General features: G+C 70.4%; 59 protein-coding genes and 2 pseudogenes (1 of these 61 only partly in view). 31 read left to right on the top strand and 30 right to left on the bottom strand.

Annotated features, from left to right (window positions below; genetic code table 11):
* Both FXF51_RS36415 and FXF51_RS36410 read right to left on the bottom strand, forming a co-directional pair.
* A protein-coding gene (locus FXF51_RS36415) for a DUF3097 domain-containing protein (protein WP_148439259.1) crosses the window boundary here: on the bottom strand, nucleotides 1-787 show its 5' portion. Its footprint begins 23 nt before the window's first position; only the first 787 of its 810 coding nucleotides appear in the window; it begins with the start codon at nucleotides 785-787; its stop codon lies beyond the left edge, outside the window.
* 17 nt (nucleotides 788-804) lie between these two features.
* Entirely contained in the window at nucleotides 805-1293 is a 489-nt protein-coding gene (locus FXF51_RS36410; RefSeq protein WP_262380063.1) for a hypothetical protein, read from the bottom strand.
* Nucleotides 1294-1722: 429 nt separating this feature from the next.
* Between FXF51_RS36410 and hrcA the strand changes: the two genes are divergently transcribed.
* The 3 genes from hrcA to FXF51_RS36395 are packed head-to-tail and all read left to right on the top strand — an operon-like array spanning nucleotide 1723 to nucleotide 4606.
* A complete protein-coding gene (gene hrcA / locus FXF51_RS36405; RefSeq protein WP_148439258.1) occupies nucleotides 1723-2733 on the top strand; it encodes a heat-inducible transcriptional repressor HrcA in 1011 nt (336 codons plus the stop codon).
* Between the two features lie 11 nt (nucleotides 2734-2744).
* Nucleotides 2745-3884 carry a molecular chaperone DnaJ gene (gene dnaJ / locus FXF51_RS36400; protein WP_148439257.1) on the top strand — a complete coding sequence of 380 codons (1140 nt, stop codon included), beginning with the start codon at nucleotides 2745-2747 and terminating at the stop codon, nucleotides 3882-3884.
* Nucleotides 3881-4606, top strand: coding sequence for a 16S rRNA (uracil(1498)-N(3))-methyltransferase (locus tag FXF51_RS36395; protein ID WP_148439256.1), 726 nt, complete (start codon nucleotides 3881-3883; stop codon nucleotides 4604-4606). Before dnaJ ends, FXF51_RS36395 begins: the two co-directional genes overlap by 4 nt.
* A 31-nt stretch (nucleotides 4607-4637) precedes the next feature.
* On the opposite strand, the gene FXF51_RS36390 is transcribed toward FXF51_RS36395, so the two are convergent.
* Nucleotides 4638-5288, bottom strand: coding sequence for a hypothetical protein (locus FXF51_RS36390; protein WP_148439255.1), 651 nt, complete (start codon nucleotides 5286-5288; stop codon nucleotides 4638-4640).
* Nucleotides 5285-5797 carry a SigE family RNA polymerase sigma factor gene (locus FXF51_RS36385; protein ID WP_080047132.1) on the bottom strand — a complete coding sequence of 171 codons (513 nt, stop codon included), beginning with the start codon at nucleotides 5795-5797 and terminating at the stop codon, nucleotides 5285-5287. The genes FXF51_RS36390 and FXF51_RS36385 overlap by 4 nt, the downstream gene beginning before the upstream one ends.
* A gap of 277 nt (nucleotides 5798-6074) precedes the next feature.
* On the opposite strand from FXF51_RS36385, the gene FXF51_RS36380 reads away from it, so the two are divergent.
* The 10 genes and pseudogenes from FXF51_RS36380 to FXF51_RS36340 all read left to right on the top strand — a co-directional run bounded on the left by FXF51_RS36380 (nucleotide 6075) and on the right by FXF51_RS36340 (nucleotide 14928).
* Nucleotides 6075-6419, top strand: a complete 345-nt coding sequence (locus FXF51_RS36380; RefSeq protein ID WP_148439254.1) for a histidine triad nucleotide-binding protein — start codon at nucleotides 6075-6077, stop codon at nucleotides 6417-6419.
* A 187-nt stretch (nucleotides 6420-6606) separates the two neighbouring features.
* Nucleotides 6607-7230 (top strand): annotated as a pseudogene (locus FXF51_RS62975) (PhoH family protein); the annotation flags it as partial.
* Between the two features lie 1077 nt (nucleotides 7231-8307).
* Nucleotides 8308-8649 (top strand): annotated as a pseudogene (locus FXF51_RS62970) (PhoH family protein); the annotation flags it as partial.
* Nucleotides 8646-9122, top strand: a complete 477-nt coding sequence (gene ybeY, locus FXF51_RS36370) for an rRNA maturation RNase YbeY (RefSeq protein WP_080041940.1) — start codon at nucleotides 8646-8648, stop codon at nucleotides 9120-9122. The pseudogene FXF51_RS62970 and the gene ybeY, both read left to right, overlap by 4 nt.
* Nucleotides 9119-10414, top strand: coding sequence for a hemolysin family protein (locus FXF51_RS36365; RefSeq protein ID WP_148439252.1), 1296 nt, complete (start codon nucleotides 9119-9121; stop codon nucleotides 10412-10414). The genes ybeY and FXF51_RS36365 overlap by 4 nt, the downstream gene beginning before the upstream one ends.
* 329 nt (nucleotides 10415-10743) lie before the next feature.
* Entirely contained in the window at nucleotides 10744-11376 is a 633-nt protein-coding gene (locus tag FXF51_RS36360; RefSeq protein WP_148439251.1) for a hypothetical protein, read from the top strand.
* A 9-nt stretch (nucleotides 11377-11385) separates the two neighbouring features.
* Nucleotides 11386-11697 carry a cytidine deaminase gene (locus FXF51_RS36355; protein ID WP_148439250.1) on the top strand — a complete coding sequence of 104 codons (312 nt, stop codon included), beginning with the start codon at nucleotides 11386-11388 and terminating at the stop codon, nucleotides 11695-11697.
* Between the two features lie 2 nt (nucleotides 11698-11699).
* The gene (locus FXF51_RS36350; protein ID WP_148439249.1) at nucleotides 11700-12182 is read left to right on the top strand and encodes an NUDIX domain-containing protein; all 483 of its coding nucleotides are present in this window, start codon (nucleotides 11700-11702) and stop codon (nucleotides 12180-12182) included.
* 17 nt (nucleotides 12183-12199) lie between these two features.
* Nucleotides 12200-13108 carry a GTPase Era gene (gene era, locus FXF51_RS36345; protein ID WP_262380062.1) on the top strand — a complete coding sequence of 303 codons (909 nt, stop codon included), beginning with the start codon at nucleotides 12200-12202 and terminating at the stop codon, nucleotides 13106-13108.
* A gap of 74 nt (nucleotides 13109-13182) precedes the next feature.
* Nucleotides 13183-14928, top strand: coding sequence for a protein kinase domain-containing protein (locus tag FXF51_RS36340; RefSeq protein ID WP_148439248.1), 1746 nt, complete (start codon nucleotides 13183-13185; stop codon nucleotides 14926-14928).
* Nucleotides 14929-14934: 6 nt separating this feature from the next.
* On the opposite strand, the gene FXF51_RS36335 is transcribed toward FXF51_RS36340, so the two are convergent.
* From FXF51_RS36335 to FXF51_RS36305, 7 genes are all read right to left on the bottom strand, one after another.
* Nucleotides 14935-15411 (bottom strand): hypothetical protein, encoded by a 477-nt coding sequence (locus FXF51_RS36335; RefSeq protein WP_148439247.1) that lies wholly within the window; start codon nucleotides 15409-15411, stop codon nucleotides 14935-14937.
* Nucleotides 15412-15511: 100 nt separating this feature from the next.
* Nucleotides 15512-16228 (bottom strand): urease accessory protein UreD, encoded by a 717-nt coding sequence (locus tag FXF51_RS36330; RefSeq protein WP_148439246.1) that lies wholly within the window; start codon nucleotides 16226-16228, stop codon nucleotides 15512-15514.
* Between the two features lie 227 nt (nucleotides 16229-16455).
* Nucleotides 16456-17130 (bottom strand): urease accessory protein UreG, encoded by a 675-nt coding sequence (gene ureG, locus FXF51_RS36325; protein WP_148439245.1) that lies wholly within the window; start codon nucleotides 17128-17130, stop codon nucleotides 16456-16458.
* A gap of 13 nt (nucleotides 17131-17143) precedes the next feature.
* A complete protein-coding gene (locus FXF51_RS36320; protein ID WP_148439244.1) occupies nucleotides 17144-18070 on the bottom strand; it encodes an urease accessory protein UreF in 927 nt (308 codons plus the stop codon).
* Entirely contained in the window at nucleotides 18070-19779 is a 1710-nt protein-coding gene (locus FXF51_RS36315; RefSeq protein ID WP_148439243.1) for an urease subunit alpha, read from the bottom strand. The genes FXF51_RS36320 and FXF51_RS36315 overlap by 1 nt, the downstream gene beginning before the upstream one ends.
* On the bottom strand, nucleotides 19772-20083 hold the full coding sequence (locus tag FXF51_RS36310; protein ID WP_148439242.1) for an urease subunit beta: 312 nt from the start codon (nucleotides 20081-20083) through the stop codon (nucleotides 19772-19774). The genes FXF51_RS36315 and FXF51_RS36310 overlap by 8 nt, the downstream gene beginning before the upstream one ends.
* Entirely contained in the window at nucleotides 20080-20382 is a 303-nt protein-coding gene (locus FXF51_RS36305) for an urease subunit gamma (protein ID WP_148439241.1), read from the bottom strand. The genes FXF51_RS36310 and FXF51_RS36305 overlap by 4 nt, the downstream gene beginning before the upstream one ends.
* A gap of 218 nt (nucleotides 20383-20600) precedes the next feature.
* Between FXF51_RS36305 and urtA the strand changes: the two genes are divergently transcribed.
* The 5 genes from urtA to urtE are packed head-to-tail and all read left to right on the top strand — an operon-like array spanning nucleotide 20601 to nucleotide 25049.
* A complete protein-coding gene (urtA, locus tag FXF51_RS36300) occupies nucleotides 20601-21779 on the top strand; it encodes an urea ABC transporter substrate-binding protein (RefSeq protein ID WP_148439361.1) in 1179 nt (392 codons plus the stop codon).
* Nucleotides 21779-22627, top strand: a complete 849-nt coding sequence (gene urtB, locus FXF51_RS36295; protein ID WP_148439240.1) for an urea ABC transporter permease subunit UrtB — start codon at nucleotides 21779-21781, stop codon at nucleotides 22625-22627. The genes urtA and urtB overlap by 1 nt, the downstream gene beginning before the upstream one ends.
* Nucleotides 22624-23646 (top strand): urea ABC transporter permease subunit UrtC, encoded by a 1023-nt coding sequence (gene urtC / locus FXF51_RS36290; RefSeq protein WP_148439239.1) that lies wholly within the window; start codon nucleotides 22624-22626, stop codon nucleotides 23644-23646. The genes urtB and urtC overlap by 4 nt, the downstream gene beginning before the upstream one ends.
* Nucleotides 23630-24382 carry an urea ABC transporter ATP-binding protein UrtD gene (gene urtD / locus FXF51_RS36285; protein ID WP_148439238.1) on the top strand — a complete coding sequence of 251 codons (753 nt, stop codon included), beginning with the start codon at nucleotides 23630-23632 and terminating at the stop codon, nucleotides 24380-24382. Before urtC ends, urtD begins: the two co-directional genes overlap by 17 nt.
* Nucleotides 24360-25049 carry an urea ABC transporter ATP-binding subunit UrtE gene (gene urtE / locus FXF51_RS36280; protein WP_148439237.1) on the top strand — a complete coding sequence of 230 codons (690 nt, stop codon included), beginning with the start codon at nucleotides 24360-24362 and terminating at the stop codon, nucleotides 25047-25049. The genes urtD and urtE overlap by 23 nt, the downstream gene beginning before the upstream one ends.
* Here the strand turns inward: urtE and FXF51_RS36275 are convergent.
* Together FXF51_RS36275 and FXF51_RS36270 are read right to left on the bottom strand one after the other, a co-directional pair.
* Complete coding sequence (locus FXF51_RS36275) at nucleotides 25046-25459, bottom strand: hypothetical protein (RefSeq protein ID WP_148439236.1); 414 nt, start codon at nucleotides 25457-25459, stop codon at nucleotides 25046-25048. The two genes, urtE and FXF51_RS36275, sit on opposite strands and share 4 nt — an antisense overlap.
* A gap of 182 nt (nucleotides 25460-25641) precedes the next feature.
* Nucleotides 25642-25971 (bottom strand): ATP-binding protein, encoded by a 330-nt coding sequence (locus FXF51_RS36270; RefSeq protein WP_187414762.1) that lies wholly within the window; start codon nucleotides 25969-25971, stop codon nucleotides 25642-25644.
* A 139-nt stretch (nucleotides 25972-26110) separates the two neighbouring features.
* On the opposite strand from FXF51_RS36270, the gene FXF51_RS36265 reads away from it, so the two are divergent.
* A complete protein-coding gene (locus FXF51_RS36265; protein ID WP_148439234.1) occupies nucleotides 26111-26890 on the top strand; it encodes a helix-turn-helix domain-containing protein in 780 nt (259 codons plus the stop codon).
* Nucleotides 26881-27144 carry a DUF397 domain-containing protein gene (locus FXF51_RS36260; RefSeq protein ID WP_148439233.1) on the top strand — a complete coding sequence of 88 codons (264 nt, stop codon included), beginning with the start codon at nucleotides 26881-26883 and terminating at the stop codon, nucleotides 27142-27144. The genes FXF51_RS36265 and FXF51_RS36260 overlap by 10 nt, the downstream gene beginning before the upstream one ends.
* A gap of 151 nt (nucleotides 27145-27295) precedes the next feature.
* Here the strand turns inward: FXF51_RS36260 and FXF51_RS36255 are convergent, their stop codons facing one another.
* The 4 genes from FXF51_RS36255 to FXF51_RS36240 all read right to left on the bottom strand — a co-directional run bounded on the left by FXF51_RS36255 (nucleotide 27296) and on the right by FXF51_RS36240 (nucleotide 29667).
* The gene (locus FXF51_RS36255) at nucleotides 27296-27862 is read right to left on the bottom strand and encodes a hypothetical protein (RefSeq protein ID WP_148439232.1); all 567 of its coding nucleotides are present in this window, start codon (nucleotides 27860-27862) and stop codon (nucleotides 27296-27298) included.
* 169 nt (nucleotides 27863-28031) lie between these two features.
* A complete protein-coding gene (locus tag FXF51_RS36250; protein ID WP_148439231.1) occupies nucleotides 28032-28766 on the bottom strand; it encodes a Mut7-C RNAse domain-containing protein in 735 nt (244 codons plus the stop codon).
* 71 nt (nucleotides 28767-28837) lie between these two features.
* The gene (locus FXF51_RS36245; RefSeq protein WP_148439230.1) at nucleotides 28838-29191 is read right to left on the bottom strand and encodes a hypothetical protein; all 354 of its coding nucleotides are present in this window, start codon (nucleotides 29189-29191) and stop codon (nucleotides 28838-28840) included.
* Nucleotides 29188-29667 (bottom strand): hypothetical protein, encoded by a 480-nt coding sequence (locus FXF51_RS36240; RefSeq protein WP_187414761.1) that lies wholly within the window; start codon nucleotides 29665-29667, stop codon nucleotides 29188-29190. Before FXF51_RS36240 ends, FXF51_RS36245 begins: the two co-directional genes overlap by 4 nt.
* A gap of 497 nt (nucleotides 29668-30164) precedes the next feature.
* Here FXF51_RS36240 and FXF51_RS36230 point away from each other — a divergent pair, with 497 nt between their 5' ends.
* The 3 genes from FXF51_RS36230 (at nucleotide 30165) to FXF51_RS36220 (ending at nucleotide 32230) form a co-directional block, all read left to right on the top strand.
* Nucleotides 30165-30506, top strand: coding sequence for a helix-turn-helix domain-containing protein (locus tag FXF51_RS36230; protein ID WP_148439228.1), 342 nt, complete (start codon nucleotides 30165-30167; stop codon nucleotides 30504-30506).
* 116 nt (nucleotides 30507-30622) lie between these two features.
* Complete coding sequence (locus FXF51_RS36225; RefSeq protein WP_148439227.1) at nucleotides 30623-31531, top strand: TAXI family TRAP transporter solute-binding subunit; 909 nt, start codon at nucleotides 30623-30625, stop codon at nucleotides 31529-31531.
* A gap of 42 nt (nucleotides 31532-31573) precedes the next feature.
* Nucleotides 31574-32230, top strand: coding sequence for an alkylmercury lyase family protein (locus FXF51_RS36220; protein WP_262380060.1), 657 nt, complete (start codon nucleotides 31574-31576; stop codon nucleotides 32228-32230).
* Between the two features lie 11 nt (nucleotides 32231-32241).
* Here FXF51_RS36220 and FXF51_RS36215 read toward each other — a convergent pair whose 3' ends face one another.
* The 6 genes from FXF51_RS36215 to FXF51_RS36180 form a co-directional block, all read right to left on the bottom strand.
* Complete coding sequence (locus FXF51_RS36215; RefSeq protein WP_148439225.1) at nucleotides 32242-33576, bottom strand: sensor histidine kinase; 1335 nt, start codon at nucleotides 33574-33576, stop codon at nucleotides 32242-32244.
* On the bottom strand, nucleotides 33573-34238 hold the full coding sequence (locus tag FXF51_RS36210; RefSeq protein WP_148439224.1) for a response regulator transcription factor: 666 nt from the start codon (nucleotides 34236-34238) through the stop codon (nucleotides 33573-33575). The genes FXF51_RS36215 and FXF51_RS36210 overlap by 4 nt, the downstream gene beginning before the upstream one ends.
* A gap of 9 nt (nucleotides 34239-34247) precedes the next feature.
* Complete coding sequence (locus FXF51_RS36205) at nucleotides 34248-35558, bottom strand: MFS transporter (RefSeq protein WP_222871612.1); 1311 nt, start codon at nucleotides 35556-35558, stop codon at nucleotides 34248-34250.
* A gap of 145 nt (nucleotides 35559-35703) precedes the next feature.
* Nucleotides 35704-37926 (bottom strand): glycoside hydrolase family 6 protein, encoded by a 2223-nt coding sequence (locus FXF51_RS61175; RefSeq protein WP_187414760.1) that lies wholly within the window; start codon nucleotides 37924-37926, stop codon nucleotides 35704-35706.
* A 35-nt stretch (nucleotides 37927-37961) separates the two neighbouring features.
* Entirely contained in the window at nucleotides 37962-38954 is a 993-nt protein-coding gene (locus FXF51_RS36185; RefSeq protein WP_148439223.1) for a GNAT family N-acetyltransferase, read from the bottom strand.
* Between the two features lie 42 nt (nucleotides 38955-38996).
* Nucleotides 38997-39242 (bottom strand): DUF2630 family protein, encoded by a 246-nt coding sequence (locus FXF51_RS36180; protein WP_148439222.1) that lies wholly within the window; start codon nucleotides 39240-39242, stop codon nucleotides 38997-38999.
* 38 nt (nucleotides 39243-39280) lie between these two features.
* Here FXF51_RS36180 and ddaH point away from each other — a divergent pair, with 38 nt between their 5' ends.
* The 5 genes from ddaH to FXF51_RS36155 all read left to right on the top strand — a co-directional run bounded on the left by ddaH (nucleotide 39281) and on the right by FXF51_RS36155 (nucleotide 46435).
* A complete protein-coding gene (gene ddaH / locus FXF51_RS36175; RefSeq protein WP_148439221.1) occupies nucleotides 39281-40027 on the top strand; it encodes a dimethylargininase in 747 nt (248 codons plus the stop codon).
* A 182-nt stretch (nucleotides 40028-40209) separates the two neighbouring features.
* A complete protein-coding gene (gene leuA, locus FXF51_RS36170) occupies nucleotides 40210-41916 on the top strand; it encodes a 2-isopropylmalate synthase (protein WP_148439220.1) in 1707 nt (568 codons plus the stop codon).
* A gap of 130 nt (nucleotides 41917-42046) precedes the next feature.
* Nucleotides 42047-43423 (top strand): MFS transporter, encoded by a 1377-nt coding sequence (locus FXF51_RS36165; protein WP_262380059.1) that lies wholly within the window; start codon nucleotides 42047-42049, stop codon nucleotides 43421-43423.
* Nucleotides 43420-45825, top strand: coding sequence for a PEP/pyruvate-binding domain-containing protein (locus FXF51_RS36160; protein ID WP_411268414.1), 2406 nt, complete (start codon nucleotides 43420-43422; stop codon nucleotides 45823-45825). Before FXF51_RS36165 ends, FXF51_RS36160 begins: the two co-directional genes overlap by 4 nt.
* Before the next feature lie 10 nt (nucleotides 45826-45835).
* On the top strand, nucleotides 45836-46435 hold the full coding sequence (locus FXF51_RS36155) for a TetR/AcrR family transcriptional regulator (protein ID WP_148439219.1): 600 nt from the start codon (nucleotides 45836-45838) through the stop codon (nucleotides 46433-46435).
* Between the two features lie 17 nt (nucleotides 46436-46452).
* Here FXF51_RS36155 and FXF51_RS36150 read toward each other — a convergent pair whose 3' ends face one another.
* The 3 genes from FXF51_RS36150 to FXF51_RS36140 are packed head-to-tail and all read right to left on the bottom strand — an operon-like array spanning nucleotide 46453 to nucleotide 48410.
* Complete coding sequence (locus tag FXF51_RS36150) at nucleotides 46453-47373, bottom strand: hypothetical protein (RefSeq protein WP_148439218.1); 921 nt, start codon at nucleotides 47371-47373, stop codon at nucleotides 46453-46455.
* Nucleotides 47370-47693, bottom strand: coding sequence for a PadR family transcriptional regulator (locus FXF51_RS36145; RefSeq protein ID WP_148439217.1), 324 nt, complete (start codon nucleotides 47691-47693; stop codon nucleotides 47370-47372). The genes FXF51_RS36150 and FXF51_RS36145 overlap by 4 nt, the downstream gene beginning before the upstream one ends.
* Before the next feature lie 24 nt (nucleotides 47694-47717).
* Entirely contained in the window at nucleotides 47718-48410 is a 693-nt protein-coding gene (locus tag FXF51_RS36140; protein WP_148439216.1) for a TetR/AcrR family transcriptional regulator, read from the bottom strand.
* A gap of 115 nt (nucleotides 48411-48525) precedes the next feature.
* Here FXF51_RS36140 and FXF51_RS36135 point away from each other — a divergent pair, with 115 nt between their 5' ends.
* From FXF51_RS36135 to FXF51_RS36125, 3 genes are read left to right on the top strand one after another with little or no spacing between them, the layout of a single operon-like run.
* The gene (locus tag FXF51_RS36135) at nucleotides 48526-48879 is read left to right on the top strand and encodes a YrdB family protein (protein ID WP_148439215.1); all 354 of its coding nucleotides are present in this window, start codon (nucleotides 48526-48528) and stop codon (nucleotides 48877-48879) included.
* Nucleotides 48880-48881: 2 nt separating this feature from the next.
* Nucleotides 48882-49793: an NAD-dependent epimerase/dehydratase family protein gene (locus FXF51_RS36130; protein ID WP_187414759.1), complete on the top strand. Its 912-nt coding sequence runs from the start codon at nucleotides 48882-48884 to the stop codon at nucleotides 49791-49793.
* Nucleotides 49790-50680 carry a Gfo/Idh/MocA family protein gene (locus tag FXF51_RS36125; RefSeq protein ID WP_148439214.1) on the top strand — a complete coding sequence of 297 codons (891 nt, stop codon included), beginning with the start codon at nucleotides 49790-49792 and terminating at the stop codon, nucleotides 50678-50680. The genes FXF51_RS36130 and FXF51_RS36125 overlap by 4 nt, the downstream gene beginning before the upstream one ends.
* A gap of 26 nt (nucleotides 50681-50706) precedes the next feature.
* On the opposite strand, the gene FXF51_RS36120 is transcribed toward FXF51_RS36125, so the two are convergent.
* From FXF51_RS36120 to FXF51_RS36105, 4 genes are read right to left on the bottom strand one after another with little or no spacing between them, the layout of a single operon-like run.
* The gene (locus tag FXF51_RS36120) at nucleotides 50707-51531 is read right to left on the bottom strand and encodes a trypsin-like serine peptidase (RefSeq protein ID WP_148439213.1); all 825 of its coding nucleotides are present in this window, start codon (nucleotides 51529-51531) and stop codon (nucleotides 50707-50709) included.
* 55 nt (nucleotides 51532-51586) lie between these two features.
* A complete protein-coding gene (locus FXF51_RS36115; protein WP_148439212.1) occupies nucleotides 51587-52594 on the bottom strand; it encodes an acetamidase/formamidase family protein in 1008 nt (335 codons plus the stop codon).
* Nucleotides 52591-53958: an APC family permease gene (locus FXF51_RS36110; protein WP_148439211.1), complete on the bottom strand. Its 1368-nt coding sequence runs from the start codon at nucleotides 53956-53958 to the stop codon at nucleotides 52591-52593. The genes FXF51_RS36115 and FXF51_RS36110 overlap by 4 nt, the downstream gene beginning before the upstream one ends.
* A gap of 51 nt (nucleotides 53959-54009) precedes the next feature.
* Complete coding sequence (locus FXF51_RS36105) at nucleotides 54010-54789, bottom strand: ABC transporter substrate-binding protein (RefSeq protein ID WP_262380074.1); 780 nt, start codon at nucleotides 54787-54789, stop codon at nucleotides 54010-54012.
* Nucleotides 54790-54792 lie beyond the last annotated feature (3 nt).

Raw genomic sequence — 54792 nt, 5'->3', positions numbered from 1 at the left:
CGATCAGTTCCTCGACCCGGCCGAGCAGCTCCGGCTCCAGGTCGGTAAAGGCAGAGACGGCGCCGAGAATCCGCCGCCACGCCTCGGCCGGCTCCATCCGCCAGCCCAGCGCGGCGATGACGCCTTCCTTCCACGGCACCCCCCGCGGCACGTCGGGCCAGGCGGGGATGCGCAGCACGGACGGCTTGACCGCCTGCCAGATGTCGATGAACGGGTGCCCCACCACGAGCACGTCCGGCGAGGTGATCTCGGCGGCGATCCTGCTCTCCTTGGAGCCGGGCACCAGGTGGTCGACGAGCACGCCCAGCCGCCGCCCCGGCTCGGGGCCGAACTCCTCGACGATGGCGGGCAGGTCGTCCACGCCTTCCAGGTACTCGACCACGACCCCTTCGACCCGCAGGTCGTGGCCCCAGATCTTCTCCACGAGGGCGGCGTCGTGCACGCCCTCCACGTAGATCCGGCTCTGCCTGGCGACCCTGGCCCGCAGGCCCTCCACGGCGATGGAGCCGGACGCGCTGCGCCTGGGCCCGGCCGGGGCCGCCGCCGTCGGGCGTACCAGGGTCACGGGTTTGCCGTCCAGCAGGAAGGCGGCGGGAGCGAGCGGGAACAGGCGGCGCTTGCCGAACCGGTCCTCCAGGGTGACGGCCTCCTTGTCGCAGGCCACCACGGCGCCGCAGAAGCCGCTGTCGGCGTCCTCCACGACGAGGTCCTGCTCGGCGGGCACTTCCGGGATCTTTCCCTTGCCCGGCCGCCGCCAATTTCCCGCCAGTACATCGCCCTCGTACACACGGGGACCGTAGCAAATCACCCGCTGACCGCAAGGCGCTTGCGCGCGGCGCTGCGCCGGACCAGGACGGTGATGGTGCCGCCGATCGCGATGAGCAGCCCCGCTCCGGGGATCAGGAACAGGGCGGCCAGCCCGCCGGTGATCCCGCCGACGGCGGAGAAGGCGTCGCGGCCGACGCCGTACCGTACGGCGGCCTGTTCCTGGTTGGTGCAGGTGAGCTGGTAGTCGCCCTTGGCGGGCGCGTTGATGACGAGGAACTGCTCCCACTCGGCGCCGCCGGCCGTCACCTTCTGGGATCCGGTGGTCTTCGCCAGCTTGGCCTGCCCGCTGATGGAGCAGTTGTAGGTGACCTGAGTGTCACTCGCGATGTACACGCCCGGCTTCTGGGCCGGGTCGACCGACACCGTGACGCTTTCCCCTGACGCGAACGTCCTGGTCGGGGCGAGGTCCGTCACGCTGCTCACCACGCCGCCCGCGAACAGGAGCACCCCGGCGATCCCGCACACCAGGAAAACACCCCAGACCGCCGCGATCCACCAGAAACTTGGCTTTATATCTTTGGGGTTGATTCGTGGTTGAAGGCCGTATTGTCCGTACTGAGGTGGTGGGCCGAATTGGGTGGCGTCGCCGTACTGCGGTGATGGCGCCTGCCAGGGCGGCGGAGGCGGTGGCTGGGACCCCGGCTGCGGGCCGTACTGCGGAGGTCGCGGCGGACCGGGGTAGGGACCCTGCCCGGGCGGCGGGCCGTACGACGGTGGCCGGGAATCGTCGGTCATATCGGCAAGTGTGAGGCCTGTCGCTTCGAAGAAGCTAGAAGCAGGATGAGGGACCCGGTGTTATCGCACCTTGTGGGCGAGAGCCGTACACTTGGCACTCGGGAACACAGAGTGCTAGACCTCGCGTTCCTGATATGGACAGAGGCAGGAGGTGAGCACGTGCTCGACGATAGGAAGCTGGCGGTGCTCCGCGCCATTGTCGAAGACTACGTGTCCACCAACGAACCGGTGGGCTCCAAGGCACTCGCCGAGCGCCACAACCTGAAGGTCTCCCCGGCCACGGTCAGGAACGACATGGCCGCGCTGGAGGAGGAGGGCTACATCACCCAGCCGCACACCAGCGCGGGCCGCGTCCCGACGGACAAGGGCTACCGCCTGTTCGTCGATCGGCTCTCGCAGGTCAAGCCGCTGTCCGGAGCCGAGCGCAGGGCGATCGAGACGTTCCTGGCCGGCGCGGTCGACCTCGACGACGTGGTGACCCGCACGGTCCGGCTGCTCGCGCAGCTCACCAGGCAGGTGGCGGTCGTGCAGTACCCGGCGCTGACGCGTTCGACCGTCAGGCACGTCGAGCTGGTCCCGCTGAACGACCGGCGGGTCATGTTCGTGCTCATCACCAACACCGGCCGCGTCGAGCAGCGCGTGGTCGAGCTGCCCGAGGCGATCGAGGACACGCGGATCGCGCACCTGCGCGCCGTGCTCAACGCCTGCCTCGACGGCTGCGGCCTGGCCAGCGTCCCCGAGCTGGTCGCCGACCTGCCCGAGCGGCTGTCCCCGGAAGACCGGCCCGCCGCGGCGACGATCCTGTCGGTGCTGCTGGAGACGCTGGTCGAGCGGCATGACGAGAAGTTCGTGTTCGCCGGCGCGGCCAACCTCGCCGGCGCCGACTTCACGACCGGCCTGCGCGATGTCCTGGAGGCGCTGGAGGAGCAGGTCGTGCTCATCCGGCTGCTCGGCGAGACTTCCGATACCCCGTCCGCGCTCACCGTGCGCATCGGCGCGGAAAACCCGTACCTGCGGGGGACATCCGTCGTCGCGACCGGATACGGTTCTGGCGACAACCAACTGGCCCGGCTCGGTGTGCTGGGGCCCACCAGGATGGACTATCCCGTGACGATGGGCGCCGTACGCGCGGTGGCACGCTACGTCAGCCAGATCCTGGCTGCATCATAAGAGGTCGATAAGTGGCAAACAGCGACTACTACGCCACCCTCGGGGTGCGCCGTGACGCAAGTCAGGATGAGATCAAGAAGGCCTACCGCCGACTCGCCCGCGAGCTGCACCCTGACGTGAACCCCGATCCTGAGACCCAGGAGCGCTTCAAGGAGATCACGCAGGCCTACGAGGTGCTGTCCGATCCGAACAAGCGCCAGATGTACGACCTGGGTGGCGACCCCTTCGGCGGCGCGGGAGCGGCGGCCGGCGCCGGCGGCTTCGGCGCGGGCTTCCCGTTCAGCGACATCATGGACGCCTTCTTCGGCACCGCGACCGGCACCAGGGGGCCGCGCTCGCGTGCCAGGAGGGGCCGCAACGCCACCATCCGGGTGGAGCTGGACCTGCGCGAGACCGCGTTCGGCACCACCCGCGAGCTGGTCGTCGACACGGCCGTGCTCTGCGAGGTGTGTCACGGGGCCGGCGCCGCGCCGGGCACCCACCCCGACACCTGCGACATGTGCAACGGGCGCGGCGAGATCTCCCAGGTCACCCGCTCGTTCCTGGGCCAGGTCATGACCTCGCGCCCGTGCCCGCAGTGCGGCGGCTTCGGCACCATCATCCGCCACCCCTGCCAGGAGTGCTCCGGCGACGGCCGCGTACGCACCCGCCGTACGATCAAGGTCCGCATCCCCGCGGGCGTCGAGGACGGCACCCACATCCAGCTCGCCGGCGAGGGCGAGGTCGGCCCCGGCGGCGGCCCGCCCGGAGACCTGTTCCTGGAGATCGTCGAGCGCAACCACGAGATCTTCGAACGGCGCGGCGACGACCTCCACTGCACCGTCCAGATCCCGATGACGGCCGCCGCGCTCGGCACCATCCTCACCGTCGAGACGCTCGACGGCGCGGAAGAGGTGGACGTCCGCCCGGGCACGCAGTCCGGGCAGGTCATCACCATGTACGGCCGGGGCGTGCAGCGGCTCAACGAGTCCGGCAGGGGCGACCTGCTGATCCACGTCAACGTCGAGACCCCGATGCGCCTCGACACCGCGCAGGAGGACCTGCTGCGCGAGCTGGCCAAGCAGCGGGGCGAGGAGCGGCCGCCGGGCAAGTTCGCGCCGGGCCAGCAGGGCTTCTTCTCCCGGCTGCGCGACGCCTTCAACGGCCGGTGACGGTCCCGGTCTTCCTGGCTCAGGGCCTCGACGGCCCTGAGCTGACCCTCGACGGCCCGGAGGGGCGGCACGCGGCCTCCGTGCGCCGCCTGCGGCCCGGCGAGCGGGTCGACCTGACCGACGGCGCCGGCGCGGTGGCCGAGTGCGTCGTGCGCGAGACGCTGAAGGACGCACTCCGCCTGGACGTGCTGCGCCGCTACGACGTCGAGGCGCCCCGCCCCAGGCTCGTCGTCGTCCAGGGGCTGCCCAAGGGCGACAGGGGCGAGCTGGCGGTCGAGATGATGACCGAGGCGGGCGTGGACGTCATCGTCCCCTGGTCCGCCGCGCGCAGCATCACGCAGTGGAAGGGCGACAAGGTCGCCAAGGCGCTGGGGCGCTGGCGCTCCACCGCCCGCGAGGCGGGCAAGCAGGCCCGCCGCTTCCACCTGCCCGAGGTGACCGACCTGGCCTCCACCAAGCAGGTCGAACGGCTCCTGTCGGAGGCTGCGCTGGGGCTGGTGCTGCACGAGGAGGCGGACGGGCCGCTGTCCGGCGTGCCGCTGCCCGCGGGCGGCGACATCGTGATGGTCGTGGGGCCGGAGGGCGGCGTCTCGGAGGAGGAACTGGCCGCCTTCAGCGCCGCCAAGGCGACGCCGGTGCTGCTCGGGCCGACGGTCCTGCGGACCTCGACGGCGGGGGTCGCGGCGACGGCGGTGCTGCTCAGCCGCACGGGACGCTGGTAGGCACGGCCCGCCAGGGGGTAGGCACGGCCCGCTAGGGCGTGGTCTGGGAGGTGTCCAGCAGCGGGCTGGCCAGCTCGGTGGGCGTCTCCGTCGGCTCGTCGGGCGCGGGACACTCCTCAGGCGGACATGCCGAAGGCTGCCCCGTCGTCGTCTCCTCCGCGGTGGGCGTGGGGGAGGGCGAGGCCTCGGGGCAGTCGGCGGGCGGCTCGGCCTGCTCGGCGAGCGGCGAGGGGCACTCGGTCGGCGTCGGGCTGGGAGAGGGCGAGGGCCTGCTGGTCGACTCGGCCTTGCGGGTGGGCTTGGGCGTCGGCGGCGCCGACGTCTCGGGCACCACGATGACCGGCTGAGACTGCTGGGGAGCCGGTTCCCTCGCCGGCGGCTGGTGGGAGCGCGTGGTGGAGGAGTTGGACGGAACCTCGGAGGACTGCACACCCGCGGGGGTGAAGGTCTGCTCGATGATCTGAGAGCGCAGGTTGGGAATCGCCATCACGATCGCGCCGGCGACCAGGACCGCGCCGACGCCGGCGGCGCCCGCGCGCCACCAGAACAGATTACGGATGCCGCGCCGGTCGATGCGGGCGCGGATGATCTCCAGCCCTTCCGGCGAGGGCACGACCGCGTCCGCCTCCGCGCGGAGCGCACGGCGCAGGAGATCGCCGTACTCGTCGGGGGGCGGGGTCATGACATCTTCTCCAGGACCGATCGCAGGGCGGCCATGCCACGTGCGGTGTGGCTCTTGACCGCGCCCTTGCTGATGCCCATGGCGTGGGCGATCTCAGCTTCGGACAAGTCACCGTAGTAGCGTAGAACGAGTGCTTCTCTCTGTCGGGTCGGCAGGGCGCGTAACGCCTCGATCACGGCGGAGCGTTCCAGCTCGCCGATCGCGCCGTTCTCGGCGCTCGGGGCGTCAGGCAAGCCCTTGGGGGCGTACTTCTCGACGACCGCGCGGTGACGCAGCACGGACCGGGACCTGTTGACGACAGATTGACGCAGGTAGGCAAGTGCTTTGTCGGGGTCACGCAGCCTACGCCAGGCACCATGGATGGCGACGAACGCATCCTGCACGACTTCCTCGGCTGTTGCAATGTCGCGCACCAGCAACACAGCGAGACGCACCAACGACCGAAAGTGCGCGCTGTACAGCGCGGTAACGGCCATGTCGGCATCCCACCCGACCGGCACCGCCCCCATCGACCTGTCGGCCAGAAGGGTTTCGGTGGTCACATCAGTGGGACGCGCGGCCTTCCCAGAGGGTTTACGCTCTTCCGGTTCTTGAGGTTTCCCCGGTTCGTTAGGGTGCATTACCCAGTCGTGTCCTCGCCAGGTGGCGCTCGCCCGACCCTGAATCGTCTTTTCAGCTGAAGTGTCGCACACTCACCCTAACTGTGTGGATCTTCCCTTGCACGACACAGCTGATTACCGATTCGCAACGGACTTGCTAACGGCAGGGGGTCTGTAGGGTGATCGAGTGAGCGATTGTCTCTTCTGCAAAATCGTCGCCAAGGAGATTCCCGCCGAGATCGTTTACGAAACCGGCCGGACCCTGGCGTTCCGCGACATCAACCCGCAGGCGCCCACCCACGTGCTCGTCATCCCGAAGGAGCACCACGCCGACGCCGCCGCGCTCGCCCGGGCCGACGACGGTCTCGCCGACGACGTGCTGAAGACCGCACACGAGGTGGCCGTCACCGAAGGGGTGTCCGAGGGCGGCTACCGCATCGTCTTCAACACCGGGGCAGGCGCCGGGCAGACCGTCTTCCACGTGCACGCGCACGTGCTCGGCGGGCATGACCTCACCTGGCCACCCGGCTAACCGGACGCGGGTGATATTGGCGAGAGCAATCGGCCTGCTCCCGGATACGATGGGCACAGAACAACTGGCGAAAGAGACCGGGAGGCATCAGGCCGCTGGCCTGCCCATGTCCGAACTACACGAATCCCGACGCACGGCACCTCCCTCGCGGACTCAAGCGAAGGTGCTGATACCGGACGAATACCCGATGGTCAGCCTCCTGGGCTCCCGCGACGAGCTGCTGCGTGTCATCGAGGGCGCCTTCAAGGCCGACATCCACGTGCGCGGCAACGAGATCACCGTCACCGGCAGCCCCGACGAGAGCGGCACCGTGGTGCGCCTCTTCGAGGAGCTCGTCGAGGTCCTGCGCAGCGGCGGCGAGCTCACCCCCGACGCGGTCGAGCGCAGCATCGCCATGCTCCGCATGACCTCCGACCGTCCCGCCGAGGTGCTGTCGCTCGACATCCTCTCCTCGCGCGGCCGGACGATCCGGCCCAAGACCGTCAACCAGAAGCGCTACGTCGACGCGATCGACAAGCACACGGTCGTGTTCGGCATCGGCCCCGCCGGCACCGGCAAGACCTACCTCGCGATGGCCAAGGCCGTACGGGCGCTGCAGGAGAAGCGGGTCAACCGGATCATCCTGACCCGCCCGGCGGTCGAGGCGGGCGAGCGGCTCGGCTTCCTGCCCGGCACCCTGTACGAGAAGATCGACCCCTACCTGCGGCCGCTGTACGACGCGCTGCACGACATGGTCGACCCCGACTCGATCCCGAAGCTCATGGCGGCGGGGACGATCGAGGTGGCGCCGCTCGCGTACATGCGGGGCAGAGCGCAACCGGTGGGTACCGGTGTGCTGACACCCGACGGATGGCGTTCCATCGGGGAGCTCGAGGTCGGTGACCTTGTCATCGGGTCGAACGGTGAGCCGACACCTGTGCTCGGTGTGTATCCGCAGGGTGAGAAGAAGATCTATCGCCTCTACAGCCAGGATGGTTCCTCGGTGCTCGCCTCCGAAGATCATCTCTGGACTGTCCGCACCCGTGACGACGCCAATCGGGGCAAGCCGTGGCGGGTGCTGGAGACCAAGGAGATGATCGGCGACCTGCGGACGGCTCACTACCGCAAGTGGGAGCTGCCGATGCTCACCGCACCGGTCTGCTTCTCCGAGCGGAGCGTGCCCATGGACGCGTACGCACTCGGGCTGCTTCTCGGCGACGGGTGCATCACCGCAAGCACGACCCCAAGTTTCGCCACCGAGGACCCCGAGCTTGCCGAGGCGCTCGAACATGCTCTTCCTGGCATGCGGGTGCGCTGGAAGAGCGGGCCCGACTACGTGCTCAACAGGCAGAGGCAGCCGGGTGACAGCATGACGATCGCCAATCCGGTGACGGAGGTCATGCGGGAGCTGGGTCTGTCAGGCAGCGGTTCGGCCACGAAGTTCGTGCCCGAGGCCTATCTCCGCAACACAGCCGAGGTCAGGCTCGCGGTGTTGCAGGGGTTGCTCGACTCCGACGGCGGTCCCGTCGTCCAGGACGTGCGCACCTGTCGGATCCAGTTCTCGACCGTCTCGCCGCGACTCCGCGATGATCTCGTCTTCCTCGTGCAGTCTCTCGGGGGCGTCGTCTACTGGCGTACCCGACCGGCGGGCGAGCGCAAGCCGGGCCTGGCGAGAGGGCGGCAGGTCCATCACCGCCACGACGCCTACATCCTCGACATCCGGCTTCCCGAAGGCATCGAGCCCTTCCGCCTGTCGCGGAAGGCGGAGGTCTACCGCAAGCACGGCGGCGGTCGCCCCATGCGTTACGTGGACCGCATCGAGCCGCGAGGCACGGCCGAGTGTGTGTGCATCCAGGTGGCGGCGGAAGACTCGCTCTACGTCACCGAGGATTTCCTCCTCACCCACAACACGCTCAATGACGCCTTCATCATCCTCGACGAGGCCCAGAACTCCTCGGCCGAGCAGATGAAGATGTTCCTGACCAGGCTCGGCTTCAACTCCAAGATCGTGGTGACCGGCGACGTCACGCAGGTGGACCTGCCGTCCGGCACGGTGAGCGGGCTGAGGGTGGTGCAGGAGATCCTCGACGGCATCCCCGACATCCACTTCTCCCGGCTGACCAGCTCCGACGTGGTGCGCCACAAGCTGGTCAGCGAGATCGTGGACGCCTACGGCCGTTACGACGCCACCAAGCAGGCGTCTCAGGAGCCGAAGGCCATTCAGCAGCAGCGGGGGAAGCGGCGGCCATGAGCATCGAGATCAACAACGAGTCCGGCGTAGGGGTCGACGAGGAGAGCATCGTCGCCCTGGCCGCTCACGTGCTCGGCGAGATGGGCATCAACCCGCTCGCCGAGCTGTCCATCGTGGTGGTCGACGAGGACGCCATGGCGGAGCTGCACGAGAAGTGGATGGGCGAGCCGGGCCCGACGGACGTGCTGGCGTTCCCGATGGACGAGCTTCGTCCTGGCGGCGGCGCCCGCGGCGAGTCCGAGGGGCCCGCCGACCCGGCGCTGCTGGGCGACGTCGTGCTCTGTCCGCAGGTCGCGGCCAGGCAGGCGGAGGAGGCCGGGCACAGCACGGCCGACGAGCTGGAGCTGCTGTGCACGCACGGCATCCTGCACCTGCTCGGTTACGACCACGCCGAGCCGGAGGAGCACAAGGAGATGTTCGGCTTGCAGTCCCGGCTTCTCGAGTCGTGGCAGGAGGTGCGCAACCCGCGGTGAACGCCTGGTTGCCGTTGGCCATCGCCCTTGTCGTCGTCGGTGGCCTGATCGCCAGTGCGGAAACGGCACTGACGCGCATCTCCAGGGTGCGTGCGGAGGAGTACGTACGCGACGGCCGGCGCGGTTCCGTGCGGCTGCAGGCGATCGTGATCGACCCGCCGCGCTACCTCAATCTGCTCCTGCTGCTGCGGCTGAGCTGCGAGCTGGTGGCCACGGTCATCGCAACGCTGCTGTTCATCGACCTGCTGCACGATCAGGGCTGGGCCTACTTCTGGGCCGCCGTCGTGATGATCCTGATCAGTTACGTGGTGGTCGGGGTGATGCCGCGCACGCTGGGCCGGCAGCACGCGGAGCCGGTGGCGCTGGCCAGCGCCCCCATCGTGTACGGCCTGACGCGCATCTTCGGCCCCCTGCCCAAGCTGCTCATCCTGCTCGGCAACGCGCTCACGCCCGGCAAGGGCTTCCGCGACGGCCCGTTCACCTCCGAGGCCGAGCTGCGTGACCTGGTCGACCTGGCCGAGGAGCGCCGGGTGATCGAGCCGGACGAGCGCGAGATGATCCACTCGGTGTTCGAGCTGGGTGACACGCTGGTGCGCGAGGTGATGGTGCCGCGTACCGACATGGTCTACATCGAGCGCGGCAAGTCGATCAGTCAGGCGCTGTCGCTCGCGTTGCGCAGCGGGTTCTCGCGCATCCCCGTCGTGGGGGAGAACGAGGACGACGTCATAGGCATCGCCTACCTCAAGGACATCGCCCGCAAGATCCACGAGTCGGGCGAGGGCGAGGGCAAGGAGTCGGTCGAGACGATCATGCGGTCGGCCGCGTACGTGCCGGAGAGCAAGCCGATCGACCAGCTCATGCGGGAGATGCAGGCGCGGCAGATCCACATCGCGATCGTCATCGACGAGTACGGCGGCACCGCCGGGCTCGTCACGATCGAGGACGTCCTGGAGGAGATCGTCGGCGAGATCACCGACGAGTACGACCAGGAGGCGCCGCGCGTCGAGCCGGTGACCGGCGGCGGGCTGCGGGTGACGGCCCGGATGCCGGTGGACGAGCTGGGCGAGCTGTTCGACACCGAGATCGAGGTGGACGACGTCGAGACCGTGGGCGGCCTGCTGGCGCACGCGCTGGGCCGGGTGCCGATCGCCGGGTCGCACGCGGAGGTGGCCGGGCTGTCGCTGACGGCGGAGACGCTGGCGGGGCGGCGCAACCGGATCAGCACGGTGGTGGTGCGGCGGGTGACGCCTCCCGAGGACGAGGTCGTCCCGGCCGCCGCGGAACGCGACTGACCTCCCATGCGGACGAATGTGGACGCAGGCCGCAAGCGTTCTACAAGTAGTCTGCAAGCCCCGTCCGGCACTCTCTAATCACGACATCCAGTGCGGTGGGTGTCACACAAGGGGGAGGCATCCGAAGGCCGGGTGGGGTTCGCGGCCTGAGGATGGCGTTCCCGGGGGGACGACGGCGTTTCGGCCTGCTAGCCGGTCGTGACGCTGGTCGGCGTAAAGGGTGTTCTCGTCCGGAAAACCGGATGGGGGCACCCTTTTTGCGCGTTGGTGGTCACTCCGGTGGATTGCCGCATTCGTCTCTTGGGGAGGCTGCGATTCAAGGGGGGATCATGAAACGAAAACCATGGATCATCGCTTCCGTGCTGGTTACGGGCCTCCTGGCGGGATGCGGCGGCGGAGGAGCCGAGAGCTTCCTCGACGCGCAGGCGATGGCGCAGTTGCGCGAAGTGCTCAGCAAGGAGCCACCCCTGCCCGACGGTTTCACGGTCAGGCCGGAGCAGGCGTGGCGGATGCCGTTCGGGCAGGCGGACAGGAACTGCAGGGCCGTGCTGGAGCCGGCCGGCGGGCGGGCGCCCGGGCAGGCGCTCACCGCACAGGCCGCGGTCAGCTACCACGGCGACGGGCTCGGTGAGCAGGCCGGGGTCGGCCTGGCCAGGTACGCGGGCGAGGAGGCCGAGGGGCACCTCGACGCCCTGGCGGAGGCCATCGGAGCGTGCCGCGCCGTGCACACCTCAAGCGGAACCGACCTGCGGCTGCAGGAGCTGCCCGTGCGGGGAGCCGGGGACGAGGCCGTGGGCGCGAGGCTGAGCGGGCGGCTGAACGGCTACCCCTACGCGATGGACGTCGTGCTGTCCCGCGTCGGGGACACCCTGGTCTCCGTGGTGCACACGGGCATGAACGAGGTGGATCACGCCCGTACCAGGAAGGTGGTCGAGGCGGCGATCTCCATGGTCAGCACCTAACCTGGTTGGGTGAACCCTGAAGATAGCAAGATCATCACGCTGGCCCGCGCCGCCAGGGCGCGCAACGGCTCCGCCGAGGGAGCGGCCGTGCGCGACGAGACCGGTCGCACCTACTCCGCGACGAACGTGGGCCTGTCCGCGCTGACCCTGTCGGCGGTGCAGGTGGCCGTGGCCATGGCGATCTCCAGCGGCGCGCGGTCCCTGGAGGCCGTGGCGCTGGTGAGCGAGGGCGACCCGAGCCCCGCCGACGAGGCGGTGGCGGCCGAGCTGGGCGCCGGCAAGCTGCTCCTGGCCGGTCCCGACGGCACCCTGCGAGGCTGATCATGCCGATGCCGCCGTTCCTGGCGAGAATTCGGGAGAAGGTCGGCAACGATCTGCTCATGCTGCCCTCGGTGTCGGGGTTCGTGTTCGACGACCAGGGCCGGCTGCTGCTGGCCCGGCACGGCGACGTCGGGTTCTGGGGCGCGCCGGGCGGCGGCGTGGACCCGGACGAGCGGCCCGAGGACGCCGTGGTCAGGGAGCTGAAGGAGGAGCTCGGCGTCGACATCGTGGTGCGCGGCCTGATCGGCGTGTACGGCGGGCCCGAGTTCCGCACCCGCTACCCCAACGGGCACGAGGTCGGCTACGTCATCGCCGCCTACGGTTGCGCGCTGGCCCCCGGCTCGGCCGCGCCGCAGCCCGACGGGGTAGAGATCAACGACTTCCGCTGGGTGTCGGAGCAGGAGCTGCCCGGCCTGAGCACGACCGCCTGGACGCCCGGCGTGGCGCCCCTGGCGTTCGCGTGGTGGCGTGAACACGCTCGATGATGGGACACAATGCACATGTGACTTCGCCAGACAACCATCGCGCCGGATTCGCCTGCTTCGTGGGGAGGCCGAACGTCGGCAAGTCCACGCTGATGAACGCCCTGGTCGGCACGAAGGTGGCGATCACCTCGTCCAAGCCGCAGACGACCAGGCGCGTCATCAGGGGCATCGTGCACCGCCCCGACGCCCAGCTCATCATCGTCGACACCCCCGGCCTGCACCGCCCGCGCACGCTGCTCGGCGAGCGGCTCGACAGCCTCGTGCTGTCCACGCTGACCGAGGTCGACGCGATCGGCTTCTGCGTGCCGGCCAACGAGCCCATCGGCAAGGGTGACCGGTTCATCGCCGACAAGCTGTCGGCCGTGAAGAAGACGCCGGTCATCGCGGTGGTGACCAAGTGCGACCTGGCGAGCAAGGAACAGGTCGCCGAGCAGTTGCTGGCGGTGTCGCAGGTGGCGGAGTTCGCCGCGATCGTGCCGGTGTCGGCGCAGTCGGGCGAGCGGCTCGACGTGGTGGCCGACGTGCTGATCGAGCACCTGCCCGAGTCGCCGCCGCTGTACGAGGGCGGGCAGCTCACCGACGAGCCCGAGCAGGTGCTGGTGGGCGAGCTGATCAGGGAGGCGGCGCTGGAGGGCGTACGCGACGAGCTGCCGCACTCCATCGCCGTGGTCGTCGACGAGATGCTGCCCCGCGAGGGGCGCGACGACCTGCTCGACATCTACGCGCACATGTTCGTGGAACGGCCGTCGCAGAAGGCGATCGTCATCGGGCACAAGGGCGAGCGGCTGCGCGACGTCGGCACCAGGGCCCGCAAGCAGATCGAGGCGCTGATGGGCACGCGGGTCTACCTCGACCTGCGGATCAGCGTCGCCAAGGACTGGCAGCGCGACCCGAAGCAGTTGCGGCGGCTCGGCTTCTACGACTGATCTTTTTCGAGATCTGATCTTTTTTGAGATCATCGACACCGACCGGCGAAGACCCCCCAGGCGGAAGCGGTGCCATGGCCAACCCCCTGCGCGACGGCGACCTCACCCAGCTCGGCCCCTACCGGCTGCACGCCCGGCTGGGCGAGGGCGGCATGGGGCAGGTGTACCTGGGCCGATCCCCGGGCGGGCGCCTGGTCGCGGTGAAGGTGGTGCGCCCCCAGCTCGCCGACGACGCGCACTTCAGGCGCCGCTTCGCCGCCGAGGTGGACGCCGCGCGCAAGGTCGGCGGGTTCTACACCGCGCAGGTCGTGGACGCCGACACCGACGCCAGCCCGCCGTGGCTGGCCAGCGCCTACATCCCCGGGCCCTCCCTGCACCAGGCCGTCCAGGAGCACGGGCCGCTGCCGCCGGAGTCGGTCGCGGTGCTGGGGGCCGGGCTCGCCGAGGGGCTCGCCGCGGTGCACGCCTGCGAGGTCGTGCACCGCGACCTCAAGCCCGCCAACGTCATCCTCGCCGAGGACGGCCCCCGCCTGATCGACTTCGGCATCGCCCGCGCCCTGGACGCCACCAGCCACACCCAGACCTCCGCCGTGCTCGGCACCGCCGCGTACATGTCGCCTGAGCAGGCCGCGGGGCAGCAGGTCGGCCCCGCCTCGGACGTGTTCTCGCTCGGCTGCGTGCTGGCCTACGCGGCCACCGGCCGCAGCCCCTTCGGCGAGGGGCCCGTACACGCGGTCGTCTTCCGCGTCGTGCACACCGAGCCCGACCTGAGCGGCCTGCCTGCCCCGCTGGCCGGGCTGGTGGCCGCCTGCCTGGCCAAGGACCCGGCGGCGCGGCCCTCGCTGGAGCAGATGCTGGCCCATCTCACCGCGCTCGCCTCGCCCGGCGGCGGCCCCGGCCAGGGGTCGTGGCTGCCTGAGGCGTTCACCCAGGTCATCGCCCAGCGCCGCACCCTGGCGCTGACCGCACTCCAACCGCCTGCGGCGGGCGCTCCGGGAGGCGGCGGCTCGCGGACGACGGCCGCGAGCATGGATGGCGGCGGCTCGCGACCGACGGCCGCGAGCAGGGATGGCGGCTCGCGGACGACGGCGCCTTCGCCGCCTCGCGCGCCGCAGCCCTTGCTGGCCGACGAGCGCCGCCGCATGCGCGGGGCGGGCCCGCTGCACCCGGCCGCCGCCTACCAGATCGCCGTCTACGTGATGCTCGCCCTCTTCGGGCTGATCTCCGTGAGCATCGTCGTGCACCAGCTCAACCTCTTCGAGGACATGGGGAGGATGCTCCCGGAGGACGACTACTGGGATGCCGACGACGACGCCGAGGAACTGAGCCTCGTCATGCTGGTGGCCCAGGTCGTCTCCGGCTTGGGACTCGCGCTGTGCTGGCTGCTCTGGTTCCACCGGGTGCGGGTCGCCGCCGAACGGCTCGCGCCGGGACGGCTGCGCTACCGCCCCGCCATGGCCGTGCTCGGCTGGTTCATCCCGATCGGCAACTTGTGGCTGCCCAAGCAGATCGCCGACGACGTCTGGCACGCCTCCAGCCCGCCCGGACGCGGCGGCGCGATGGCCCCGGCCGGTCTGCTGCACGCGTGGTGGGCGTTGTGGCTGGCCACCCTCCTGAGCTGGCCGTTCTTCTGGCTCGACTGGACGGAGTTCCTCAGCTCGACCAGCGAGGAGGTCGGCGAGGAGACGTACCGGGCGCTCGTGTTCACGGACTGGGTCTGGGCCATCCTGGCCGCGCACGTCCTGGCCGTGCCGGCGGTGGTCGTCACCGCCTGGTACGTACGGCGGCTGAGTGCCATGCAGGCCGACAAGCTCGCCTGATCTCCGTCACGGCCTGCGCAGCAGCGCCAGCACCGACAGCAGGACGACCGCCAGCGCGCAGCCCAGCGCGGCGAACCAGCCGAACCGGATCACCGGCTCGATCGACAGCAGGCCGCCGAGGTCGAAGGAGACCCGGTCGCGCAGGTCGCCCCCGCCGCCGATGACGAACTTCAGCAGCACCACCACGGCCACGCCGCCCGGCACGACCGCCAGCGCGGCGAGCCTGGGACGCGACGACAGCAGGCCCGCCAGGCCGCAGCCCAGCGCGACCAGCCCCGCCATCAGCGTGTAGACGCCGAACGGGTCGTCGATGCCGCGCACGTCGCTGGCCACCCCGCCGGCGATGAGGCTGCTCGTCGCCTGGATCCCGGCCCACGGCAGGACCGCGCAGAACACGAGGAGGGCACCGGCGGCGGCGACGGCCAGCGGGTAACCACGGCGGACTCTCGGGCGGGCGGGCGTGGGCATGAGGTCGTCGGCCACACGATCACTGTATGTCGGGTACGCCCGGCTCACCACAGTACGCAACGGAGTCGTCACCAAGGTGTGGCAAGGACTGGCCCGGCCGTCCGCTGTTGTGCGCCTACTCGTTCCAGGCAGGCGCCGCTGTGCGTTCGCCCCACTCCAGGCGGGTGCGGAGCTGGACGGCGTCGGCGGCCAGCGCGGACACCAGCGTGCCCGGGGTGGCCAGCGGGAGCACCGCGACGCCCTCGGCCACCGCCGCCTCCTTGACCTGAGCCGTCAGGAACGTGGTGCCGACGCAGCGGGCCGAACCGTACACCGCGCTGGAGGCGTCCAGCTCCGGGTCGCCCACCGTGAACTCCTGCCTGAGCAGCGGCACGCCGTCGCGGGTGGCGTCGAAACGGGCGTGGCAGCGGCCCGGGGCCTCGCCGTGACGGCCGAAGATGATCTCCTCGCGCCACAGCACGGTAGCGTCGCCCTCCAGCGTGAGCCGTACCAGGAGGCGGTGGTCGCAACCGGCGGCCAGCACCGTGGGCTCCGGTGCGAACCGGAGTGTGGCGCCCGTGCCGACGCGGGCGGTCACCAGCAGCTCGGACGTGCCCTCGCCGGGCAGGACCAGCGTGGCGGCCACCGAGCCCAGGTTGAGCGTGGTGCGCGGGGCGATGTCCAGGTCGAGGGCGAGGCGGTCGCCGCCGAGCGGGCCCGCGGCGGTGGAGACGAGGTGCACGGTGTGCGGGCCCGTCTGGCGCAGGGTGAGCGGGGGTGCCGAGGCCAGGCGGCTGATCGTGGTGCGTCCGTCGGGGGCGAGCGCGGTCGCCACGGCGGCACTGGCCCGCATCGCGCGCCGGCCCCTGGCGGGCGATGCGCCGACCCTCGCCCGCGCTGCGTCTGCCCGCGCCGCGTCTACGTGCGCTGCGTCTGCTCGCGCTGCGGTTGCCCGCGCTGCGTCTGCCCGCGCTGCGTCTGCCCGCGCTGCGTCTGCCCGCGCTGTGCCGAGTGTGTGTGCGGGTGTTGCCTCAGGGGCGCCTGGCCGTAGCGCGCCCGGGGCGGTGGCTTGGTCCGGCGTCACGAGATGGGGGCCGCGTGGGTGTGGGACCAGGCGTGCACCTGCTCGGAGACCCAGGTGGCGACGGTGGCGGCCGTGGGGTCCTGGCGGATCGAGGTGAACAGGACGGGACGCTCGCCGCGGACGGCCGCCGAGTCGCGGTCCATCACGTCGAGGTCGGCGCCCACCATCGGCGCCAGGTCCGTCTTGTTGATCACCAGCAGGTCCGCGGTCGTGACGCCGGGGCCGCCCTTGCGCGGCACCTTGTCGCCGCCCGACACGTCCAGCACGAAGATCTGCCTGTCGGCCAGGCCCCGGCTGAACGTCGCCGTCAGGTTGTCGCCGCCGCTCTCCACGATCACCAGGTCCAGCGGGCCGAAGCGGTACTCCAGGGTCTCCACGGCGTCGAGGTTCGCGGCGATGTCGTCGCGGATCGCCGTGTGCGGGCAGCAGCCCGTTTCGACGGCCAGGATGCGCTCCTGGTCCAGGACGCCCGCGCGGCGCAGGAAGTCGGCGTCCTCGGTGGTGTAGATGTCGTTCGTCACCACGCCCAGGGACAGCGACGGGCCCAGCGTGCGGCACAGGGCGGCCACCAGGGCCGTCTTGCCGCTGCCCACCGGGCCGCCCACGCCCAGGCGCAGCGCCCGGCCGCGGCCGTCGGGGGCGTGGTGGCGGTCGTCGTGGTTGGCTCCCATGTGGGGGTCCCTTCTAAGAGATGAACAGCCGGACCGTGGCTTGGGCGTGTTGCTCGGCCAGGAGGTCGAGGGCTGGTGACGAGTACGCGGGCAGCGCCTCCCAGCCGGGTGCGGCGAGGCAGGCTTGGGCGGCTACGGCGGTGAGGTCGGGGGTGAGGTCGGCGAGCAGGGCGTGCACGGCCACCGGGTCGAGGCCGAGCAGCCTCACGGCTGCCGTCGCCGGGCCGGTGACGGCGTGGTAGGCCGCTGCCAGGGCCGCCTCCTCGGGGGTGGCTCCGGCCGCGTGCGCGGTCGCGCCGAGGGCTATGGGGTGGTGGGGGCTGGGGATGGTGGTGGCGAGGTCGTCCAGGATCGGGGACGGCCAGATGCGGCGGGCCACCCGGAGGAGCAGGCGGCCCTGGGTGCGGGAGGCGTCGCGCTGGGCGGGGGAGGCGGTTCTGGCGTCCACCTCGGTGTCCAGGAGCACCCACGGATCGGGGGTGTTGGTTGGCTGGGCGCCGTTCAGGTGCGCCGGGCTCCGCCGTACCTCGTCTCGCCGACGCGGCGCGGTGAGGGGTGCGGGGACGTGCGCCACCGACGGGGCGTGCACGGCTGCGCCTGCCGCCTCGGTGGTGGCGGTCCGCGCGGCGATGCGGGCCGCTTCCCCACGGGTCGCTTGTCCCGGGCGGGCCGCTTCCGCGGGGGACGTTCCCGCGTGGGACGTTCCCGCGCGGGGCGCTTCCGTGCGGGAGGTTCCCAGGCGGGCCGCTTCCGTGCAGGCTGCTGCTGTCAGGGCGGACGCGAGGGTGCCGGCCGTGTGGAGGCGGCCGCGCAGGAAGGACCTCAGGGACGGCACGTCGTGCACCGCCCCCGACGCGACGGCACGTTCGGTGCCGCCCGAGTGGGCGTGACCCCCGGCAGGGAGCCGGGAGTCGGTGAGGAGGAGCAGGGCCGGGTGCATCAGAAGAGGAAGTAACGCTGGGCGAGGGGAAGGGTGGTGGCCGGGGCGGGCTCGACCAGGTCGCCGTCGATGCGCACCTCGAAGGTGTCGGGCGCCACCTCGATGCGCGGCAGCGCGTCGTTGAGGGGCATGGACGCCTTGCCGCGCCGCCGTACGTCGGCCACAGGAGCGAGGCGGCGGCGTACGGAAAGCTGGTCGGAAAGGCCCGACTCCAGCGCGAGCGGCGCGACGAAGTGCAGCGACGTGGCCGCGGCCGTGACGGGTGAGGCGCCGAACATCGGGCGGGGCAGCACCGGCTGCGGGGTGGGGATGGAGGCGTTGGCGTCGCCCATCTGGGCCCAGGCGACCACGCCGCCCTTGAGCACCAGGTCGGGTTTGACGCCGAAGAAGGCCGGGTCCCACAGGACGAGGTCGGCGAGCTTGCCGTGTTCGACGGAGCCGACCTCGTCGTCCAGGCCGTGGGCGATGGCGGGACAGATCGTGTATTTCGCGACGTAGCGGCGGGCGCGGAGGTTGTCGGCGGGGCCGGAGCCCAGCTCGCCGCGGCGCCCCTTCATGACGTGCGCCGTCTGCCAGGTGCGGATGATCGTCTCGCCGATCCGGCCCATGGCCTGCGAGTCGGAGCCGATCATGGAGATCGCGCCCATGTCGTGCAGCACGTCCTCGGCCGCCATGGTGGTCGGCCGGATGCGGGACTCGGCGAAGGCCAGGTCCTCGGGGATCGACGGGTTCAGGTGGTGGCAGACCATCAGCATGTCGAGGTGCTCGTCGAGCGTGTTGACGGTGTGCGGCCTGGTGGGGTTGGTGGAGGAGGGCAGCACGTTGGGGTAGGCGGCCACGCGGATGATGTCGGGCGCGTGCCCGCCGCCCGCCCCCTCCGTGTGGTACGCGTGGATCATCCGGTCGCCGATGGCCTTGAGCGTCGACTCGACGAAGCCGGCCTCGTTCAGGGTGTCGGTGTGGATCGTGACCTGCACGCCGGAGGCGTCGGCCACGCTGAGGCAGGCGTCGATGGCGGCGGGGGTGGTGCCCCAGTCCTCGTGCAGCTTGAAGCCGGAGGCGCCGGCGCGGAGTTGCTCCATGAGGCCGTCGGTGCTGACCGTGTTGCCCTTGCCGAGCAGGGCGAAGTTCAGCGGGTACGCGTCGAGCGACTCCAGCATCCGGCCCAGGTACCAGGTGCCGGTCACGGTGGTGGCCTTGGTGCCTTCGACGGGCCCTGTGCCGCCGCCGACGACGGTGGTGACGCCGGAGCCGATGGCCTCGTCGAGCAGTTGCGGGCAGATGAGGTGCACGTGCGAGTCGACGGCCCCGGCGGTGAGGATCTTGCCGTTGCCGGAGAGGATCTCGGTGGACGGGCCGATGACGATGTCCACGCCGTCCATCGTGTCGGGGTTGCCCGCCTTGCCGATGGCGGCGATGCGGCCGTCGCGGACGGCGACGTCGGCCTTGACCACGCCCCAGTGGTCGAGGATCACGGCGCCGGTGATGACCAGGTCGGCGGCCCCTTCGGCGCGGGTGGTCCTGGCCTGGCCCATGGACTCGCGGATGACCTTGCCGCCGCCGAAGACGGCCTCGTCGCCGGCGCCCGCCGGGCCCATGGACCGGTCCTCGGTCACCTCGATGAACAGGTCGGTGTCGGCCAGGCGGATCCGGTCGCCGGTCGTGGGCCCGTACAGTGCGGCATAACGCGCGCGCGAGATGTCAGCCATCGAGCGGCCCCGCCCACTCCGGCCGCAGGCCGGGCACCACGCGCAGGCCGGCCAGCGGCACCAGCGTCACGTCACGTTCGACGCCGGGCTCGAACCTGATCGCGGTCCCCGCCGGGACGTCCAGCCGCATGCCCCAGACCGCCTTCCTGTCGAACTCCAGCCCCGGGTTGGCGGCGGAGAAGTGGTAGTGCGAGCCCACCTGGATCGGCCGGTCGGCCGTGTTCACCACGCGCACGGTGACCCGCTCGCGGCCGGGGTTGAGGGGGATCGTGCCCTCGGGGTGCGTGTACTCGCCGGGGATCACGGGATCGGCCTGTGCACGGTGACCAGCTTCGTACCGTCGGGGAAGGTGGCCTCTATCTGCACGCTCTCCAGCATCTCCGGCACGCCCTCCATGACGTCGGTGCGCCCGAGCACCGACCGCCCCGCCTCCATCAGGTCGGCCACGCTGCGCCCGTCCCTGGCACCCTCCATGAGGAACGAGGCGATGATGGCGGTAGCCTCGGGGTGGTTCAGCCGCAGGCCTCTGGCCTGCCGCTCGCGTGCCACACCCGCGGCGACGTGGATGAGCAGCCGCTCCTGCTCGTGTGAGGTAAGCCGCATGGCCGGACCATAGGAACCGGCCGTTTCCGCGCTGTTGCGGGCGGATGTCGTGTTGGTTTCGCGCCGCTCGGATGAATTTCCCGTGTCTCTGTGAACGTTCGGCAATCGCCAATTAACAGCCGGGATCTTCGAGTGAAATGTCGCGGAGTCACCTTTCTCGCAGAACCGGTCGGCAGGAAGGAACTCCTGTGCGCGTCTCCCGCCCGCTCGTTTCCGCGATGCTCGTCCTGGCCCTCGCGGCCTGCGGATCCGACTCCCAACCCGCCGCCTCCTCCAACGAGATCAAGGTCGGCCTCCTGCACTCCCTCAGCGGCACGATGGCCATCAGCGAGGTCACCGTGCGCGACGCGGAGCTGCTCGCCATCGAAGAGATCAACAAGGCCGGGGGTGTGCTGGGCAAGAAGCTCGTGCCGGTCGTGGAGGACGGGGCCTCCGACTGGCCCACGTTCGCCGAGAAGGCCACGAAACTGATCAGGCAGGACAAGGTGGCCACCGTCTTCGGCGGCTGGACGTCCGCCAGCAGGAAGGCGATGCTGCCGGTCTTCGAACGGTACAAGGCGTTGCTGTGGTATCCGGTGCAGTACGAGGGGCTGGAGAGCTCGCCGTACATCTTCTACACCGGCGCCACCACGAACCAGCAGATCATTCCCGGGCTCGACTATCTGAAGGAGCAGGGCAAGAAGCGGCTGTTCCTGGTGGGCAGCGACTACGTCTTCCCGCGTACCGCGAACAAGATCATCAAGGCGTACGCGGCGGCGAACGGGATGGAGATCCTCGGCGAGGAATACACGCCGCTGGGGCACACCGAATATTCGACGTTGGTCAACAAGGTCGTTCAGGCCAAGCCGGACGCGGTGTTCAACACGCTCAACGGCGATTCGAACGTGGCGTTCTTCAAGCAGCTCAAGAGCGCCGGAGCCACCGCCGAGGCCATGCCCGTGCTGTCGGTGAGCGTCGCCGAGGAGGAGGTCACCGGCATCGGCGTGGACAACATCGCCGGTCACCCCGTCGCCTGGAACTACTACCAGACCACCGAGACGCCCGCCAACGAGGCGTTCGTGAAGGCGTACAAGGCGAAGTACGGCGCGAACAAGGTCACCTCCGACCCCATGGAGGCCGGCTACAACGCCGTCTACCTGTGGGCCGAGGCGGTCAAGAAGGCGGGCACGACCGAGGTCGAGGCGGTCAAGAAGTCCGCTCCCGGCATCGCGCTCGAACGGCCCGAAGGGCTGGTCACCATCGACGGCGAGAACCAGCACATGTACAAGACCGCCCGCATCGGCATCATCCAGCCCGACGGGCTGATCAAGCAGGTGTGGGACTCGGGCGAGCCGATCAAGCCGGACCCGTACCTCAAGGGGTACCCGTGGGCGGCCGGCCTGGCGGCGGGGCAGTGATGTCGGCCTTCGTCAACCAGCTTCCCATCGGGCTGTCGATCGGGGCGGTGCTGCTGCTGATCGCGCTCGGGCTGACGTTCACGTTCGGGCAGATGGGCGTGATCAACATGGCGCACGGCGAGTTCATCATGGCTGGGGCCTACACCGCGTTCCTGCTGCAGGACCTGGTGCTGGCGCTGCCTGTGGCGTTCCTGGTCGCCGGGGTCATGGGGCTCATCCTGGAGCGGGGCGCGATCCGGCACTTCTACGGACGGCCGCTGGACACGCTGCTGCTCACCTGGGGCGTCAGCCTGGTGCTGCAGCAGCTCGCCCGCGACCTGTTCGGCGCGCCGAACGTGCAGGTGCCCGCGCCGTCCTGGCTGTCCGGCGGGATCGGCATGCTGCCCTACAACCGGCTGTTCATCATGGGGCTCGCGGTGGCGGGCGTGATCGCGGTCTGGGCGTACCTCACGCGGACCGGCCTGGGGCGCAGGACGCAGGCCGTCGTGCAGAACCGGCAGCTCGCCGCCACCAGCGGGATCGACACCGGGCGGGTGGACATGCTGACGTTCTTCATCGGCTCAGGTCTCGCCGGGGTGGCCGGGGTGGCGCTGACGCTGATCGGGCCCGTGGGGCCGGCGCTCGGGACGTACTACATCGTGGACGCCTTCCTCGTCGTCGTGGCGGGCGGGCTCGGCCAGTTGCGCGGGGCGGTGCTCGCCGCCATCGGGCTGGGGCTGCTCAACTCCTACGCCGAGTTCTGGTCGGACGCCTCGCTGGCCAAGGTGATCGTCTTCGCCGTGATCATCGCGTTCCTCCAGATCCGGCCGCAGGGCATGTTCGTGCTGAGGTCGAGGGTGCTGACGTGATCAAACGGAACCTGCCCTTCGCCACCGTGGCGGTGATCGCGCTGATCGCGGCGCCGCTGCTGCTGGAGCCGTTCCGCCTCGGGCTGCTCGCCAAGTACCTCTGCTACGCCATCGTCGCCCTCGGCATCGGGCTGGCCTGGGGGAAGGGCGGCATGCTCACCCTCGGCCAGGGCGTCTTCTTCGGGCTCGGCGGCTACGCCATGGCCATGTACCTCAAACTGCAGGAGGCCGGGCCAGGCGGGCTGCCCGACTTCATGGTGTGGAGCGGGGTGGAGAACCTGCCCGCGCTGTGGATGCCGTTCGCCAACCCCGTCTTCGCCCTCGCCATGGCCGTGCTCGGGCCCGTGCTGCTCGCAGTGATCCTCGGCACGCTGGTGTTCCGGCAGCGGGTGCGCGGGGCGTACTTCGCGATCCTCACCCAGGCGCTGGCCGCCGCCATGGTCATCCTGCTGGTCGGGCAGCAGGGGCTGACCGGCGGCACCAACGGCATGACGAACTTCTTCGAGCTGTTCGGCCAGGACCTCGCCGAGGACTCCACCCAGCGCGGCCTCTACCTGGTGGTCGCGTCCGTGCTCGGCGTCCTGTACCTGGCCACCAGGCAGCTCGTCGACAGCCGGTACGGCCGCCTGCTCGTCGCCGTCCGCGACGGCGAGGACCGGGTGCGCTTCCTCGGCTACGACCCGGCCCTCGTCAAGACCGTCACCTTCGCCATCTCAGCCGGCATGGCGGGGCTCGCGGGCGCACTGTTCGTACCCGTCGTCGGCATCATCTCGCCCGCCCTGCTCGGCGTCGTGCCCTCACTGGAGCTCGTCGTCGCCGTGGCCGTCGGCGGCCGGCACGCGCTGGCCGGCGCCGTCCTCGGCGCGGTCGTCATGGGGTACGCCAAGACGGCGTTCAGCGAGCAGTTCGCCGACGGCTGGCTCTACCTGCAAGGAGCCCTGTTCATCCTGGTCATGACGCTGGCCCCGAAGGGGATCGTCGGGATCGTGGGGAGGTTGCGCCGTGCTCGAACTGCGTGACGTACAGGTGGTGTTCGACGGCTTCCGCGCGCTCGACGGCGTGGACCTCACCGTGCCCGAGGGCGAGCTGCGCTTCCTCATCGGGCCCAACGGCGCGGGCAAGACCACGCTCATCGACGTCATCACCGGCCTGACCCGGCCGGCGGCGGGCACCGTTCGCTTCGGCGGCCTGGATCTGGTCGGCAGGAAGGAGCACCAGATCGTCCGGCTGGGGGTGGGGCGCACCTTCCAGACGTCGGTGGTGTTCGAGGAGCTCACCGTGGTTGAGAACCTCGACCTGGCCGCCAGCTTCCGTCAGCCGCTCTGGTCGCTGGCCCGCCGCCGCAAGGGTGTCTCGGAGGCCGTCGCCGAGGCGCTGAGCAGGACGGGGCTCGAAGAGCTTGCCGAGCGTTCAGCGGGCGTTCTCTCGCACGGCCAGCGCCAGTGGCTGGAGATCGGCATGCTGCTGGCGCAGCGGCCCCAACTGCTGCTCCTGGATGAGCCGGTGGCGGGCATGTCCAAGGACGAACGCGAGCGCACGGGCGAGCTGCTCACCCAGATCGCCGACGACCACACGGTGATCGTGGTCGAGCACGACATGGAGTTCCTGCGGAGGCACGCCTCGACCGTCACCGTTCTGCACGAGGGCAAGGTGCTCGTGGAGGGGTCGGTCGAGCAGGTCAGCGCCGATCCGCGGGTGCAAGAGGTCTACCTGGGGAGGAGGAAGGCCGAGGATGCTGTCGGTAACCGGCCTTGAGTCAGGGTACGGGCGGGCGCGGGTGCTGTTCGGGGTCTCGCTGGAGGTCGGGGCAGGGCAGCTCGTGTGCGTCATGGGACGCAACGGGGTCGGCAAGACCACGCTGCTCAACACCGTCATGGGGGTGCTGCCCGCGACGGCGGGCAGCGTTTCGTTCGACGGCCGGGACGTCACGCGGATGAAGCCGCACGAGCGGGTGCGGCTCGGGATGGGGTATGTGCCGCAGGGCCACCAGTGCTTCCCGCAGCTCTCGGTCTTGGGGAACCTGCTCGTGACCGTGGAGGCGGCCAAGCAGCCCCGGTCTGTCATCGACGAGGCCCTTGATCTTTTTCCGGCGCTGGGGGCGCTGCTCAAGCGGAGCGCCGGGCATCTGTCGGGTGGGCAGCAGCAGCAGCTCGCCATGGCGCGGGCGCTGGTGACTCGGCCTCGGATGCTCATCCTGGATGAGCCGACGGAGGGGATTCAGCCTTCGATCATTCTGGAGATCGAGGCGGCGATCGAGCGGCTGCATGCGGCTGGGCTGGCTGTGTTGCTGGTCGAGCAGTATCTGGACATCGCGCTGCGGCTGGCCGACACGTTCGTGATTTTGGACGCGGGGCAGGTCGTACGGACCGGGGTCGCTGAGGATCTTCAGCAGGAGGAGGTACGGCGGCTGCTGGCCGTTTAGAGCTCCTGGTCCTCGGCCAGGTCCTCCCAGCGAAGGTCACGGAGGGCGCTGTCGCCGGACGGGACGGTCGGTGTGGGCTGGAACCACACGACGGTGAGGGCTGAGCGGTACAGCACCGGGTCGTGGTCGGGGGTGACTGCCGTTGAGTGGAAGGCGCCGATGCAACTTACGGCGGGCAGCACCTCGACCGGGCCGAACGCGCCCGCCGGCTGGTCGGGGTGCTGGAGGGTGGGTGGGATCAGGTGGACCGGGGAGGTGCCCTCGGCGATTCGCAGGAGAGCCGCGATCTCCATGTCGTTGACGGGCTTGCACGGGTAGCCCTCCAGCAGGCCGTCGTAGGTGGAGGACAGTCGTAGCTCCGAGAGTTCGATCGTGCGGCCGGACGACAGGACTATGCGGGTCAGCGACATGCCGACACCCTACGCACGTACACAGCCTTGGAGTGGGCCGAACTTCTTGGAGATCAGCCCGAGAGGGCCTCTGACCTGGCCGTTCAGTAGCTCGATAATGGGCTGGCAGGAATGGGGGTCCTTTTCTCCGGTGTCCATCCACACGTTGTTTTCCCGATCCAGCCAGACGGGAATGGCGGCTTTCATGTGAGCAGCCGGAACCACACGGCCTTTCCGGTCGGGGTCGGTCTCCAGCCCCAGGAGTGGGCGAGACTCTGCACAATGGCGAGACCTCTTCCGGCGGTGGCCGATGGGTCGGCCGGTGTGATTTTCGGGATGGTGTCACTCGTGTCGTGGACTTCCACGGTGAGGAAGGGGTCGTCCCTGGTCGCGGTGATGCGGATGGCCTGGGTGGAGGTGTGGAGGAGCGCGTTGGTGGTGAGTTCGGAAACGAGTAGTTCGGCGATTTCTGAGGTGGTCAGGTCGCGGATGAAACGGCGGATGGATGACACGCATTTGTGGTCGCGGGGCATCCAGCACTCTTCCATGAGAGTTTTGCAATGCATATGGTCATGCTGCCAATCCTTCGCTACTTTGAGTAGGCAAATAGTCGCTACATGTGAACGTTGAAGTTCGCGTGGGCGGCGTTGAACTCCGGCGAGGGAGGGCAAGGTGGCGGACTTCTACGCACCCCAGGCAATTTGGGGCAGAGAGCTACGGCACTATCGCAAGGCTGCGGGCCTGACTCAGGGGCAACTGTCGGAGAAGGTCCACTTCAGTGAAAGTCTGATCAGTGGCGTCGAGACCGGCCAACTCCCTGCCAGCTCCGCGTTCGCCAAGCGCTGCGACGAGATCCTCGATACGGGTGGCGCTCTGAACCGGCTGCTCGACTGGCGCAAGGCGCAAGTCTTTCCCTCGTACTTCGGCCGATGGCACGAGATCGAACAGGTGGCCGTCGCCTTGCGGACATACGAGCCTCTCGTGGTGCCTGGGCTGCTCCAGACGGAGCGATATGCCCACGCGATGCTGCGCGGTAACGACGCTGCGGTCGCCGCGCGAGTGGAACGTCAGGCGATACTGACTCGTGAGCGCCCCTCCGCGCCAACGCTGCGGTGCATCCTCGATGAAGCGGTGCTGTACCGGCCGGTTGGGACGGCGGAGGTCATGAGGGAGCAACTCCAGCGCCTGCTGGAGGTGGTCAATCCACGGTTGAGCCTGCAACTTGTCCCGCATGGCGTGCACCCCGGCCTCCTGGGCGCGTTTGTGATCGCGACGATGAAGGACGGGGATGATGTCCTCTACGTGGACACCGCAGTGCGGGGCATCACCACCGGCGAGTGCGAGGACGTATGGGCGGGTACAGAGCATTTTGAGGCCATTCGGACCGAGGCATTGCCGATGAGTATGTCTCTAGACCTGATCAAGAAGGCCATGGAGGAGAGATGGACCTGAGCCAGGCTCGCTGGCGGAAGTCGAGCTTCTCTGGCCCTGATGGCGGCAACTGTGTTGAGGTTGCCGAACTCTGGCAGAAGTCAAGCTTCTCCGGCGATAACGGCAACTGCGTCGAGGTCGCCCACAAGGAGGCCGACAGACTGATCGCCGTCCGCGACTCCAAAGACCCCGACGGCCCCAAGCTGTTCTTCACCCCCGCCGAATGGACCGCCTTCCTCAAGGGCGCCAAGGCCAACGAGTTCGACCTGACCTGAAGTCTTCACGCTGCCGATCTGTGCTCACAAGACTCCGGTGCGTAACAAGTTAGGTATAAGAAGTCTTATACCTCGTAGTGGATTATTGTTACCCTGACGGCCGTTTGCCCGGGTGGCGGGTATCGTCACAGACCGGGCAAACAGCGTCCGTTCAGCAGGAGCCGTGGCCCGGCCCTCGCTGGACATCAATGGAAGGTATCGAGCCTTCGTGTGGTGGCATCGCGGGCGCGACTGTCAGAGGACCGTCCGCGATGCTGTCCGCTTTCTCCAGGAATTCGACCCAGGCCGCTTCTACCAAAAGGGTAGAAATGGTGTACCACAGCCCCGCTGTGTCGGGATCCTCCGCGTCCAGCGAGACGGTGACGGCCCACGGGCCCTGGGTGGCGGGCGTGTCGACGCTGTAGAACCGCGTCGTACGCAGGCGAGGTGACGGCCCGGCTCTCCGCACTGCCACGACCAGGGCCATCCCGTTGGCCGGCGTCCCGGTACCCCTGACGACGGAGCAGGGCGTCGAGATGGCGCCCGGCCCGGTCGGTGGTGCGGTGATGACGATTCCGGGGGAATCGTCGATGACGAAGGGGAGGATGGTCAGCACGGCCGCGGTCGTGCCGATCAGCCCCGCGGACGCCTTGAAGGCGAGACGAGCTTTCCGCCTTTTTGCCCCGCTCGCAGGGGTGATCCCGTCGTCACTGCCGGGATCCCGTGGCTTGGCTTGCATTTCCGTTTTGTCCTCCTAGCAAGAGGGAGTGACGCCGCGACGACTATCGAGCGGCGCAGTCAAAATATCGGAAATGTCAGACGTGCGGGCGTGGGCGCCGATATCCGGCTGTATATCCGAATCGCGAGGAGGGCTTTGCGTAGAACGCGATTTTAGTTCTTGAATGATGTTAGCGATAAATGGCGCTGTTGGCCCATTCTCGCGCCGACTGTACGATTTCCTCAAGATGGCCACTGTGCGCGCCGTGCCAGTACACCTGGCCGCAGGACGCGCACCGGCCGTAGGCGTCGTAGCTGCGCCGCGTCCCCGCCTCCAGCAGCGTCTCGACCTCGTCCTTGCCGACCGCCACCAGCACCCCGTTGCACGCCGTGCAGCGCGTCCACGGACGCAGCGGCGGGGCGAAGCGTTCGAGCAGGTCCCGAAGCTGGTCGGCCGGGGCGGAGCCGCGCACGTACGCACCGAGCCACAGCGCACGGCGCCGCAGCAGGCCGCGGTCCTGGGTGAGCAGCACCCGCCGCTCCGCGTTGGCCTGCACCACCAGCGCCGGGTCGTCCATGTCGTTGTGGTAGGCGGTGTCGATGCCGAGCAGGCGCAAACGCCGGGCCAGCGTGCCCAGGTGCACGTCCAGGAGGAAGCGGGGCTCCTCGGGGAGTTGCTGGGGGCGGGGGATCGGGTGCACGTGCACCACGTCGCCCGGGACCAGGAGGTGGGAGGGTGGCACGCCCCGGCCGTCGAGCAGCATGGGGCCGACCTCCGTGAGCGGGACGCCGACGGACTCGACGTGGTGGCCGAGCGTGGAGGTGTGGTCGGCGGTCACCTCCTGCCACTCGTGGCGGCGGCTCGCGGGCAGGAACATCCTCAGCTCTGGGGCGATGCGCAGGCGTGCGGTCGTCACATCGTCCATTCTGTTCCAGGCTTCGCCTATACGGGTGTCGGCTGGATCTTGTGCGCGCCGCAGGGCGGACAGAAGCGTGATCAGTCGGTGCTCTTGGGGTGTCCCGCGCCTGCGTAAGTGATCCAGGCGGTGCGGTTGGCTTCGTCGACGAGGTACCAGATGCGGCCCCCGCCGGTCACCTCGTACTGCCAGCACTCCAGCGTCTGCCCCTTCCAGACCGTGGAGCCGAGCTTGCCCTTGAGGCGGTGATGACGTTGCGGGTCATCGGTGGCGCGCGGGGCGGAGCGGATCTTGTCGAAGGCGCGGCGGAGGTCGCCTGCCGCGTGGCGGGAGAGGCGGTCCCAGCCGTTGGCCGCCTCGGCGTTGGCGAAGCGCAGGTCGAACTCGTCGCCGACCGGGGGTGGTGCCGCGCGGTCGCCGCGCTTGGGGCTCACTCGGCTGTCTCGCCCTCGGGTAGGGGGACAGCGCCCAGGTCGCCCTCAGGCTCGCGGGTGAGGATGGCGTGCAGGGCCGGGTCGGCGTAGATCTCGGCACTGTGCCGCCACTGCGCCAGCAGCAGCGCGATGGGGGCCAGGTTCTCCAGCGCGGCGGCCCCGCGAGCCGTGTCCACCAGTTCGAGAAGCATCGTCTCGACGTCTTCCTCGGGGAGGAAGATGGACCAGGGCAGCGCGTCGGGCAGGGCTTGGCGCAGTGCGGCGATGTTGTCGGTGCGGACCAAGCCGGCGAGCAGGCGGGCGGTGAAGTCGACCACGGTGGAGTCCTGCTCCAGTTGGTCGGCGCGGATGAGCGCCAGGTCGCCCGCGTCGCGTCGGCGCAGGCGCAGGGCGCGGACCGCGTCAAGGCGCCGGGCAGTGGCTGCGGGGTGGTGGAGCAGCTCGCTGAAGGGCACGTCCTCGTAGGACATCGTCATGACATCCACAGTAGCTCGGATGTTCCGGCCAGGGTAGGAGCATCGGCCCTGTCGAGGCGTGTTGGCGAGCACGTAGATTGGGTGCTGTTCGCGGGAAAGCCGCTGGTAAGCATCGAAAGGGGACAGGGAGACGGGCTCGCATGAGCGCCGCACCTCTGACTGCACATGCCCATATCTCGCCGCGCTGGCGGCGGTGGGCGGGTGCTCGGGGTCCGAGGACGAGGCGTTCGAGCTGCGGCTGGCGACAGGCGGGCCGGAGGACGGGCCTCTCGCTGCTGCCCCAGTCCAGGCATCACCCTCGACGGTGCTGCCATACGCATCACGTACTGGCTCACGCCGACCCGCACCGCGGTCCTGCTGACCGTCTTCCGCAAGACGAGAATGCGGGAAGACGCCGAAGTCATGCGCGCCAAGCTGACACGGAAGGTCTGCGAGGCCGAACACGGTCCAGCGCACGAGGAATTCATCCGCACCATTGAGGAAGGAGAGGTGGAGCAATGAGCCACAGCCGCTGGAAGACCTTGCGTGAACGCAAGCTCGCCGAGGGTTTCACCGAGCCGGAGGACGTGGCCGAGGCTCGTCGTGAGATCCGGTTGTCCATGGCCCTGGCGAAGGCGGTGTACGACCGGCGCGCCGAACTCGGGCTCACTCAGGCCGAATTGGCCGATCGCGCGGGCCTCACCCAGGCGAAGGTCTCCCGGATCGAAGGCTCTGACACCGTTCCCACGCTGCCACTTCTTGCCAAGCTGGCTGAGGCCCTTGACGCTACCCTCAACATCGCCCTCGACAGCGAGGACACCCAGGTGAGCTTCACCGGACACCGCACCAACGCGGCCTGAGTAGTCCATGCACTGCATGCTGTGCTTGGGCGGTGTGATGGGCTGTACGCGGGAAACCGTTGCTATGGAAAGGAAGAGGGGATACGCGCTCGCATGAGCGCTGCCCCGGACTACACATGCTTGTAGCCCGTCGTACCCTGCTGGGGCTCGCCGTGCTCGCGGCGGCCGGGTGCTCGGGGTCTGAGGACGAGGCGTTCGAGCTGCGGCTGGCGACGGGCTTGTACGGCGGGCCGTACCGGCCGCTCGGGGACCGGCTCGCGCAGGAGTTGCGCAATGGCGGGATGCGGGTGAAGGTGATGGCGACCGCCGCGAGCGTGGAGAACCTCACGATGATGACCGACGGGCGGGCCGACGCCGGGTTCGCGCTGGCCGACAGCGCCGACGACGCGGTGCGCGTGCGGCATCAGCCCGTCGCCGCGCTGGCCAGGATGTACATGAACTACGCGCATCTGGTCGTGTCGCGGGATTCGGCGATCAGCACGGTGCGGCAGCTCGCGGGCAAGGTCGTGTCGATCGGCGTGGAGGGGTCGGGGACCGCGGTGACCGCCGTCCGGGTGCTGACCGCAGCCGGGCTGACCGAGGCGCCCGAGATCGTCAGGCTCGACCTGGATGACTCGATCGAGGCGCTGGTCGGCGGGAGGGTTGAGGCGTTCTTCTGGTCGGGCGGGGTGCCGACGCCCGCGCTGACCACGCGCGACGATGTGCGGCTGGTGTCGTTGGAGGAGCTGGTGCCGGTGTTGCGGCGGCAGTTCGGGCCCGTGTACGAGGAGGCGTCCGTGCCCGCGGGGACCTACGGCGGCACCAGGTCCATCAGGACGGTGGGGACGCCCAGTTACCTGATGTGCCGGAGTTCGCTGTCCGACGATCTGGCGTTCACGATCACCGAGACGCTGTTCAGCGCCCGTGACCGGCTCCAGGCTCCGTCGGCCCCTGGCGGGCGGCTGGACGAGCGGTACGCGATCGGGACCGGGGTGGTGCCGTTGCATCCCGGCGCGGCCCGCTACTACCGGTCCGTGTACGGCTGAACCCTCAAGGGGGAACCTGTGAGAACGCCGGAGGCGAGAAGAGTGCGCGATCTCGTCTATGAGACGTTCGCGTCGGAGGGGCGCGCACCCTCGGTGGCCGAGCTGGCCCGCAGGACACAGAGCACTGCCCAGGCGGTACAGGGGATCTTGCACGACCTGGCGGAGGCCCATGCCCTGGTCCTGACACCCGATGGGGACGCGGTGCGGATGGCCCACCCGTTCACGTCGGCACCGATGGCCTTCGTCGTGACACCGCTGGACGGGCATGACGACCGCCGCTGGTGGGGCGGCTGCGCGTGGGACTCCTTCGGCATCAGCGCCGCCCTCCACCTGGACGTCCGCATCGACACGGCATGCCCCCAGTGCGGAGCCACGATCAGCTTCCAGGCGGGCCCGGAGACACCGCCTCCCGGGGGGCCGGCGGTTCGCTTCCCGCGACCCGCCGAGGAGTGGTGGGATGACGTTGTCGGTACCTGCACGATGATCCGCGCGTTCTGTGACCGTGGTCATGCCGAGCGCTGGACGGCGGACAACGCGCCGGGCAGCGGCTGCGTCGCTGACGCGACGACGGTATGGCGCCTGGCCGGCCCGTGGTACGGCGATCGGCTGGATCCCGGGTTCCAGCCGCACAGCCGTGAGCACAACCAGCGGCTCCTGGAGGATCGCGGCCTCACGGGACCGTTCTGGCGGCTGCCGTAGAGCTGGTGAACTCAAGCGGGTGTAGTCGGCGGGAGCCGAAGCTCCACCACCAAGCCGTGGGGGATGGCGGGCAGCAGGCGTAGTGTGGCGCCGCACGCCCTGGCCAGCTCGGCGGCGATCGCCAGCCCCAAGCCGCTGCCCGGCACGTTCGCGTGCGCCCCCGACCGCCAGAAGCGGCTCAGTGCCTCCGAACGTTCCTCCTCGCTGAGCCCTGGCCCGTCGTCGGCCACCCGCAGCACGCCGTCCTCCAAGCACACGGTGACCGTGCCGCCGCGCGGGACGAACTTCTGGGCGTTGTCGAGGGCGATGTCCGCGATTCTGGCGGCTGCTTCGGGGACGACGGATATTTCGGAACTGTCGACGACTAGGCGCACGCCGGCGGCTGCGTACACCTCACGCCAGACTCCGAGGCGCGGTGCCAGTGCGATGTCCTTGCCTTCGATTCCCGCGCCCGCCTCCACCTTCGCCAGCGCCAGCAGGTCCTCCACCAGCAGCGCCAGCCGATCCAGCTCCGCCATCGCCTCCTCGAACTCGACGGTGCCCTCCCCGCGCAGATGTGGCTCCAGGTTCTCCAGCCGCAGCCCGAGCACCGTGAGAGGGGTGCGCAGCTCGTGAGAGGCGTCGGCGACGAAGGCGCGTTGCCGCTCCATCGCTCCCGCGACCGCGTCGGCCATCGCGTTAAAGCGCTCCTCCAGCCGCCGCAGCTCCGTCGGGCCGACGCCGGGATGAGCACGCGCGTCCAGGCGGCCCTGGGCGATGGCGCGGGTGGTGCGGTCGAGCTCCGTGACCGGGCGCAGGATCCAGCGGGCCAGCCGCCTGGCCGCCAGCACCGAGTACGCCAGCGCGACCAGCGCACCCACCGCCAGCGCGCCCCACACCAGCGTCACGTCCAGCCGGGCCTGGTCGGTGGGGGCCTGGAGCAGCACCACGCCGGTGATCTGCGCGTCGCGGCCCGCCGGTTCGGCCAGCAGGACCGTGGCGGGGCCGAAGGGGCTGATCGTGGGGAGGTCCTCGGTGGTGCGGCCGGACAGGGCCAGGCGCAGCGCCTCGCGGTCGTCGGACTCGAAGCTGCCGGCCGACAGGCGGAGCGAGCCGTCACGGTCGCGGACGCGGACGGCGGCCCCGTACAGCTCGGCGTAGCGGTTGATCTCGGCGATCAGGCCCGTGTGGTCGTCGTCGCGGGCCGCCTGGTCGGCCAGCTCGGCGAAGCGGGTGGCGTCGGCGCGGCGGTCGAGGAGCAGGCGGTTGGTGCGGTGGGAGGCGTAGGCCAGGCCCAGGGGCACCGCCAGCGCCGCCACCAGGAACACGATCAGCGTCGTGAACGTGACCACGAGCCGGGAGTTCACGCGGGCGAGCCCAGCCGGTAGCCGGTGCCGCGCAACGTCTCCACCAGCCCGGGGCGGCCGGTCTTGGAGCGCAGGTTGGCGACGTGCACGTCGAGGGAGCGCGAGGCCGACAGGAGGGGGTCGCCCCAGATCTCGTCGAGGATCTCCTCCCTGCCGCGCACCACGCCCGGCTCGCGCGCCAGCATCGCCAGCAGGTCGAACTCGCGCCGCGTCAGCGTCACCGGCTCCCCGGCCACCGTGACCTGCCGCGACTCCAGGTCGATGCGCACGTCGCCGACCTGCACCACGTCGTCGCGCTGCGGGCGCGGGCGGGTGCCGCGCCGCACCACCGCCTCCATCCGGGCCATCAGCTCGACCGTGCGGAACGGCTTGACCAGGTAGTCGTCCGCGCCCGAGCGCAGGCCGCGCAGCACCTCCCGCTCCTCGGTACGCGCGGTGACCACGATCAGCGGCACCGCCGACACCCGGCGCAGGCGGCGCAGCGCGTCGAGGCCGTCCATGTCGGGCAGGCCCAGGTCGAGCAGGACGAAGTCGACGCCCCCCGCCAGGCGGAGGGCGTCCACGGCCAGCCCTGTCCGGGTGACCTGGTGGCCGTGCCGGTCCAGGGCCGTGATGAGCGCGGCGGCGAGCCGATCGTCGTCCTCGACCAGGAGAACTCGCATAACGCCAGGTTAGACGCGCGTCGGGACCGACTCCTGCGTGACCTGCTCGGTACGGGACAGCGCGACGTCCCTGGTCTCCCGCATCGTGAGGTAGACGACGAGGGACACGGCCGCGCAACCCGAGACGTACCAGAAGAAGCCCGACTCGATGCCGCGGTCCTTGAACCACAGCGCCACGTACTCGGCGGTGCCGCCGAACAGGGCGTTCGCGATCGCGTAGGGGAGGGCCACGCCGAGGGCGCGCACGTTCGTCGGGAACAGCTCGGCCTTCACCACCGCGTTGATCGAGGTGTAGCCGGTGACGATGATCAGGCCGATCAGCGACAGCACCAGCGCGCCGCCGAAGCCCTGCACCCCGCCCAGCGCCGTCATCAGCGGCACCGTGCCCAGCATCGAGCCGATACCGAACGTGATCAGCAGTGGCCTGCGCCCGATCCGGTCCGACAGGCCGCCCGCCAGTGGCTGGAGGCACATGAAGATGAACAGCGCGCAGAAGCTCACCAGCGTGGCGGTCTCCTTGGGCAGGCCCGCGCTGTTCGAGAGGTACTTGGTGAGATACGTCGTGTAGGTGTAGTAGGCGACCGTGCCGCCCATCGTCAGGGCGATGACCAGCAGGGCTTCCTTCTTGTGGGCGAGAAGCGCCTTGATCGTGCCGCGGCCCTGCTCGCTCTCGCGCTCCTCCTCGTCGTACGCCTCCGTCTCCAGGAGGTTGCGGCGCAGGTAGAACACCACCGCCGCGGCGGCGGCGCCGACGATGAAGGGGATGCGCCAGCCGTAGGAGTTCAGGGCCTCGGTGGACATCGTGTTCTGCAGGATGATCTGCAGGCCGAGGCCGACGAGCTGGCCGGCGGTCATGGAGACGTACTGGAAGCTGGAGGCGAAGCCGCGGCGGCCGCGCGGGGTGGCCTCGGTCAGGTACGTGGCACTCGCCGCGTACTCGCCGCCCACCGAGATGCCCTGCAGCAGGCGCGCCACCACCAGCACCAGGGCGCCGAAGTAGCCGACCGTCTCGTACGTCGGAGCGACGGCGATCAGCAGCGCGCTGGCCGACATGAGGGTGACCGTGAGCGTGAGCGCCGCCTTGCGGCCCTTCCGGTCCGCGTAACGGCCGAGCAGCCAGCCGCCGAGCGGGCGCATGAAGAAGCCGACGGCGAAGATGGCCGCGGTGTTGAGCAGCTTGGCCGTGTCGTTGCCCTCAGGGAAGAAGGAAGCGGCGAAATAGACGGCGAAACTGCTGTAGACGAACCAGTCGTACCACTCGACCATGTTGCCGATGGACCCGCCGATGACGGCCTTCCACGGCACGCGTGCCTTGCTCACGAAGAACCTCCTGGGGGGCTGTAGACGCTGGTCAGAGCCTCACGGCAGAAGGTTGCTCCGGCAAGGGAGCAGGGCGGATATCTAACGTCCGCTTAACATGGCTTCTTACGCGGCATTAACGCCGCCGCAACAACGGGGTGGCATTTCAGCGCAGGGGTGGGTTGGCGTTCTTCGCCCGTTCCAGCGCCAGGTCCGCCCACCACTCGCCGCTCGGCGGCGACACGACGCCACGCTCCGGGTCCTGCTCGCCGTCCGTGCCGCGCCTGCACCGGCCGTTCGAGGTGCCCGCGCGGGAGATCCACAGGTACGCGTCCACCAGCTCCTCGCCCGTTTCGGTCGTGGGCCGGTCGCCTACGCCCCTGCCGGGCGGGTTGCACCACGTCTGCGGGTCCTCGTAGTGCTTCGGCGGCGACCAGGAGCCCTGGCCGTTCCTGCTGGTGTCCACGACGAAGTGCGGCATGGTGGCCGGGTCCACCTCGGTGTTCTGCGGGCAGGACGTGGCGCCTGTCTTGAGGCGTACGGCGATGCAGGCGGACAGGGTCTTGCCGTACTCGACGCTCTTGGCGGTGCGCTGGAAGCCGCCCGTGTTGATGAAGAAGCCGTCGGCCTTGTCGATGCCGGCGGCGATCAGGCGTTCGGCCATCGTTTCCGTGCCGGGCCAGTAGTCCTGGCTGCCGTCCAGGTAGACGGCCGTGGCGGGGTTGGTCTTGAGGATCTGTACGGCCTGGCGGAGGTCCTGGTAGCGCTGGGCCGGTGAGCCCTGCTGGTCTGGGCACTGTTCGGTGCCGGGCACTCTGACCAGGCTGCCGGGCTCCAGGATGATCACTGCCTTGGCGGGGCCCAGCTGGCGGGCGATGCCGGTCAGCCATTCCTGGTAGGCGGGCATGGCGGAGGTGGTGGTGGGGTGGCACTCGTTGCCCGGGAGGTAGCTGACCAGGAAGACGGGGACGCCGCCTGTCTGGGTGGCGGCGGTGAGGGTGGTTTCCACCTTGGATCTGACTTCGGGCTGGTTGAGGCGGATGGCGTGGGGGATTCGGGCCAGTTCGCGCATGAGGGACGCGTCTGAGGGGCGGTCTTCCTGCCAGAGGGTTGCCTGGCGGGCGGCGCCTGGTTCTTCGGGGGAGTAGAAGGTGATCGGCTGGGTGGATCTGAGTGGGTTCTGGGACGTGGTCGTGGGTGTGGCGGGGGGTTGGGTTGTGGTGGTGGGGGAGGTGTCGCGCAGGGTCAGGGCTGTGGAGACGGCGGCCACGGCGGCCAGCAGGGCGGCTGTGGCGATCAGGGTCCTGCGACGGTTGAGCGCCGACCGGGTTGTGCCGGTCCTCGCCGTACCGGCCCTCGCCGCACCGGCGCCGGGAGGGGCGCTGAGGGAGGGCTCGTTCGCGTCGTCCACGCCTCCGCCCGCCACGCCTCCGCCCGCCACGCCTCCGCCCGCCACGCCTCCGCCCGCCACGCCTCCGCCCGCCACGCCTCCGCCCGCCACGCCTCCGCCCGCCACGCCTGCGCCGCGTACGCCTGCGCTGCCTGCGCCCGTGCCTGTGCTGCCCGTGCCCGAGCCGCCCGTGCCGCTCGTGTTCCCTGCACTCAGGTTGTTCAGGAGGGCGTCGGCCGTAGGGCGATCAGCCGGTTCCTTGGACAGGGCGGACGCCACCAGGTCACGCAGCGGCCCCGTGAGCCCGTCCAGAGAGGGAGGGTCGTTGACGATGCGCAGCAGCAGCGTCGGGATGGAGCCCGAGCCGAACGGCGGCGCGCCGCCGGCGGCGTAGGCGACCGTGCAGCCCCAGGAGAAGATGTCGGACGGCGGCCCGACCTCCGCCCCGGACACCTGCTCGGGCGACATGTAAGCGGGCGTCCCCAGGACGGTGCTGCTGGCGTCGGAGTCGGCCAGCCAGGCGATGCCGAAGTCGATGACCTTGGGGCCTACCTGGGACAGCAGCACGTTGGACGGTTTGAGGTCGCGGTGGACGACTCCGGCCCCGTGGATGGCCCGCAGCGCCATCGCCATGGAGGCGGCCAGCCCGTCGAGGGCGGAGCCGCGCAGCGGGCCGGAGGTGGCGACGGCCTCCTTGAGGCTGGGGCCCTCGACGTACTCCGTGACCAGGTACGCGAGCCGTCCATCGAGGGAGGCGTCGAGCACGGGCGCGGTGCAGAAGCGGGCGACGCGCTGAGCGGCGGCCACCTCACGGGCGAAGCGGCGCCGGAAGTCGGGGTGCGCGTCCATCCTGGCGTGCAGGAGCTTGACGGCGACGCGCGTGCCGGAGGGGTCGCGGGCGAGGTAGACGACGCCCATGCCGCCCTCGCCCAGCCGGCCGAGGAGGGTGTACGGCCCCACCCGCGCGGGATCGCCGTCCCTGAGCACCTCCAAGGTCATAGAGGCTCAGGTTAGCCCGCGATGATCCATTCCCTCTACAGGGAGAGCTGCCACTGGTTCCACTCGTCGAACAGCTCGAACCCCATGGCCTCGTTGATGGCGAGCATGTGGCCGTTGGAGGTGGCGTTCCAGGTGATGATGCGTTCGAGGTGCGGCTCCTGCTCGCGTAGCCAGAGCAGGTTGGCGAGCTTGAGCAGCAGGCCGAGCCGGTGGCCGCGGTGCCCGCGCAGGACGGCCGTGTCGGCCTGCTCGCCCCAGACGGCGGAGGGGCCGGCGTCGAGGAAGACGCGGGTGTAGCCGGCGGGGGCACCGTCGGAGTCGCGGCGGGCGATCGTGGTGTAGCAGGTGCGGCCGACCGCGGGCAGGCTCTCCTCGCGGGCGCGCACGCCGTCGACGCTGAAGGTCATGTCCTCCAGGTCGCCCTGGCGCGGGGCGTCGTTCATGCCGTTGAGGAGGGTGACGAGGTCGGGCAGCAACTCGGGGGTGGCCGGGCCGATCCAGCGTTCCAGGGTGTAGCCCTCGACCGCGGGGATCATCCGCTCCAGGGCGTCCCAGTCGGCCTGGCGCAGGTCGAGGGTGCGGCGCGCCTCCGCCAGCCCCACGCTCATGCCATGGGTTCGGGCGAAGCGGGCGCCGACGCCGGTGGTGAGGGTCTCGGTGAGCAGGAGTTTGCGGCCCTGCGCCCGCATGCGCTCGACGGCGTGCTCGAACAGGGCGGAGCCGAGGCCGCGGCCGCGGTACGCCGGGTCCACGACGAGGGGGAAGACGGAGCCCATGTGGCGGTTGTCGAGCTGGGGGAAGCGCAGCGCGTAGCCGCCGATGACCCGGTCGTCGTCGAGCAGGACCCACGCCTCCATGCGCTGGGCCGGCGAGTGCGTGCAGACGTCGCGGCGGAATCGGGCGAGGGGGAGCGCGGGGCCGGCGTCCTCGTGGTAGCCGGCCAGGTACGCGGCGTGCAGGCTGGTGACGAGGTCGTCGTCGGAGGGGTCGCCCGGCCGGTCGGGAATCATGATGGGCTGGATGCGCATGACTCCAGCCAACCGCACCGCGAGACGGCCGGGCCAGCGGTTTTACTGCCGGTAGTTCTCCACCTCGCCGGCCGGGCGGGCGGCGGCGTCGTCGGGGTCCTCGCCCGCGGTGCGCCTGGCCCGGCGCTGCCTGAGCAGATCCCAGCACTGGTCGAGGGCGGTCTCCAGCTCCTTGACGCGCGCGTGCTCCTGGTCGGAGGTCACCTCGCCGGCGGTGAGCCTGTCGCGCAGCTCGTGCTCCTCGGTGACCAGCGCGCTGATCCTGGTCAGAATCTCGTCGTCCCGCATGCCCAAGACTCTAATCACCGCGTGATAGAACACGCCCTATGGCTGGTATGGCGCTGGTAAGGAAGCCCGGCCCGAGGATCTCCGAGGGCATCGTCACACACATCGAGCGGGAGCCGGTGGATCACGAGAGGGCGGCCGTCCAGCACGACGCCTACGTGGCCGCGCTGGCCGGGGCGGGCTGGCGGCCGGTGCACGTGCCGCGCGCCGACGACCTGCCTGACGCCCCTTTCGTGGAGGACACGATGGTGGTGTCGGGCCGCCTGGCCGTGCTGACCAGGCCGGGCGCGCCGGAGCGGCGGCCGGAGGTGGAGTCGGTGGCGCGGGCCGTGCACGAGCTGGGGCTGAGCTCGGTCAGGATCGTGCCGCCCGGCACGCTGGACGGCGGCGACGTGCTCCAGGTTGGCCGAACGGTGTACGTGGGCAGGTCGGCGAGGACCAATGACGAGGGCATCGCGCAGTTGACCGCCCTGCTGCCGGAGCGGCAGGTGGTGCCCGTGGAGCTGCGCGGCGTGCTGCACCTGAAGTCGGCGGTGACCGCGTTGCCCGACGGGACGCTCATCGGCGATCCCGCCTGCGTCGACCTGCCCGGGGTGCTGGCGCCTGAGGAGGAGGCGGGCGGCCATGTGGTGGTGCTGGGAGAGGACCGCGTCCTGCTGTCCGCGTCGGCCCCGCAGACCGCCGCAATGCTCGAAAAACGCGGATTTTTCGTGACGAAGGTGGATATCTCGGAATACGAGAAGCTTGAAGGTTGTGTGACCTGCTTGAGCGTTCTCGTGGCTGATTGACCGTTCTCAGAATCTGAGATCCCGGGCGGTGCATGGCGAGACGTCTGGTAGCGTTCAAGTCATGCTGCGCGGGCTCCTTCTTAGCTGCCGCGGCGGGGGCCTCTAAGGCCGGCTCCCTCGCCGCGGAGCGAGTCATGCGCGTCGGCCGCTTTCTTTCTGAGACCGACGAGGAGCATCCGATCATGACCGCTCAGCAGCCCAGCCGTATGCCCGTCCATCGTTACCAGCCGTTCGAACCCATCCGGCTGACCGACCGCACCTGGCCCGACAAGGTGATCGCCAAGGCGCCCCGATGGTGCGCCGTGGACCTGCGCGACGGCAACCAGGCCCTGATCGACCCGATGGACTCGCACCGCAAGCTCCAGATGTTCGAGCTGCTGGTACGCATGGGGTACAAGGAGATCGAGGTAGGCTTCCCCGCCGCCTCGCAGACCGACTTCGACTTCGTCCGGCAGATCATCGAAGAGGGCCGCGTCCCCGACGACGTGGTCATCCAGGTGCTGACGCAGGCCAGGCCCGAGCTGATCGAGCGCACCTTCGAGTCGATCGAGGGCGCCAAGCAGGCCATCGTGCACCTGTACAACTCGACCTCCACCCTGCAGCGCCGCGTCGTCTTCGGCCAGGACAAGGACGGCATCACCGCCATCGCGGTCGAGGGCGCCAAGCTGGTCAAGAAGCTCGCCGACGCCAGCGACGTGGACGTGTACTTCCAGTACTCCCCGGAGTCGTTCACCGGCACCGAGCTGGAGTACGCCGTCGAGGTGTGCGACGCCGTCAACGAGGTGTGGCAGCCCACGCCCGACCGCAAGGTGATCGTCAACCTGCCCGCCACGGTCGAGATGGCCACCCCCAACATCTACGCCGACCAGATCGAGTGGATGCACCGCAACCTCAAGCACCGCGACTCGATCGTCCTGTCGCTGCACCCGCACAACGACCGCGGCAGCGCCGTGGCCGCCGCCGAGCTGGGGTATCTGGCCGGCGCCGACCGCATCGAGGGCTGCCTGTTCGGCAACGGCGAGCGCACCGGCAACGTCTGCCTGGTCACCCTGGGCATGAACCTGTTCTCCCAGGGCGTCGACCCCGAGATCGACTTCAGTGACATCGACGAGATCCGCCGCGTCACCGAATACTGCAACCAGCTGCCCGTGCACCCGCGTCACCCGTGGGGCGGCGAGCTGGTCTACACCGCCTTCTCCGGCTCCCACCAGGACGCCATCAAGAAGGGCTTCGAGCACCTGGAGCGCGACGCCGCCGCGGCCGGGGTGCCGGTCGACGAGTTCACCTGGGCGGTGCCGTACCTGCCGATCGACCCGAAGGACATCGGCCGCACCTACGAGGCCGTCATCCGGGTCAACAGCCAGTCGGGCAAGGGCGGCGTCGCGTACATCATGAAGGCCGACCACCAGCTCGACCTGCCGCGCAGGCTGCAGATCGAGTTCTCCAAGGTGGTGCAGGCGCGCACCGACAGCGAGGGCGGCGAGATCAGCCCCGCCGCGATGTTCGAGATCTTCCGGGACGAGTACCTGCCCAACCCCGCCAAGCGGTGGGGCCGCCTGAGCCTCATGGCGCACCGCCACGAGTCCACGGTCGACGACAAGGACCTCATCAGCGCCGACGTGCGCCTCGACGGTGAGATCCGCGAGATCCAGGGCAAGGGCAACGGCCCGATCTCGGCGTTCATCGACGCCATCACGCACGTGGGCATCCAGGTGCGCGTCCTCGACTACGTGGAGCACGCGATGAGCGCGGGCACCGACGCCAAGGCGGCCTCCTACCTGGAGTGCGAGGTCAACGGGAAGGTGCTGTGGGGCGTCGGCGTCGACGCCAACACCACGACGGCCTCGCTGAAGGCCATCATCTCCGCGGTGAACCGCGCCGCGCGCTGACACCTCGGTCCTGACAAGGGGCACGGCGAGTCGCTCGCCGTGCCCTTTCGCGTCTTAGTGAACGTTGCGTTTCTTCGAGCTGAACCCTATTCTTCTTAGAGAACGCTCCGTTTACTAAAGAGGTGGCGCCGTGGGTCTGGTGCTGGCCGGGCTGATGCTGGCGATGCTGCTGGGCGCGCTCGACCAGACGGTCATGGCGCCCGCCCTGCCCGCCATCGCCGGCTCCCTCGGCGGGCTCGACCGGATGCCCGCCGTCGTCACCGCCTACCTCGTCGCCGCCACCATCGCCATGCCCGTCTACGGCAAGCTCGGCGACCGGTACGGCCGCAAACCCACCATGCAGGCCGCGGTCGTGATCTTCGTGACCGGAGCCGTGCTGTGCGCGCTGGCCACGTCCATGCCGCAGTTCATCGCCTTCCGCGCGATCCAGGGGCTGGGCGGCGGCGGGCTGGTGATCGGCGCCCAGGCGATCATCGGGGAGATCGTCAGCCCGCGGGAGCGGGGGCGCTACCTCGGGCTGTTCGGAGCCGCGTACATCGTGGCCGCCGTCGGCGGGCCGCTGGTCGGCGGGTTCTTCGTCGACGGCCCCGGATGGCGGTGGATCTTCGCCCTCTACCCGCCGCTCGGGCTGCTGACGCTGGTGCTGCTGAGCGTCGCGCTCAAGCTGCCCAGGCCCCGGACGAAGGCGCCGCTCGACGTGGCAGGAGCCGTCACGCTCGGCGTCGCCGTGGTCGGGGTGGTCATGGTGGGGGAGAGCGGCAACCCCGCCTACCTCGCCCTGGCCGCGTTGGGCGGGGTCGCGTGGCTGGTCAGCGCGCGGTTCGCGGCCGATCCGATCCTGCCGCCGCGGCTGTTCAGGGACCGCGCGTTCGCGGTGCCCGTGCTGATCAGCCTGATCATCGGGTTCGCGCTGTTCGGGACGATCACGTACCTGCCGGCGTACGCGCAGATCGCCCTGCACACCAGCGCCACCCAGGCCGGGCTGCTGGTGACGGCGCTCATGGGCGGCGTGCTGCTCACCGCCGTCGTCTCCGGCCGGCTCATCACCAGGACCGGGACGTACAAGCCGTACCCCATCGCGGGAACGGCACTGGCCGCGGCCGGGCTCGGGCTCATGGGCCTCGCAGCGGCTGGGCCCACCGTGCTCGTGCTCGCCCTCCTGCTGACCGGGCTCGGCGTCGGGCTGGTCATGCAGGTCATGGTGCTCGCCGCGCAGAACGCCGTCGAGTACGCCGACCTCGGCACCGCCACCTCCTCGGTGACGTTCCTGCGCCAGATCGGGGCGTCGGCCGGGGTGGCGCTGGTCGGGGCGCTGATCACGCTCAGGTCGGGCATCTCCAGCACCTCGCCGGCGAACCTGCCGGAAGTTGTGCGCGGCCAGTTCGCCGCCGCCGTGCCGCCCGTCTTCGCGGCCATGGCGCCGCTGCTGCTCGTGGCGTTCCTCCTGGCGCTCGCGCTGCCGGCGCGCCCCCTCCGTACCACTGCTCACGTTGAGGAGAACCGGTGAAACTCGTCGCACCGCTGCCTGCCTTCGGCCGCGCGGACCTGGCCATGGCCGGGGGGAAGGGCGCCAACCTGGGGGAGCTGGTCAGGGCCGGTTATCCGGTGCCTGACGGCTTCGTCGTCACCACGTATGCGGGCGAGCTGACCGATGACGTGCGGAAAGCCATCACCGGCGCCTACGCCCGGCTCGGCGGCGGCCCTGTGGCCGTGCGGTCGAGTGCCACGGCCGAGGACCTGCCGGGGGCCGCGTTCGCCGGGCAGCAGGACACCTACCTCAACGTCGTCGGCGAGGCGGACCTGCTCGACGCCGTACGGCGGTGCTGGGGGTCGCTCTGGACCGAGCGGGCCGTCGCCTATCGGGGCAGGCTGGGCATCGGCGACGCTGGGGTGCGGATGGCGGTGGTCGTGCAGAGGATGGTGGAGGCGGAGGTGGCGGGGGTCATGTTCACCGCCGATCCGGTCACCGGGGATCGAACGCGGCTCGTCGTCGATGCCAGCAGCGGGCTGGGCGAGGCCGTCGTGTCGGGGCTGGTCACGCCGGATCACTACGTGGTGGACGGGCGTGGGCGGATCGGCTTCACGCCTGGGCGGCGGGAGGTGGTCATCCGGAGTGCGGCCGGGGGCGGGGTGGTGCGCGAGGGCGCGGGGCCGGTCCCGGCTGGGGCGGTGGCCGGGCGGGTGCCGGGTGTGGTGGAGGCCGAGCGGCTGCCGGATGCGGTGGTGGCGGAGCTGGCGCGGCTGGGGCGCGACGTGGCCGCGCACTTCGGTCGGCCGCAGGACATCGAGTGGGCGTACGCGGGCGGACGGCTCCACCTGCTGCAGGCCCGGCCGATGACCGCGCTGCCGCCGCCCCCGGTGGGTCGTCTCAACCCGATCCAGCGCCGGATCGCCACGGTCCTGATGGAGTACCTGCCCGAGCGGCCGTACCCGATCGACATGTCCACCTGGATCCCGTACGGACCGGCCGGGCTGATGCGCAAGGTCCTCGGCGCCTTCGGCGTGCGGCGCGCGTTCGACGGCTTCCTGGAGGAGGAGGACGAGGTCGTCTACCGGCTCCTGCCGCCGTCACCGAAGCCGGGCCTGGGGGTGCTCGCGGCGCCGTTCCGGGTGCTGGCCAAGGCGCTGCGGTACGACCCGGCCCGGTGGACCGAGGATCGGCGCTACCTCGACTACCTCGCGGCGATCGAGGCCCTGCGTGGTCGCGACCTTCAAGGGATGTCGTGGGGGGAGCTGCTGCGCGTGCCCCGGCAGGCGCTCGCCCTCGTGTCGCCCGTGGCTGATCTGAGGGTCGACTACCTGCCGGGGACGGGGCTGGCGCTGCTGCGGCTGCTGGCGGTGGTGCGGGTGCTGGGGCGGCGGGAGCTGTTCGCCGACTTGTTGCATGGGGCGCGTACCAGGACCACCGATGCCAATCGGGCGTTGGAGGGGCTGGCCGAGGTGGCGCGGCGTACGCGGGCGTTCGAGGTGGAGCCGATGCCCGGGGAGTTCGTGGAGGCGTTGGCGGGGTTTCTGGATGAGTACGGTCATCGGGAGACCGTGAGCCCGATCCTCGTCACGCCGCCTACCTGGGCAGACGCTCCTGAGGTGGTGCTCGGGCTGGTGAGGGTGCTGGCCTCGGACGCGCCTGCGTCGAAGGGGCTGGACGCGCCTGCGTCGCAGGAGGGGGATGACGCGTTGGGGCGGCTGCTCGCCCACCCCTTGCTGCGTGGGAAGGGCCGCCGCGCCCGCGTCACGCGCTGGGTGGAGGCGGCGCGGGCGGGGATCGCGTTCAGGGAGGACAGCCACTTCTCCTTCATGATGCCGCAGCCCGTCCTGCGCGGGTCGCTGCTGGAGCTGGGCCGCCGCCTGCGCGACGCGGGCGCGCTGGCCGCCCCGGAGGACGTCTTCCACCTGCGGCTGGAGGAGATCGAGGACGTCACCACCCTGCGTGGCGCGGACGTCGAGCGGCTGCGCGAGATCGTCACGAGGCGTGCGCTCAAACGGGAGGAGCTGGCCGGGGTGCGGCTCATCGACCCGGCCGCGATCTTCCCGCCGGCCGGGACCGGCGACGCGCTGCTCACCGGCGCCCCGGCCGGCGGCGGCACCGTGACCGGGCCGGTGAAGGTGATCGCCACGCCCGCCGAGTTCGGCCGGCTGGCCGCCGGTGACGTGCTCGTCTGCCCGTACACGAACCCTTCGTGGACGCCGCTGTTCCAGCGCGCGGCGGCCGTGGTCGTGGACACCGGCGGGGCGGCCTCGCACGCGGCGATCGTGGCCAGGGAGTACGGCATCCCGGCCGTCATGGGCACCGGTACGGGCACCTCGGCGCTCCAGGACGGGCAGCTCGTCACGGTGAACGGCGACACCGGCACGGTGACCAGCGCGGTGACCAGCACGGTGACCGGCACGGTCACCGGTACTTCCTAGAATGCATGCCATGGTCACCGACCACCGCAAGCTGCCACGACGCCGGGGCGAGGCGCTCAGCGCCGCGATCTACCAGGCCACGCTCGACGAACTGGCCGAGGTCGGCTACGCCGGGCTGACCATGGAGCGCGTCGCCGAGCGGGCCAAGGCCAGCAAGGCCTCGCTCTACCGGCGCTGGCCCACCCGGATCGAGCTGGTGATGGAGGCCGTCTACCAGTCGCTGCCCGCCCCGGAGACCTCACCTGACACCGGCAGCCTGCGTGACGACCTGGTCGCCATGCTCACCCGCACGGCGCAGGCCCTGTCCGGGCCGGCCGGTGAGGCGATGCGCGGGCTGCTCGGTGAGGCGTTGCGGGGGGAGTCGCCGCTGAGCACGATGCGGCGCAACTCCCAGGGCAAGGCCAGGCAGTTGATGGAGGAGGTCGTGCGCCGGGCGGTCGAGCGCGGTGAGGTGGACCCGGCGGACGTCACCGCCCGCCGGCTCGACGCGGGGCACGCGTTGTTGCGTCACCACTTTCTCTTCGAGGGGTCGCCGATCCCTGAGCGGCTGGTGGTGGAGATCGTGGATGAGGTGCTGGTGCCGCTGCTCAAACCGGGGCACACCGGCTGAGGCCCGCCGGGCGTCACTCAGACGCGGGTCGGGCCGAGCGTCGGATGTCCGGTCAGCGCGACAGGGTCGTCCGGGGATCGCCTGAGCACGGCCCCCGCCACCAGCGCCGCCATCCCGCTGCTCAGCACCGCGCTGGCCGCCACCGCCGGCACGAACCACGGCGACACCTGCCACAGCCCGGACGCCATCAGCGCCGCCACCGCCGTCCACCCGATCGCGTTCATGATGGCCGCCACCGCCAGCGACTTCCCTGCGGCCCGCACGGCGCTCGCCATCACGGGCGAGGCGGCGGCGGCCAGCGGAAGCGGCAGGACCAGCGTCATGAGCGTCGGGACGAAGAAGCCGCCCACCATGGCGTCGCCGAGCGCGGGGAGGGGCGGCGCCGTGTCCAGCCCGAAGCTGAGATAGCTGAGCAGGACGAGCACGATCGGGACGGCCACGGCGAGCGCCGTCAGCAGCACCCGCCGCCCGGTCGCCCGCGCCGCCGCGCCGTAGGGCGCCCGCCTGTGCGCGGCGCGGGCGGCGATGCCGAGCTGCCACGGCGCCAGCAGGGCCATCGCGCCCGCTCCGGCGAAGCAGGTCATGGCGGCTCTGAACAGCCAGCCGACCTCGGTGGCCTGCTCCATCGAGAACGAGAGGGCGGCCGCGTCGCGGACGGCGGGGTTCCACAACATCCACAGGGCGTAGGAGGCGGCGACGAGGATCGCCCAGAGGGGCAGCCGCATCGGCTGGGCGCCCGGGATGCGGCGGCGGTGCAGCCACGCGTCGGCCGCGCCGGTGAGCAGGTCGGCCACGGTGCGCAGCCGTACGGGGCGGGAGGCGACCAGGTCGGCGACCTCCTCGCCGTAACGCTCGCGCCAGACCTTCGGGTAGAGGCGCAGCACGGCCTCCGCGATCGCCGGCATCACGCCCGCACTCAACCGATGCTTTCGCATCATGCCTGCCCCCAAGCCATCCGCCGCACCCCCGCCTGCTCCACCCGGCGCAGCGTGGCGAGCTGCTCCCGCAGCGCGTCACGCCCGCCGTCGGTGATCCGGTACGGCTTGCGCCGCTCCGCCGACTCGACCGGCTCGATCCAGCCGCGTTCCTCCAGCCGCATCAGCGCTCCGTAGAGCGTCCCCGGCTCCAGCGAAGTGCCCGAGAACTCCTCGATATCGCTGATCATCCGGTATCCGTGTTTCTGCCCCTCGGCGAGGCTGATGAGCACGAGCAGCGCCACATCGGTGAAGCGCCCGAGCCCCTGCGTCTTGCGAGCCATGTATTCAGTAAAACTTAGTAAGTCTTACTGAGCAAGTCCGATCGTGCCCGCCGCCAGCCGCATGCTGTGCGTGAACGCGCGGGGCCGGTTCTCGATCGTGTTGTTGAACTGGCCGAACACCTCGAAGTTGACCCACCCGTACAAGGCCGTCCACGCCGTGAGCGCCCGCCAGATCACGTGGTCGGGCACGCCGGGCATCAGCTCGCGGAACCCGGCCACGTCCGCTTCCAGCTCCTCCGGCAGCGGGTCCGCCGCCGCCCGCACCGCCCCCGCCTCCCAGGCGTCGGACATGATGCGGCCCAGCACGGCCACGTCGCGCAGGCGGGCCTCGATCGTGTCCTGGGGCGCCTGGTAGCCGGGGACGGGGGAGCCGTAGATCAGCGCGTACTCGTGGGGATGTGCGACTCCCCAGTCGCGCACGGCGTGGCAGGCGGCCAGCCAGCGCCCGAGGTGGTCCTCTCGCGGGCTGGTGGCCTCGGCGTGTTCGACGGCCGCCCCGAGCGCGTTGTAGCTGTCGATGATCAGCGCGGTGAGCAGGTCGTCGCGGCTCGGGAAGTAGCGGTAGATGGCCGAGGAGACCATGCCCATCTCGCGGGCCACCGCGCGCAGGGACAGGCCGCCGGCTCCCTCGGTGGCGAGCTGGCGGCGCGCGATGTCGGTGATCTCCTTGGTGAGCTCGGCCCTGACGCGTTCTCTGGCGGTGCGGCTGGCTGTCATGCACAGCAGGTTAGCAGAGCACTGAGAAAAAACGAGAGCACTGCTCTTGACGAACACTGCTCTTTTGAGAGAGCATTGCTCTCGTAAGCGAAACACCCCTCAGCCGGAGGCCCCGATGCTCACCCTCGCCAAGCACGCCAACATGTTGCTGATGTTCCTCCTGGAGCTCGGCGTGCTGGCCTCCGTCGCCTACTGGGGCTTCACGGTCAGCCCCAACTGGGGCGTCAAGCTGCTGGCGGGGCTCGGCGGCCCGGCGCTGTTCATCGCGGCGTGGGCACTGTTCGGGGCGAACGGCGGCGCGAACGCCACGTACCCGCTCACCGGCCTGGCCCGCGCCGCGCTGGAGATCCTCTGGTTCGGCGGCGGCGCCCTGGCGCTCTATGCTTCCGGGCTGGTCACCTCCGCTGTGGTCTTCTACGCACTCTTCATCCTCAACGCGGTTCTCCGCTTCTTCTGGAACGAGGTCTGAACATGGGTAAGCACGTTGTCGTCGGTTCGGGTCAGGTCGGCGGTCACCTGGCCGCCAAGCTCATCGAGCAGGGGCACGAGGTCGTCGTCGTGACCCGGTCGGGCAGCGGCCCCGCGGGCGCGGTCAAGGTGGCCGCGGACGTCGCGGACCAGGCCAAGCTGATCGAGGTCACCCGGGGCGCGGACGTCCTGTACAACTGCGTCAACCCGAAGTACCACCGCTGGCTCACCGACTGGCCGCCGATGGCCGCGTCGTTCCTGGCCGCCGCGGAGGCGAGCGGCGCCGCGTACGTGATGCTCGGCAACCTCTACCCGTACGGGCCCGTCACCGGCCCGATGACCGAGGACCTGCCACTCTCCTCCCCCGACCCCAAGTTCCAGGTCCGCGCCAAGATGTGGGCCGACGCGCTGGCCGCGCACGAGGCCGGCCGGATCAGGGCCACCGAGGTCCGCGGCTCCGACTACTACGGCCCCGGCGCCACCGACCAGTCCTACCTGGGCGACCGCTTCACCGTGCCGCTCAGGGCGGGCAAGCCGATCATGTCGCCCTGGCCGGTGGACGTGCCGCACACCTGGACGTACCTGCCGGACGTCGCCGACGCGATGATCACGGCGGGCGCCGACGAGCGGGCCTGGGGCAGGCCGTGGCACGTGCCCAGCGCGGAGCCGCAGACCTTCCGCGAGATGGCCCGGCGGATGGCCGCCGTGACCGGCAGCCCCGAGCCCCGGCTGCGGGTGATCCCGTGGCCGGTGATGCGGGCGGTCGGGCTGTTCTCGCCCATGATGGGCGAGCTCGGGCACGTCCGCTACCAGTTCACCGCGCCGTACGTGCTCGACTCCACGGCCTTCCAGCGCACGTTCGGCGCCGCGCCTACCCCGATCGAGGCGGCGCTCAAGGCTACGCTCGTCGGATGAAGATAGCCATGATCGGTCTGGGCGACATCGCGGAGAAGGCCTACCTTCCCGTGCTGGCCGCTCAGCCCGCTCTCGACCTGCACCTCTGCACCCGCAACGAGGCCCGGCTGCACCGGCTCGGCGACACCTACCGGCTCGGCAACCGCTCCACGAGCGTCGACGAGGTGATCAAGGCGGGGGTGGACGCGGCGTTCGTGCACGCGGCCACCCACGCCCACCCCCAGCTCGTCGAACCCCTGCTCGCCGCCGGCATCCACGTCTACGTCGACAAGCCGATCGCCTACACCCTCGCCGAGTCGGAGAAGCTCGTCCGCCTGGCGGAGGCGGAGGGCAGGTCACTGATGGTCGGCTTCAACCGCCGCCACGCCCCCGGGTACGCCGAGCTGGCCGCCCACCCCCGGCACCTCGTCCTGATGGAGAAGCACCGCCACAACAACCCCGAGGCCCCGCGCAAGGCGATCTTCGACGACTTCATCCACGTGGCCGACACGCTCAGGTTCCTGGCGCCGGGCCCCGTCACCGACACCACGATCAGGACCCGCGTCAGGGACGGCCTCGTCGAGCACATCGTCCTGGAGCTGTCCGGCCGCGACTTCACCGCCATCGGCGTCATGAACCGGATGAGCGGCGCGTCCGAGGAGACCTGCGCGGCCATGGGCGACGGGGCCAAGCGGCGGGTGGTCAACCTCGGCGACGTCATCGACTACCAGGGCGGCGAGACCCTGGCCCGGCGGCCCGACTGGGTGCCGGTCGCCAGGCAGCGCGGGATCGAGCAGGTCTGCCTGGAGTTCCTGGCGGCGGTGCGTGACGGACGCCGGGTGGACGCCGCCGACGCGCTGGCCACCCACGCCCTCTGCGAGGAGATCGTCCTCCAGGCAGGCGGCTGAGTCCTCCAGGCGGGCGGCTGAGCGTGTCAGCCTGCGGGCCTGAGCCGCATCTCCCTGTCGGCCCGGTCGAACATCCGCTGGAACGGCCTTCCCCCCAGCCGGGTCAGCACCGTGTACCCCTTAGCGTCGTTCAACGGGCTGGACGACGACACGACCCCCGCCACCGCCCCGCCGTACAGGGCGGGCCCGCCGCTGCCGCCCGCCGCGGCGTGGCAGTTGCGCGTGACCATCAGCCCGGGCTCCTCGGTCACCCCCTCGACCGCGTCGCCCACGCACCGGTACATCTTGGTGCCCGGATACCCCCGCCCCGCCGGGTAGCCGAGCAGTTCGAGCCCGCGCAGCTCGGTGCCCTTGCCGGTGCGCATCGGCGACAGCCCCCGCCCGGTGACGGCCTCCAGCGGGCGCTTGCCGCTGGCGACCCCGACCAGACCCACGTCGTACGGCAGCAGCTCCGACGAGTACGGCCGGGCACGCCATCTGGCGGGCACCCACGCGCGCACGACAGGCCAGACGCCCATCGGCGGCCGGCCCCGGTCGAAGCCGGGCAGGAACGCCAGATGCTCCAGCAACCGCCCGTCGTGGTAGAGACAGTGCGCCGCCGTCAGCACCAGGCTGCGGCTGCGCGAGCCGATCACCGTGCCCCCGCACAACACGTCCGTCTTGGCGACGGGGTCGCGGCCGAGCAGCACCCCGGTCAGCCGCCGCGCCCCCGTGTAGGGGCGCGGGACCGGCGCGTAGCCCAGGCGGTCGCCGTCAGGGGTGAGCACCCGGGGAACGGGGACGTTGCGCTGGGACACCTCGGTGACGGCGGCTGGATCGAGCAGGACGAGAGACAGGGCCAACCTGAGCACCCTGCCACTGTAGGACGAAGATGATCAGCTTCCTGACCTGCGACATGAGGGTTTACTAACTCGTGTACTGGGAACCGAGCGCGCGTAGCCTGGCGTGCGCCGACTCGTACACGCCCGTCGCCTCGCCCAGGTAGGCCTTGGGCAGTTTGGCGACCATCGTGTAGTTGGTGTCGCACACGTTCCCGACCGGCGCCTGCCCGGCCTGGCTGACGAGCTGGTAGGCGTCGAGCGTGTCCAGGCCGGTCAGCTCGGAGGTCCAGGTGACCAGGTCGTGCTGGCTGATCCGGTACGCGTCCTCCAGCGGCCTGGCCGACCCGGTGGACATCAGGTGCAGGTCGTCTTCCAGGCGCGGCCACGGCGTGGCCACCCCCTTGATCAGCTCGACGGCGACCACGGTGTTCATGGCCGACTCCACCGCGGTCCCGCACACCTCGCCGTGCCCTTGCAGCCCGTGGCCGTCGCCGATGGCGAACATCCCGCCCTCGACGTTGACGCCCAGGTAGACGGTGACGCCGGCGCGCAGCTCGGGGGTGTCCATGTTGCCGCCGTGCGCGTCGGGGGTGATCGTCATACGGGCCTCGTTCGCGCCCGGGGCCACGCCGACCGTGCCGTGCATGGGGTCGAGCGGCAGTGCCACGCTGAAGTCGCTGTTGCGGGCGTGGTAAACGGCGACGTTCTTGTCGAGGTCGATGTCGTAGCGCCAGACGCGCTCCTCCAGCGGCGGCTGGAGCATGGCGGTGGTGTGGGTGCCGGTCAGCGCGCCGAAGTGGGGGAACGTCGTGGAGACCGCCCAGTCCCTGGCCGGGGTGATCGAGACGAAGTGCAGCGCCAGCGTGTCGCCCGGCTCGGCGCCCTCGACGTGGAAGGGGCCGGTGACCGGGTTCAGGTAGGGGAACTCGCACACTCTGGACGGCAGGTCGTCCACGGTCCGGACGCGCCCGCCGAAGCAGTCCTCGGTGTAGAGCTCCAGGATGGTGCCGGGGCGTACCTTGCCGAGGGCGGGCCGGCCGCCGAAGGTGTAGCTGAGCTCCTCCGGCTCGGGACGGAAGGAGACGACGTTCACTTGACCTCCGAGGGTAGTTGGGGCCTGCGGCCCAGCAGGTACGAGCCGCCGAGGACGAGCAGGCCGAGTGCCAGCCAGATGCCGCCGACCCACTGGGCCGCGACGTTCTGGTTGATGACGACGGCCACCAGGACGACGAAGCCGATCACGGGCGCGACGAGGTGCGCCCAGTAGTTACGGCTGCGCTGCCTGATCAGGTAGTGCACGACCACGGCGATGTGCAGCAGCAGGAAGGCGCTCATGGCGCCGAAGTTGACCAGCGAGGCCAGCTCGCCGATGCCGTTCTCCCTGGTGCTCATGTAGATGCCGAGGATGAGTGAGATGGCGGCGACGGCGAAGGTGGCGTTGACGGGCACCCGGTGCTTGGGGTCGACGACCGACAGGAAGCGCGGGAGCTGCCGGTCGCGGGCCATCGCGAACAGCAGGCGGGAGGTGGCGGCCTGGGCGACCAGGGAGTTGGCGAAGCCCCAGGCGATGGCGGTGGCGACGGCGGTGAGCACTGACAGCCACTGCCCGCCGGCGAACGCGGCGGTGTCGTAGAACGCGCTGCCCGCGGCGTCGCCCTCGGCGATCAGCTTGCCCCGGTTGGGGGTGAGCAGCGCGGCCACCCACGTCTGGACGACGAACAGCACGGCCGCCACGCCCAGCGCGGCCACCATGGAGCGGCCGAGCCGCTTGGCGTCCTCGCGGTTCTCCTCGGCCAGGGTGGAGATGCCGTCGAAGCCGAGGAACGACAGGACGGCGACGGACGCGGCGGCGAGCACCACGCTCCAGGTGAAGGAGGAGGAGTCGAAGAGCGGGGTGAGCACGCCGGTCTGCGCCTTGCCCTGGGCCAGCGCGACGCCGCCGACCACCAGGAAGATCGCGAGCACGGCCAGCTCGGCGACCAGCATGATGCGGGTGATCCTGGCCGTCATCTGGATGCCCAGGTAGTTGACGACCGTGTTGAGCAGCACGAAGATCACCAGCCAGCCCCACACGGGGATGGCCGGCACGAACGAGCTCATGGCCGCGCTGGCCACCAGGTAGAGCAGCGAGGGCACCAGGACGTAGTCCAGCAGGATCGCCCAGCCGGCGATGAAGCCCACGGGGGCGGCGATGCCGCGCCCGGCGTAGGTGTAGACCGACCCGGCCATCGGGAAGGCGCGGGCCATCTGCGCGTACGACAGCGCGGTGAACGCCATCGCCACCAGGCCGATGACGTAGGCCAGCGCCACCATCCCGTGGGAGACGGCGAAGACGTTGCCGAAGATGCCGAACGGGGCGATCGGCACCATGAAGATCAAGCCATAGATCATCAGATCGGCGAAGCCTAAGGAGCGCTGAAGCTCCTGGCGGTAGCCGAACTGCTCGACGCTGCTCATGTACGGCTCCTAGTGCTTGGGGGGCGTTCTGCACCTTAGAGCCAAAGCTTTCTACTGAAAAGGTTTCTCCAGGAAGAAGTCCAGGCCATCGGCCCTGCCGAGGTGGACGGGCTGGCGCACCTGCCGGTCGAGCAGCGTCAGCGTGCCGCGCGCGCTGGTGATCGTGGTGCCGTCGGCGACGGCGTCGAGGTCGGGCACCGCCAGCGAGCCGGCCCGCGCGCACAGGGCGGCCAGCATCGCCACGGCCTCGTAGCAGCCGTGGCCGTGGGCGTTCAGCATGGGGGCATCCGCGCCGAACCTGGCCGCGTACCGCTCGGAGAAGCCGAGGCTGGCCGGGGTCGGCAGGTCGCGGAAGTACCCCATCGACGCGTACAACTCGCCGGTCGCGTCGCCGCCGATGCCCAGCAGGGCGTGCTCCTCCAGCGCCCCGCACAGTCGCAGCGCGCGCAGCCCGGACGCCGCGAACGCCCGGTTGAAGGCCACCAGGTCGCTGCCGATCAGCGTCAGCAGGAGGGCATCGGGGCGGGTGCCGGCCACCCGGCCCAGCCAGCGCACCGCCTCGCCGTACCGGACGAACCGCTCGCCCACCACGGTCGCGCCCGCCGCGCGCAGCCGCCTGCGGGCGCTGGCGTGCACCAGGCGGGGCCAGATGTAGTCGTTGCCCAGCAGGAACCAGCGGCGGGCCCCCCTCCGGGCCCCCAGCCCCTCGCATCCCGGCGCGAGGCGGCGGGCGGGGGGGTCCCCGGGGGGGGAGGACGCCGGGGCCCCGCCGCCGCCCCGAACGGGAGAGGGGCGGGGGGGGGGAGAGGGGGGAGGGGCGGGGGGGGTAATGGG

This window comes from Nonomuraea sp. PA05, assembly GCF_008086045.1.
Taxonomy (GTDB): Bacteria; Actinomycetota; Actinomycetes; order Streptosporangiales; family Streptosporangiaceae; genus Nonomuraea; species Nonomuraea monospora.
The sequence above is the reverse complement of the archived record's forward strand: the minus strand, read 5'-3'. Positions and strand labels throughout refer to the sequence as shown.

What these genes read in the sequence shown, in the direction of transcription:
- leuA (WP_148439220.1), top strand. Translation starts at nt 40,210, where the DNA reads ATGACCGCTCAGCAGCCCAGCCGTATGCCCGTCCATCGTTACCAGCCG.
- FXF51_RS36135 (WP_148439215.1), top strand. Translation starts at nt 48,526, where the DNA reads ATGCTCACCCTCGCCAAGCACGCCAACATGTTGCTGATGTTCCTCCTG.
- FXF51_RS36350 (WP_148439249.1), top strand. Translation starts at nt 11,700, where the DNA reads ATGCCGATGCCGCCGTTCCTGGCGAGAATTCGGGAGAAGGTCGGCAAC.
- urtA (WP_148439361.1), top strand. Translation starts at nt 20,601, where the DNA reads ATGCTCGTCCTGGCCCTCGCGGCCTGCGGATCCGACTCCCAACCCGCC.
- FXF51_RS36270 (WP_187414762.1), bottom strand. Translation starts at nt 25,971, where the DNA reads ATGCCCCGCGACCACAAATGCGTGTCATCCATCCGCCGTTTCATCCGC.
- FXF51_RS36320 (WP_148439244.1), bottom strand. Translation starts at nt 18,070, where the DNA reads ATGCACCCGGCCCTGCTCCTCCTCACCGACTCCCGGCTCCCTGCCGGG.
- FXF51_RS36110 (WP_148439211.1), bottom strand. Translation starts at nt 53,958, where the DNA reads ATGAGCAGCGTCGAGCAGTTCGGCTACCGCCAGGAGCTTCAGCGCTCC.
- FXF51_RS36330 (WP_148439246.1), bottom strand. Translation starts at nt 16,228, where the DNA reads ATGCGGGCCAGTGCCGCCGTGGCGACCGCGCTCGCCCCCGACGGACGC.
- FXF51_RS36125 (WP_148439214.1), top strand. Translation starts at nt 49,790, where the DNA reads ATGAAGATAGCCATGATCGGTCTGGGCGACATCGCGGAGAAGGCCTAC.
- FXF51_RS36305 (WP_148439241.1), bottom strand. Translation starts at nt 20,382, where the DNA reads ATGCGGCTTACCTCACACGAGCAGGAGCGGCTGCTCATCCACGTCGCC.
- ybeY (WP_080041940.1), top strand. Translation starts at nt 8,646, where the DNA reads ATGAGCATCGAGATCAACAACGAGTCCGGCGTAGGGGTCGACGAGGAG.
- FXF51_RS36240 (WP_187414761.1), bottom strand. Translation starts at nt 29,667, where the DNA reads ATGACGATGTCCTACGAGGACGTGCCCTTCAGCGAGCTGCTCCACCAC.
- FXF51_RS36150 (WP_148439218.1), bottom strand. Translation starts at nt 47,373, where the DNA reads ATGATGCGAAAGCATCGGTTGAGTGCGGGCGTGATGCCGGCGATCGCG.
- FXF51_RS36315 (WP_148439243.1), bottom strand. Translation starts at nt 19,779, where the DNA reads ATGGCTGACATCTCGCGCGCGCGTTATGCCGCACTGTACGGGCCCACG.
- urtB (WP_148439240.1), top strand. Translation starts at nt 21,779, where the DNA reads ATGTCGGCCTTCGTCAACCAGCTTCCCATCGGGCTGTCGATCGGGGCG.
- FXF51_RS61175 (WP_187414760.1), bottom strand. Translation starts at nt 37,926, where the DNA reads ATGACCTTGGAGGTGCTCAGGGACGGCGATCCCGCGCGGGTGGGGCCG.
- ddaH (WP_148439221.1), top strand. Translation starts at nt 39,281, where the DNA reads ATGGCTGGTATGGCGCTGGTAAGGAAGCCCGGCCCGAGGATCTCCGAG.
- FXF51_RS36250 (WP_148439231.1), bottom strand. Translation starts at nt 28,766, where the DNA reads ATGGACGATGTGACGACCGCACGCCTGCGCATCGCCCCAGAGCTGAGG.
- FXF51_RS36210 (WP_148439224.1), bottom strand. Translation starts at nt 34,238, where the DNA reads ATGCGAGTTCTCCTGGTCGAGGACGACGATCGGCTCGCCGCCGCGCTC.
- FXF51_RS36155 (WP_148439219.1), top strand. Translation starts at nt 45,836, where the DNA reads ATGGTCACCGACCACCGCAAGCTGCCACGACGCCGGGGCGAGGCGCTC.
- FXF51_RS36275 (WP_148439236.1), bottom strand. Translation starts at nt 25,459, where the DNA reads ATGTCGCTGACCCGCATAGTCCTGTCGTCCGGCCGCACGATCGAACTC.
- FXF51_RS36230 (WP_148439228.1), top strand. Translation starts at nt 30,165, where the DNA reads ATGAGCCACAGCCGCTGGAAGACCTTGCGTGAACGCAAGCTCGCCGAG.
- FXF51_RS36185 (WP_148439223.1), bottom strand. Translation starts at nt 38,954, where the DNA reads ATGCGCATCCAGCCCATCATGATTCCCGACCGGCCGGGCGACCCCTCC.
- FXF51_RS36130 (WP_187414759.1), top strand. Translation starts at nt 48,882, where the DNA reads ATGGGTAAGCACGTTGTCGTCGGTTCGGGTCAGGTCGGCGGTCACCTG.
- FXF51_RS36390 (WP_148439255.1), bottom strand. Translation starts at nt 5,288, where the DNA reads ATGACCCCGCCCCCCGACGAGTACGGCGATCTCCTGCGCCGTGCGCTC.
- FXF51_RS36225 (WP_148439227.1), top strand. Translation starts at nt 30,623, where the DNA reads ATGCTTGTAGCCCGTCGTACCCTGCTGGGGCTCGCCGTGCTCGCGGCG.
- FXF51_RS36145 (WP_148439217.1), bottom strand. Translation starts at nt 47,693, where the DNA reads ATGGCTCGCAAGACGCAGGGGCTCGGGCGCTTCACCGATGTGGCGCTG.
- FXF51_RS36180 (WP_148439222.1), bottom strand. Translation starts at nt 39,242, where the DNA reads ATGCGGGACGACGAGATTCTGACCAGGATCAGCGCGCTGGTCACCGAG.
- FXF51_RS36385 (WP_080047132.1), bottom strand. Translation starts at nt 5,797, where the DNA reads ATGGGGGCGGTGCCGGTCGGGTGGGATGCCGACATGGCCGTTACCGCG.
- FXF51_RS36340 (WP_148439248.1), top strand. Translation starts at nt 13,183, where the DNA reads ATGGCCAACCCCCTGCGCGACGGCGACCTCACCCAGCTCGGCCCCTAC.
- FXF51_RS36255 (WP_148439232.1), bottom strand. Translation starts at nt 27,862, where the DNA reads ATGCAAGCCAAGCCACGGGATCCCGGCAGTGACGACGGGATCACCCCT.
- FXF51_RS36360 (WP_148439251.1), top strand. Translation starts at nt 10,744, where the DNA reads ATGAAACGAAAACCATGGATCATCGCTTCCGTGCTGGTTACGGGCCTC.
- FXF51_RS36260 (WP_148439233.1), top strand. Translation starts at nt 26,881, where the DNA reads ATGGACCTGAGCCAGGCTCGCTGGCGGAAGTCGAGCTTCTCTGGCCCT.
- ureG (WP_148439245.1), bottom strand. Translation starts at nt 17,130, where the DNA reads ATGGGAGCCAACCACGACGACCGCCACCACGCCCCCGACGGCCGCGGC.
- urtE (WP_148439237.1), top strand. Translation starts at nt 24,360, where the DNA reads ATGCTGTCGGTAACCGGCCTTGAGTCAGGGTACGGGCGGGCGCGGGTG.
- FXF51_RS36140 (WP_148439216.1), bottom strand. Translation starts at nt 48,410, where the DNA reads ATGACAGCCAGCCGCACCGCCAGAGAACGCGTCAGGGCCGAGCTCACC.